The 57,671-nt window shown below is 68.1% G+C and carries 45 protein-coding genes and 2 rRNA genes (2 of these 47 only partly in view); 18 read left to right on the top strand and 29 right to left on the bottom strand.

Annotation, left to right across the window (positions count from 1 at the left end):
* The 8 genes from QQA12_RS01270 to QQA12_RS01235 form a co-directional block, all read right to left on the bottom strand.
* Window positions 1-1,909, bottom strand: the 5' portion of a protein-coding gene (locus tag QQA12_RS01270; RefSeq protein ID WP_226050588.1) for a hypothetical protein. Its footprint begins 131 nt before the window's first position; the window shows 1,909 of its 2,040 coding nt (coding positions 1-1,909); its start codon is at window positions 1,907-1,909; the stop codon falls past the left edge of the window.
* A gap of 58 nt (window positions 1,910-1,967) precedes the next feature.
* Entirely contained in the window at window positions 1,968-2,726 is a 759-nt protein-coding gene (locus tag QQA12_RS01265) for an N-acetylmuramoyl-L-alanine amidase (protein ID WP_226050589.1), read from the bottom strand.
* 143 nt (window positions 2,727-2,869) lie between these two features.
* On the bottom strand, window positions 2,870-5,758 hold the full coding sequence (locus QQA12_RS01260) for a TonB-dependent receptor (RefSeq protein WP_054661450.1): 2,889 nt from the start codon (window positions 5,756-5,758) through the stop codon (window positions 2,870-2,872).
* A 521-nt stretch (window positions 5,759-6,279) separates the two neighbouring features.
* Window positions 6,280-7,836 (bottom strand): serine hydrolase domain-containing protein, encoded by a 1,557-nt coding sequence (locus tag QQA12_RS01255; protein WP_226050590.1) that lies wholly within the window; start codon window positions 7,834-7,836, stop codon window positions 6,280-6,282.
* A gap of 17 nt (window positions 7,837-7,853) precedes the next feature.
* Window positions 7,854-8,696 carry an N-acetylmuramoyl-L-alanine amidase gene (locus tag QQA12_RS01250; protein WP_226050591.1) on the bottom strand — a complete coding sequence of 281 codons (843 nt, stop codon included), beginning with the start codon at window positions 8,694-8,696 and terminating at the stop codon, window positions 7,854-7,856.
* Window positions 8,693-9,973, bottom strand: coding sequence for a diaminopimelate decarboxylase (gene lysA / locus QQA12_RS01245; protein ID WP_226050592.1), 1,281 nt, complete (start codon window positions 9,971-9,973; stop codon window positions 8,693-8,695). The genes QQA12_RS01250 and lysA overlap by 4 nt, the downstream gene beginning before the upstream one ends.
* 94 nt (window positions 9,974-10,067) lie before the next feature.
* Window positions 10,068-13,085 (bottom strand): TonB-dependent receptor, encoded by a 3,018-nt coding sequence (locus tag QQA12_RS01240; protein ID WP_226050593.1) that lies wholly within the window; start codon window positions 13,083-13,085, stop codon window positions 10,068-10,070.
* Window positions 13,086-13,134: 49 nt separating this feature from the next.
* On the bottom strand, window positions 13,135-14,562 hold the full coding sequence (locus QQA12_RS01235; protein ID WP_226050594.1) for a transglutaminase domain-containing protein: 1,428 nt from the start codon (window positions 14,560-14,562) through the stop codon (window positions 13,135-13,137).
* A 183-nt stretch (window positions 14,563-14,745) separates the two neighbouring features.
* Here QQA12_RS01235 and QQA12_RS01230 point away from each other — a divergent pair, with 183 nt between their 5' ends.
* The 6 genes from QQA12_RS01230 to QQA12_RS01205 all read left to right on the top strand — a co-directional run bounded on the left by QQA12_RS01230 (window position 14,746) and on the right by QQA12_RS01205 (window position 22,521).
* The gene (locus QQA12_RS01230; RefSeq protein ID WP_226050595.1) at window positions 14,746-16,194 is read left to right on the top strand and encodes an SH3 domain-containing protein; all 1,449 of its coding nucleotides are present in this window, start codon (window positions 14,746-14,748) and stop codon (window positions 16,192-16,194) included.
* Window positions 16,191-17,288, top strand: coding sequence for a dipeptide epimerase (locus QQA12_RS01225; protein ID WP_054661435.1), 1,098 nt, complete (start codon window positions 16,191-16,193; stop codon window positions 17,286-17,288). Before QQA12_RS01230 ends, QQA12_RS01225 begins: the two co-directional genes overlap by 4 nt.
* A gap of 883 nt (window positions 17,289-18,171) precedes the next feature.
* The gene (locus QQA12_RS01220; RefSeq protein WP_054661432.1) at window positions 18,172-19,026 is read left to right on the top strand and encodes a MurR/RpiR family transcriptional regulator; all 855 of its coding nucleotides are present in this window, start codon (window positions 18,172-18,174) and stop codon (window positions 19,024-19,026) included.
* 71 nt (window positions 19,027-19,097) lie between these two features.
* On the top strand, window positions 19,098-19,838 hold the full coding sequence (locus tag QQA12_RS01215; protein ID WP_226050617.1) for a L,D-transpeptidase family protein: 741 nt from the start codon (window positions 19,098-19,100) through the stop codon (window positions 19,836-19,838).
* Window positions 19,839-20,020: 182 nt separating this feature from the next.
* Window positions 20,021-21,289, top strand: a complete 1,269-nt coding sequence (locus QQA12_RS01210; RefSeq protein ID WP_054661426.1) for a dicarboxylate/amino acid:cation symporter — start codon at window positions 20,021-20,023, stop codon at window positions 21,287-21,289.
* Window positions 21,290-21,375: 86 nt separating this feature from the next.
* Window positions 21,376-22,521 carry a PQQ-dependent sugar dehydrogenase gene (locus QQA12_RS01205; protein WP_054661423.1) on the top strand — a complete coding sequence of 382 codons (1,146 nt, stop codon included), beginning with the start codon at window positions 21,376-21,378 and terminating at the stop codon, window positions 22,519-22,521.
* A 60-nt stretch (window positions 22,522-22,581) separates the two neighbouring features.
* Here QQA12_RS01205 and QQA12_RS01200 read toward each other — a convergent pair whose 3' ends face one another.
* The 5 genes from QQA12_RS01200 to tsaD all read right to left on the bottom strand — a co-directional run bounded on the left by QQA12_RS01200 (window position 22,582) and on the right by tsaD (window position 28,249).
* Window positions 22,582-23,076, bottom strand: coding sequence for a hypothetical protein (locus tag QQA12_RS01200; protein ID WP_226050596.1), 495 nt, complete (start codon window positions 23,074-23,076; stop codon window positions 22,582-22,584).
* 99 nt (window positions 23,077-23,175) lie between these two features.
* Window positions 23,176-25,350: a glycoside hydrolase family 3 N-terminal domain-containing protein gene (locus tag QQA12_RS01195; protein WP_226050618.1), complete on the bottom strand. Its 2,175-nt coding sequence runs from the start codon at window positions 25,348-25,350 to the stop codon at window positions 23,176-23,178.
* An 86-nt stretch (window positions 25,351-25,436) separates the two neighbouring features.
* A complete protein-coding gene (locus QQA12_RS01190) occupies window positions 25,437-26,705 on the bottom strand; it encodes a mechanosensitive ion channel domain-containing protein (protein ID WP_054661417.1) in 1,269 nt (422 codons plus the stop codon).
* A gap of 68 nt (window positions 26,706-26,773) precedes the next feature.
* On the bottom strand, window positions 26,774-27,127 hold the full coding sequence (folB, locus tag QQA12_RS01185) for a dihydroneopterin aldolase (protein WP_226050597.1): 354 nt from the start codon (window positions 27,125-27,127) through the stop codon (window positions 26,774-26,776).
* 96 nt (window positions 27,128-27,223) lie between these two features.
* A complete protein-coding gene (gene tsaD / locus QQA12_RS01180; RefSeq protein ID WP_226050598.1) occupies window positions 27,224-28,249 on the bottom strand; it encodes a tRNA (adenosine(37)-N6)-threonylcarbamoyltransferase complex transferase subunit TsaD in 1,026 nt (341 codons plus the stop codon).
* A 200-nt stretch (window positions 28,250-28,449) separates the two neighbouring features.
* Here tsaD and rpsU point away from each other — a divergent pair, with 200 nt between their 5' ends.
* From rpsU to QQA12_RS01150, 6 genes are all read left to right on the top strand, one after another.
* Complete coding sequence (gene rpsU, locus QQA12_RS01175; RefSeq protein ID WP_002808376.1) at window positions 28,450-28,665, top strand: 30S ribosomal protein S21; 216 nt, start codon at window positions 28,450-28,452, stop codon at window positions 28,663-28,665.
* Window positions 28,666-28,800: 135 nt separating this feature from the next.
* Window positions 28,801-29,247, top strand: a complete 447-nt coding sequence (locus QQA12_RS01170) for a GatB/YqeY domain-containing protein (RefSeq protein WP_056931559.1) — start codon at window positions 28,801-28,803, stop codon at window positions 29,245-29,247.
* A 97-nt stretch (window positions 29,248-29,344) separates the two neighbouring features.
* Window positions 29,345-30,223: a YihY/virulence factor BrkB family protein gene (locus QQA12_RS01165; protein ID WP_054668521.1), complete on the top strand. Its 879-nt coding sequence runs from the start codon at window positions 29,345-29,347 to the stop codon at window positions 30,221-30,223.
* Window positions 30,224-30,280: 57 nt separating this feature from the next.
* On the top strand, window positions 30,281-32,014 hold the full coding sequence (gene dnaG / locus QQA12_RS01160) for a DNA primase (RefSeq protein ID WP_226050599.1): 1,734 nt from the start codon (window positions 30,281-30,283) through the stop codon (window positions 32,012-32,014).
* 20 nt (window positions 32,015-32,034) lie between these two features.
* Complete coding sequence (locus tag QQA12_RS01155) at window positions 32,035-32,532, top strand: sulfur transferase domain-containing protein (protein ID WP_054661401.1); 498 nt, start codon at window positions 32,035-32,037, stop codon at window positions 32,530-32,532.
* 34 nt (window positions 32,533-32,566) lie between these two features.
* On the top strand, window positions 32,567-33,553 hold the full coding sequence (locus QQA12_RS01150; protein ID WP_054661398.1) for a bile acid:sodium symporter family protein: 987 nt from the start codon (window positions 32,567-32,569) through the stop codon (window positions 33,551-33,553).
* 63 nt (window positions 33,554-33,616) lie between these two features.
* On the opposite strand, the gene cyoE is transcribed toward QQA12_RS01150, so the two are convergent.
* The 4 genes from cyoE to QQA12_RS01130 are packed head-to-tail and all read right to left on the bottom strand — an operon-like array spanning window position 33,617 to window position 37,006.
* Window positions 33,617-34,510, bottom strand: a complete 894-nt coding sequence (gene cyoE / locus QQA12_RS01145; protein WP_226050600.1) for a heme o synthase — start codon at window positions 34,508-34,510, stop codon at window positions 33,617-33,619.
* A gap of 4 nt (window positions 34,511-34,514) precedes the next feature.
* Window positions 34,515-35,678 (bottom strand): COX15/CtaA family protein, encoded by a 1,164-nt coding sequence (locus QQA12_RS01140; protein WP_226050601.1) that lies wholly within the window; start codon window positions 35,676-35,678, stop codon window positions 34,515-34,517.
* Window positions 35,679-35,689: 11 nt separating this feature from the next.
* On the bottom strand, window positions 35,690-36,274 hold the full coding sequence (locus QQA12_RS01135) for a hypothetical protein (protein ID WP_162486316.1): 585 nt from the start codon (window positions 36,272-36,274) through the stop codon (window positions 35,690-35,692).
* Window positions 36,275-36,292: 18 nt separating this feature from the next.
* Window positions 36,293-37,006, bottom strand: a complete 714-nt coding sequence (locus QQA12_RS01130; protein WP_226050602.1) for an SURF1 family protein — start codon at window positions 37,004-37,006, stop codon at window positions 36,293-36,295.
* 57 nt (window positions 37,007-37,063) lie between these two features.
* Between QQA12_RS01130 and QQA12_RS01125 the strand changes: the two genes are divergently transcribed.
* Window positions 37,064-37,282, top strand: a complete 219-nt coding sequence (locus tag QQA12_RS01125; RefSeq protein ID WP_054661382.1) for a twin transmembrane helix small protein — start codon at window positions 37,064-37,066, stop codon at window positions 37,280-37,282.
* Between the two features lie 81 nt (window positions 37,283-37,363).
* Here QQA12_RS01125 and QQA12_RS01120 read toward each other — a convergent pair whose 3' ends face one another.
* From QQA12_RS01120 to QQA12_RS01095, 6 genes are all read right to left on the bottom strand, one after another.
* Entirely contained in the window at window positions 37,364-38,239 is an 876-nt protein-coding gene (locus QQA12_RS01120; protein WP_054661379.1) for a cytochrome c oxidase subunit 3, read from the bottom strand.
* Window positions 38,240-38,260: 21 nt separating this feature from the next.
* Window positions 38,261-38,848 carry a cytochrome c oxidase assembly protein gene (locus QQA12_RS01115; RefSeq protein WP_054661376.1) on the bottom strand — a complete coding sequence of 196 codons (588 nt, stop codon included), beginning with the start codon at window positions 38,846-38,848 and terminating at the stop codon, window positions 38,261-38,263.
* On the bottom strand, window positions 38,845-38,979 hold the full coding sequence (locus QQA12_RS01110; protein ID WP_256363883.1) for a hypothetical protein: 135 nt from the start codon (window positions 38,977-38,979) through the stop codon (window positions 38,845-38,847). The genes QQA12_RS01115 and QQA12_RS01110 overlap by 4 nt, the downstream gene beginning before the upstream one ends.
* An 11-nt stretch (window positions 38,980-38,990) precedes the next feature.
* A complete protein-coding gene (ctaD, locus tag QQA12_RS01105) occupies window positions 38,991-40,601 on the bottom strand; it encodes a cytochrome c oxidase subunit I (protein WP_054661373.1) in 1,611 nt (536 codons plus the stop codon).
* Window positions 40,602-40,665: 64 nt separating this feature from the next.
* Window positions 40,666-41,598, bottom strand: coding sequence for a cytochrome c oxidase subunit II (gene coxB, locus QQA12_RS01100; RefSeq protein WP_054661370.1), 933 nt, complete (start codon window positions 41,596-41,598; stop codon window positions 40,666-40,668).
* Window positions 41,599-41,615: 17 nt separating this feature from the next.
* Window positions 41,616-42,089: a DUF2244 domain-containing protein gene (locus QQA12_RS01095; protein WP_056931565.1), complete on the bottom strand. Its 474-nt coding sequence runs from the start codon at window positions 42,087-42,089 to the stop codon at window positions 41,616-41,618.
* A gap of 303 nt (window positions 42,090-42,392) precedes the next feature.
* On the opposite strand from QQA12_RS01095, the gene putA reads away from it, so the two are divergent.
* On the top strand, window positions 42,393-45,599 hold the full coding sequence (gene putA, locus QQA12_RS01090) for a bifunctional proline dehydrogenase/L-glutamate gamma-semialdehyde dehydrogenase PutA (RefSeq protein WP_226050603.1): 3,207 nt from the start codon (window positions 42,393-42,395) through the stop codon (window positions 45,597-45,599).
* A gap of 72 nt (window positions 45,600-45,671) precedes the next feature.
* Here the strand turns inward: putA and pnuC are convergent, their stop codons facing one another.
* Window positions 45,672-46,277, bottom strand: a complete 606-nt coding sequence (pnuC, locus tag QQA12_RS01085) for a nicotinamide riboside transporter PnuC (protein ID WP_054661361.1) — start codon at window positions 46,275-46,277, stop codon at window positions 45,672-45,674.
* A gap of 124 nt (window positions 46,278-46,401) precedes the next feature.
* Window positions 46,402-47,781, bottom strand: coding sequence for an outer membrane protein transport protein (locus tag QQA12_RS01080; protein ID WP_226050604.1), 1,380 nt, complete (start codon window positions 47,779-47,781; stop codon window positions 46,402-46,404).
* A 215-nt stretch (window positions 47,782-47,996) separates the two neighbouring features.
* On the opposite strand from QQA12_RS01080, the gene QQA12_RS01075 reads away from it, so the two are divergent.
* Window positions 47,997-48,689, top strand: a complete 693-nt coding sequence (locus tag QQA12_RS01075; protein ID WP_226050605.1) for a rhomboid family intramembrane serine protease — start codon at window positions 47,997-47,999, stop codon at window positions 48,687-48,689.
* A gap of 36 nt (window positions 48,690-48,725) precedes the next feature.
* Window positions 48,726-49,049, top strand: coding sequence for a DUF1820 family protein (locus QQA12_RS01070; protein ID WP_056931569.1), 324 nt, complete (start codon window positions 48,726-48,728; stop codon window positions 49,047-49,049).
* A 150-nt stretch (window positions 49,050-49,199) separates the two neighbouring features.
* Here QQA12_RS01070 and QQA12_RS01065 read toward each other — a convergent pair whose 3' ends face one another.
* Window positions 49,200-50,603, bottom strand: coding sequence for a S41 family peptidase (locus tag QQA12_RS01065; protein WP_226050606.1), 1,404 nt, complete (start codon window positions 50,601-50,603; stop codon window positions 49,200-49,202).
* Between the two features lie 114 nt (window positions 50,604-50,717).
* On the bottom strand, window positions 50,718-51,998 hold the full coding sequence (locus tag QQA12_RS01060; RefSeq protein WP_267913975.1) for a peptidoglycan DD-metalloendopeptidase family protein: 1,281 nt from the start codon (window positions 51,996-51,998) through the stop codon (window positions 50,718-50,720).
* 91 nt (window positions 51,999-52,089) lie between these two features.
* Between QQA12_RS01060 and QQA12_RS01055 the strand changes: the two genes are divergently transcribed.
* Both QQA12_RS01055 and QQA12_RS01050 read left to right on the top strand, forming a co-directional pair.
* Window positions 52,090-52,746 carry a hypothetical protein gene (locus QQA12_RS01055; RefSeq protein ID WP_054661346.1) on the top strand — a complete coding sequence of 219 codons (657 nt, stop codon included), beginning with the start codon at window positions 52,090-52,092 and terminating at the stop codon, window positions 52,744-52,746.
* 59 nt (window positions 52,747-52,805) lie between these two features.
* Window positions 52,806-54,521, top strand: a complete 1,716-nt coding sequence (locus QQA12_RS01050) for a M28 family metallopeptidase (protein WP_226050608.1) — start codon at window positions 52,806-52,808, stop codon at window positions 54,519-54,521.
* A gap of 528 nt (window positions 54,522-55,049) precedes the next feature.
* Here QQA12_RS01050 and rrf read toward each other — a convergent pair.
* Together rrf and QQA12_RS01040 are read right to left on the bottom strand one after the other, a co-directional pair.
* Window positions 55,050-55,164, bottom strand: a 5S ribosomal RNA gene (rrf, locus tag QQA12_RS01045).
* Window positions 55,165-55,288: 124 nt separating this feature from the next.
* Window positions 55,289-57,671: ribosomal RNA gene (locus QQA12_RS01040) — 23S ribosomal RNA — on the bottom strand; it runs 495 nt beyond the window's last position.

Genomic DNA, 57,671 nt, shown 5'->3' with positions numbered 1-57,671 from the left:
GCTGCGCCGCCTCCGGCAGGCGTGCGCGCTGGTCGATCGCTTCGTACAGCACGGCATTGGCCTCGGCATAGCCCAGCAGGTCGGTGGCGCCGTGCTGCGCGCGCCAGCGCTTGCCATCGAGCACGGCGTTGACGTGCGACTGGATCAGGTAGGTGGCACGGCCGATCAGCTTGAGGTTGCCCGGCTGCACCGCGGTCATGGTGTTGCCCACGGTGCGCCCGAGCCGCGCCATCACCGCGGTCGAATGCGCATTGAGCAGCATCTTCAGCGCCAGCGTGCGGTCCAGGCCGAGCGGATCGTTGCCCTGGGGCAGTTCCAGCGCGATGTCGCGGGGCATGCCGTCCAGCGCCTTGCCGGCATCGCCGGAGGCCGCGCCGTGCCCCACGGTGACGGTCAGCCGGCCGGCGCCGGCGTCGCCGAACGCCTGCCACCATTGCCGGGCCAGCGCATCCATCGGCTCGCCGGCATAGCGCAGCAGCACGCCCAGGTCGCCCGCCTGCGGCGGCAGCCGCTCGCGGTTGGCCGGCGACCAGGACAGGTCGTACAGGGCCTGCTGCTCGGCGCCGGCGCGTTCCAGGCTGCGCAGCGCGGTGGCACGCAGCGCCGGGTCGTCCACCTTCTGCTCGAACTGCGGGCGGTACTGCGCGGCATCCAGCCCGTGGAACGGGCGGTGCAGCAGTGCGTCCCAGGCCGCCTGCGGCGTCGCCACCGGCGCCCAGACGCGGATCCACGACGCAGGCGGCGTCGTATCGGTGCGGTCCAGCGGCGCCAGCCGGAACGTCGGCGCGCGTTCGGTCACGTCCACGAACACCGGCATCAGCGCCTGCCCGGCCAGGTAGGTGGCGTGGTGGCCACCGGCATAGGCCTGGGCCTCGCGTACGGTCCACTGCGCCAGTTGCGGGGCGCTGGCCGCAACGCTGCGCTGCAGGCCGGCGAAGCCGCGCAGGCGGCTCTCCAGGGTGTCCTTGGAATCCAGCCCCAGACGCTGTGCGTCGGCCGCGTCCAGCTGCGGCAGCAGCAGCGCGCGCAGCGCGTCTTCCAGCACCAGCCCCAGCGCGTACAGGCTGGTGGTGGTGGCCTGCATGCGGGTGGACCCGGTGATGGCCTGCGGGCCGGTGGGCAGCGCGATCTTGTGGATGCGCGCATCGTCGAGCACGCGACGGCTGCGCTCGAACGGGCGCAGCACCTCGTCCGGGTTGTTGTAGACGAACCAGACCCGGTCGGTACCCGCGCCACGCTCATCGGCGGCGGCCAGCGCGGTGCCGATCACCGCCGAGGTCTCGCCTCCCTCGGTCACCGCGAACACCACGTCGTCGGCGCTGATGCCGTCATCGCGCATCTGCAGCGCGCCGATCAGCTGGAGGTCCTCGAAGCCCTCCAGCGAGCTGATCAGCGCGCGGTCGCCGCCGGTGATCTCGCCGCGCACGCGCTCGCCCAGGCCCGCCGGCAACGCAGCGGCGACGCGCGGCCACGCCGGGTCGGCCTGCAGGCGCTTCCAGAACGGCCGCCACACGCCGCTCTCCAGCGTTTCGGCCAGGCGCCCGGTGGAGCCGGTGCCATAGAAGTAGATGCGGTGACCGTCGCGCAGCGCACGCTGCACCGCCGCCGAGGCCGCATGCAGGCGGGCCATGCGCTGCGGATCATCGGCCAGCGCGGCGAAGGCGCGGGCCACGTCCTCGTCGACCGAGAACAGCTGCGACAGCGCCTGCGCCGGATCGTGCGCGGCCACTTCGCTCAGGTTCCAGGTGCGGGGATGGCGCTGTTCGGTCAGCAGCGTGTGCAGCTGGAACTGGGTGCGCTGCTGCACGAATTCGGTGGAGGCCGGCGCCGGCGACAGGCCCAGCCGACCGGTGCCATCGGCGGCGAGGGCAGCCGGGCTGATCGCGGCCAGGCTCAGGGCGAACGTCATGGCGATGCGTCCGGTACGGGGGGAAGATGCACGGTTGGGTCGAGTCATGCGGCCGGCCTCAGCGGTGGGTGGCCGGTGCGGCCGGTGCGGGCGTGGCCAGCGCATGCAGGATGCGCAGGTCCTCGGCGTCCAGCTCGGTGCCGCCCTGGCCACGGAAATGGTTGCGGAACGCGCGCACGGTGGCGGCGCGGTCGTCCAGCGGGTAGCCGATCAGGCGCAGCGCGGTCCACGGGTCGAACCCGTCCGGTGCCGGCGGCGCATCGGCGGCCGGCCAACGGCCGAAGCCGGCGTCGGCCAGGCGCTTCCACGGGAACAGCGGGCCCGGGTCGGGCTTGCGCGTCGGCGCCAGGTCCTGGTGGCCGATGATCTGGCTGCGCGGGATGCGCAGGCGCGTGCACAGGTCGTCCAGCAGCACCAGCAGGCTCTGCACCTGCGCCTCGGCGAACGGCGACTTGCCGTCGTTGTCCAGCTCGATGCCGATGGAGGCGGAGTTGAGGTCGGTGAACGGGCCCCAGCTGCCGGCACCGGCATGCCAGGCGCGGCGCTCGTCGCTGACCAGCTGGTAGCGCGTGCCGTCGGCGCCGATCAGGTAATGCGCGCTGACCGGGCCGCCACTGTTGCGGCCGCGCAGCGTATCCAGGCTCTGCTGCACCGATTCCTGCTCGGTGAAGTGGATGACGATCAGGTTGGGCCGGCGCACGTCCTGGTTCGGCGAAGGCACCCAGCCTGCCAGCGGGTTGCGCGGCGGCGCGTGGCCGCAGGCGGTGAGCAGGGCCAGCAACGCGGCCGGGAGCAACAGCTTGGTGGACATCTTCATCAACGCCTCGCTTGCACGACGGTGGTGCGTGAATCAAGGCAGGGCCGGCGTGCGGCCTGCCGACAACACGAAGAAAGCGCCTTCGCCGCCGCCGGTTGCCGGGCGGCGGCGAAAGGGGCCCGGAGACCGGGCCCGCGGTTGCGTCACTGGAAGCGGTACTCCAGCAGCAGGTTGAAGGAACGGCCGCGCGGGTCGGCCACGCGCGCTTCCCAGCCCGCGCCGTCGCCGTCGTCCAGGTAGCGGACGGTGAACGGCGGATCGGTGTTGAGCAGGTTGCGGATGCCGAACGTCGCCTTCAGGTTCTCCATGCCGGTCCAGGTCAGGCTGTAGTTGTAGGTGATGTAGGCATCGACGTTGCCGTCCCACGCCGGCGGGTTGTAGCCGTTGACGACGCCGCCCGGCTTCCAGTCCTTGTAGCCGCCACGGTACACCTGGGTCAGCGTGTGCGCCCAGTCGCCCCTGGCCCAGCCGGCGCTGACGGTGTGCTTCCACCTGATCGGCAGGTTGTAGTAGCGCTCGTACTCGCCGACCAGGTTGTCGCTGTAGGGCAGGCTGTCGAAGGTCTTGGTCCTGAACGTGTCCAGGTAATTGCCGTTGAGGTGGATGTTCCAGGTACCGCCGGCCAGGTCGCCGCGCACGTTGGAGTCCAGCTCGATGCCACGGGTCAGGGTGCCGCCGGTGTTGATGTAGCGCTGGTCGATGGCGATGATCTTGCCGCCCGAGTCGCGGATGAAGTTGGAGGCGTACAGCGGGTAGTTGGCCGTCATCGTCGACAGGTTGAAGCCGCTGCGGATCGTGTTGGTACGCTCGATCTCCCACCAGTCGACGCTGACGTTGAAGTTGCCGTTGGGCGCGATCACGAAGCCGATGCTGCGCTGTTCGGCCTCTTCCGGCTTCAGGTTCGGATTGCCGCCGGTGATGATGTCCGGGCGGATCTGCTCGCTGCAGTTGGCCACGTCCGGGTTGTACTGGCCCTTCGGGCAGGTCGCCGGGTCGGCCAGGTCCAGGCCGGTGTACTGGGTCTCGGTGACGCCGCGGAACAGCTTGGCGAAATCAGGCACCTTGAAGCCGGTGCTGTAGGAGCCGCGGAACACCAGCCAGTCCATCGGCTGCCACTTGAACGAGTACTTCGGATTGGTGGTGCCGCCGAAGCCGTCGTAACGGTCGTGGCGCACGGCCAGGTTGACCTCCAGGCTGTCGACCACCGGCAGGTTGACCTCGGCGAACACCGCCTTGACGTTGCGCTGCTTGGGCGACATGTAGTTGGAGGCATCGCCGGGAACACCGAACACGTAGGCGTTGCCCGCCACCCATTCGGCCGGGCCGCCGAACTCGTATTCCTCGCGGCGCACGTCCACGCCCGCCGCCGCCTGCACGTCGTTGTCGCTCCACAGGCGGAAGCCGAGGCTGCCGCTGAAGCTGGCGTCGAAGGTGGTCGTGGTCGAGGTGCCTTCGTAGATCTGCAGGCCGCTTGCGTCGGCCGCGGCCAGCGCGTCGTAGGCCGCCTGCGACTGGCTCTGGCCCGGCATCAGGAACGGGTTGAGCACGCCGTTCTTCAATGCCGCCTTCAGCTGCGGGGTGTAGTAGTAGCCACCGGCGGTCATCGACTCGGCCTTGCTCTGCGCGCGCGACAGGCCGATGTTGTAATCCCAGCTGCCGAGGCTGCCGGTCATGCCCAGCAGCGCGCGGTAGGCCTTGGTGGTGGTCTCGATCTGGCGCGGGCCGCAGACTTCGCAGCGCCAGCGGTAGGCAATGGGGCTGCCATAGACCAGGTTGGCCTGGTTGCCGAAATAATCGTGCAGCTGGTTGTAGATGGCGTCGTAGGTCGCCTTGGTGTTGGCGTTGAGCTCGTAGGCATCGAGCTGGGTGGCGCTGGCGTTGATGCTGGTGGTGATCTGCTGCGCCTCGAACTGGCGCTTGGACGTCACCTTCGAGCCCATGAACTCGGCGAAGAACTCATGGTTTTCGCCGACCTTGAAGGTGGCGCGGCCGATGCCCTGCACCGTGTCCACCGGCTGCTGGATGGTGCGCGCGCGGCCGTAGTCCCAGGCGCAGCCGAAGCTGGCACCGGGGCTGGCCCAGATCTTGTCGCCGTAGTCGCCCATCATGTCGCCGCCGTTCTCGCAGCCGGCGCCGCCGGGCAGGCGCAACGTGTTGATGGTGGTCTTGGTGAGGCCGGTGACCGGGTCCTTCAGGCCGCCGCCGATCATGCTGCCGGTGCCGGTGACGATGTTGGCGAACGGCGTGCCGCGGGTATCCGGCGACAGGCCACGGTCGGCCTGGAAGCTGTTGACGAAGTCGCGCTGGTTGCCGCGCAGGATCTTGTTCTGCTTGACGTTGACCGCGGCCCAGACGTTCCAGCGGTCGTTGTCCAGGTCGCCCCAGCCCCCCAGCAGGCTGCCGTGGAAGATGTTGCCGCCGCCTTCCTGGGTCACGTCGGCACCGGCGGTGAGGGTGATGCCCTGGTAGTTGTTGCGGGTGATGAAGTTGATCACGCCGCCGATGGCGTCGGTGCCGTACACGGCCGACGCGCCGTCGCGCAGCACTTCCACGCGCTCGATCGCGGCGAACGGGATCGAGTTCAGGTCGACCACCTGGCCCGCCAGGCCGTGCGCGGCGACGCGGCGGCCATTGAGCAGCACCAGGGTCGCGTCGGCACCCTGTCCGCGCAGGTTGGCGCCGGACACGCCGTTGTTGCCGCGGGTGCCCGGGGGGGCGACGCCGCTGTTGGCGGCCAGGCTGTCCGGGCCGCTGCTGGCGATGTTGAGCTGCTGCAGCAGCTGTTCGGCCGACGTGATGCCCTGGGCCTCGATCTCGGCCTTCTGGATGATGGTGACGGGCATCGCCGCCTCGACATCGGTGCGCTTGATGCGCGAGCCGGTGACTTCGATCTTGTCGAGCGTGCGCGCCTCGGGCGACGCGGCGGCGGCCGTGGGCTGGGACTGCGCGAACGCGGCCAGCGGGCTGCCGAGCGCCAGCAGCAGGGCGGCGCTCAGGTGGTGCATTCGTGGGGGACGTGCGGTTGCGGACATGCTCTCTCTCCAGAAATGGGCGCGTAACGTGGGTGCTGCAGGAGCGATGCCGGCGCACTTGCAATCCGTGCTGGCGGGGGTACGGCGACCATCCATCGATCCTCAAGGGGGGCGGCACGATTCCGCCAAGGCAACGGGATCCACGGCCACCGCTGCGGGGGCCGTGCCTCTCCTCTCCTTCCATGGTTGCACCGCACCGGGGAGCGTCCTTGTCTGCCGGCCTGCAACATGCCAAGCCCCGACTGCAGGCCTGTCCAGCGCCGGGATTGCCCGTCCGGGACGCTGAGGCCCGGACGGAAAAAACGGCCGGCGCATGCGCCCCCGTCCGAACCCCGTTTCACAGCTGTTTAACACGGGCTGAATCCGGCGGTCAATAAACTATTCCCCATACCCCAAGGCTATGGAAATAAAATATTTTCGTGATGCGCCGCACAACATCCGCGGCATCATCACCGCCCATCGCATGGCCATGACCGGCGTGCGGCCGGCATTGGCGCCGGCCGTCAGCTTCGCCCGCGCATTCAGGGGCAGTCACCGACGCGGCGGAATTCCAGGTCCGGGTAGTCGTAGCTGAAGTCGATATCCGGATCGATGGCGCGCATGCGCAGGATGCGCTGCGCACCCTCGCCGGAAAACTCCAGCCATGCCTCGGCATCTTCGCCCAGCCCCTGCCACTGCACCCAGGGGCGGCCAGCCGAGCGCATGACCTGGCCGCGCATGGCCGGCGATTTCACCGCGGCGAACGCGATGCCGGCGCCAGCAGGACACAGCATGACCTGTCCGAACCAGGGGTCGGTCCACACCCCGGCATCGGCGCCGAACTCACGTGCCGCGACCGCGACGGCCGGCGCCAGCACCGGGCGCACGTGGCCTTCCGAGCGGCGTTGCGCCCGTTCCCGCTCCAGCAGCCCGGCGTAGTGCAGCACGTCATGGCCGGCGGCGGGCGCGGTCTGGCGCTTGAGCAGGGCCTGCATCAGCGCGGTGCGCGCGTCCTCGCCCTCGCCATTGATCAGGATCACCGCGCCGCCACGCCGGTCCGGCAGCAGTGCCAGCGACGAGTACATGCCCGACAACGTGCCGGTATGGGCCACCTTCCATTGCCCGTCCATGTCCGACAGGCGCCAGCCGTAGCCGTAGGCAAGGAAGTGGGTGTTGTCCCAGTCGCGCAGGCGCTGGCCGATGGGCATCGGCATGTGCGCGGTCCACAGCGCGCGGCGCTGGGTGGCGTCGAGCCAGCCCGGCGCCCGCGCCGGATCGAGCAGCGCCTGCATCCAGCGCAGCATGTCATCGAGGCTGCAGCGCACGCCGCCGGCGGCCATCGACGGGAAGTCGGACGCGACGTCGCCATCGCGTCCCACCACCACGTTGCGGCCGTCCTTGCGGTAATGCGGCTGGGCGACATTGCCCGCCTTCGCCGGCGACCATTCGCCGACCTGGCAACGGTCCATGCCCAGCGGCACGAAGATCTCCTGCCGCACCAGCGCCGCGTAGGACATGCCGCCGGCAGCAGCGGCCACCTCGCCGGCCACCACGTACAGCAGGTTGTCGTAGGCGTAGTCGGCGCGGAAGCTGCCGGCCGGCTTGAGGTGCGCCAGCCCGGCGACGATGTCCTGGCGGGTGAAGTGATTGGGCTCCGGCCACAGCATCAGGTCGCCGGCGCCCAGTCCCAGGCCGCTGTTGTGGATCAGCAGGTCGCGGACCTGCATGTTGCGCGTCACCCACGGGTCGTACATGCGGAACGCGGGCAGGTACCTGGTCACCGGATCGTCCCAGCGCAGGCGCCCGGCCTGCACCAGCCGCGCCAGCACCGCCGCGGTCATCGCCTTGGTGTTGGAGGCGATCTTGAACAGCGTGTCGCCGTCGACGTGCCGTCCCTCGCCTGCGGCCAGCTCGCCGCGGGTGGCGACATGCACCACCTTGCCGTCCTCGATCACGCCGACCGCCAGGCCCGGCAGGCGGTAATGCTCGAAGGCCTGCTGCACCACCGTGTCGTAGAACGCGGCATCGGCATCGGCGGCGGGTGCGGCGGCGTGGGCGATGCCCGGCAGCAGGGCGAGGCAGAGCAGGATCGGCTTCATCGACGCGCTCCGTGCCGTTACGGCGTATCGGCCGTGGTCGGCGCCGACGGCGCCCGGGCCTGCAGCAGCGACCGGCTCAGGCCGTACAGGATGCGCCGGTCCTCGGCATCGAGCTCGGCGCCCTGGCTGCGCATGCCGCGGAAATGATGGCGGAAGGACTGCAGGGCGTTGGCACGGTCGTCCAGCGGATAGCCGATGGCGGCCATCGCCAGCCAGCCGTCGAACTCCGGCGGCGGATCGCCGGCGGCCGGGTCGGGCCAGATGCCGAAGCCGGCCTCGTGCAGGCGCTTCCAGGGGAACAGCGGGCCCGGGTCGATCTTGCGCCCCGGTGCCATGTCCTCATGGCCGATGACCTGCTGGCGCGGGATCCCTTGGCGCCGGGTCACGTCGTCGAGCAGCACGATCAGTTTTTCGATCTGCACATCCGGATACGGGCTGTAGCCGTCGTTGTCGATCTCGATGCCGATCGACGCCGAGTTGAGATCGGTGATGGTGCCCCAGCGCCCGTCGCCGGCATGCCAGGCGCGCCTGCGCTCGTCCACCAGCTGGTACAGCGTGCCGTCCTTGCCCAGCAGGTAGTGCGCGCTGACCGGGCCGTTGCTGTTGGCGGTCCGCAGCGTGCGCAGGCTGCCCTCGGCGGTCTTGCCGGCGGTGTAGTGCAGCACCACCACCACCGGGCGTCGCGCATCGAAGTTCGGCGAACGTTCCCACCGGGCCAGCGGATTGCGGTGCGCGCAGGCACTCAGCAGCACCAGCAGGAGCAGCGCGACCAGCAGCCGCGGCAGCCCAGGACCCCAGCCTTGGGCCGGCCCACGTCCACCGGCCTGCGCCTGGGCAGCACGGGTTTCCCGATGCGTCATGTCCGCCTCCAGTCATTGGCCGGCTGTTCGCCGGACAGCATCTCATCCAGGCTCTGGCGGCGGCGCACCACCGCATAGCGGTCGCCGTCCACCAGCACCTCGGCCGGCAGCGGGCGCGAGTTGTAGGTGGACCCCATCGAGGCGCCGTAGGCACCGGCGCCGAGGATCGCCACCAGGTCGCCGGCCTCGCAGCGCGGCAGCTCGCGCGCGGTGGCGAAGGTATCGCCGGTCTCGCACACCGGCCCGACCACGTCGTAGGTGGCGGGCTCGCGCGCGGCCGCCGCGCCCACCGGCACGATGTCGTGCCAGGCGTCGTACAGGCTGGGGCGCAGCAGGTCGTTCATCGCCGCGTCCAGCACCAGGAACCGGCGTGCCTGGCCGTGCTTTTCCAGCAGCACGCGGGTCAGCACGATGCCGGCCTCGGCAACCAGCCAGCGGCCCGGCTCGACCAGGATGCGCCCGCCGAAGCCGGCCAGTGCCTGGCGGATCGCATCGGCATACTCGCGCGCGTCCGGCGCCTGCTCGCCTTCGCGATAGCGCACGCCCAGCCCGCCACCGACGTCGATGCTGGCGATGGCGTGCCCGGCGGCGGCCAGCTCCTTCCAGAACGCGGCCATGCGCGCCAGCGCCTCGCGCACCGGGTCCAGGCTCAGCAGCTGCGAGCCGATATGCATGTGCAGCCCGTCCAGGCGCACGTCGGGCCATTGCGCCTTCGCGTCGAACCACGCGCGCGCCTCGGCGATGGACACGCCGAACTTGTTCTCCGCCTTGCCGGTGGAGATCTTGGCGTGGGTCATGGCGTCCACGTCGGGATTGATCCGTACCGATGCGACCGCGGTGACGCCGCGCGCGGCGGCGATGCGCTGGATCGCGTCGAGCTCGGCGCGCGATTCGATGTTGAAGCGGCCGATGCCCACGTCCAGCGCCAGCGCGATCTCGGCGTCGGACTTGCCCACGCCCGAGAACACGATGTCGGCCGCGGCGATGCCGGCACGCAGCGCGCGCTCCAGTTCGCCACCGGACACGATGTCAGCGCCCGCGCCTTCCTCGGCCAACAGGCGCAGTACCGCGCCGTTGCCGTTGGCCTTGACCGCGTAGCGGATGCCGGCGTCCAGCCCCGAAAGCGCCTCGCGCAGCGCGCGCACACGCTGGCGGATGGCCGGCGCGGCATAGACATACAACGGGGTGCCTTCGCGGGCCGCCAGCGCGGGGAGATCGGCCTGCCGGAACGCCTCCGGCAGACCGCAGTGGTCATCTCGTGTGAATCCCTGATCCAAGGCATTGCTCCAAAAAAAGATGGCGGCCCCCATGCAAGGGCCGCCAGAGGAGGAACTCAGTACCGCAAATCCATCATGGTGCGCCGCGGCCCGGTCAGAAGTTCCAGTTCACGACCAGCTGCGCGTAGCGCGGGGACTGCCAGCGCGTACCCGTGCCGAACGTGTCGCGCATAACGCCGGGCTGCCCTTCATAGCGTGCAGCGACGTTGATCACTTCCTGGGTATTGAGCAGGTTGTAGATCGACAGGTTGGCCTTCAGGTCGATGCCCTCGACCGGCAGCGTCCAGGTGACGGTCGCGCCCAGGTTGTAGGTCCACGGCATGCGCCCGAACGCACCACGCCCCGAGTACTTGTACACACGGTCCTGCCAGGCGCCGGCACACTTGTCCACGCACAACCAGCCGGTACCACCGCCACTGCCGGTGCTGGTATAGCTGGCCACGGCACGGTTCTCGTCCGGCCAGGTCACGCCGAAGGCGGTGATCGGGCCACCGGACAACGCGGTCAGGGTGCTGCCGAAGGACCACATTTCGTTCAGCTTGTAGGCCGCGCGGAGCTTGATCTGGTGGCGATGGTCGTTGAACAGATCGCCGTAGCGCTCGTTGTTGGCCGGGTGATCCCAGTGCTGGACCATGCCGGTGTCGCCATAGTTGGTATCCGAGTTGACCGGACCCTCATGGTTGCCCGAGGACTTGGACCACAGATAGGAGGCATTGAACGCCCACTTGTCATCCCATGCCCGGTCGATCTGGAACTCCATCGACTTGTAGGTACGCTTGGGCTTGGAGTAACCGATGATGCGGTTGCTGCCCACCGTCATGTAGCCTTCCTTGGAGGTGTCGATCGTCACCCAGCCGTCCTGCGCGCAGCCCATGGCCTTGGTGCCCCACAGGGTCAGCTTGTCGCCCGGGTTGGCGATCGGCCACAGGTTGCCGTGGCGCACGCCGCACAAAGCATTGATCAGCATGTCGTCCATCGCATTGGGCATGCGCCGGTAAGTGCCGGTAACGCCCCACGACCAGGCCTGGTTGATCATGCTCTGGAAGCCGAGGATCGCCTCGTCCTGGTAAACCGCATCGAGGTCGCGGTCCACGCTCTGCCGCAGGTCCTGGACGACGATGTTCTGCGACTTGTCCACCGGGCCGATCTGCGCGCCGATGATCGGCGCCATGTACGGTGCGCCGGTGACCGGGTTGGTTTCCGGGCGCCAGCCGTCCAGTGCGTAGTAGGTGTACTCGTCGAGCAGGCCGCCAGCGAAGTTGTAGCTCAGGATGCTGGGGATCGGCATGTAGTAGCGGCCGAGGTTGCCGAACAGCTTGGTGCTGCCGTCACCCTTCATGTCCCAGGAGAATCCGAGGCGCGGCGAGAACAGGTTGTCCTGCTTGGTGAAGGTGGTCCCCACCGTGGTCATGTTCTCGAAGTTGTCCACGCGCACGCCGAGATTCAGCATCAGGGACGGCGTGACGTTCCAGTTGTCCTCCAGGTAGAAGGCACTGGCCTTGATGTCGAACACGCCACCGTCGGCACGCTCGCGTGCGCGCAGGATCGCGTTCACGCCCGTGGGAACGACCGAGCCGTTGTCGAGCAGGTTGCCCGGCTTGGTGCCATAGGCGGTGTAGTACTTGCGGGTCGGGCCCGGATAGACCGTCTTGCGATCGGTGGTCATCAGTTCATGGTCCCAGCCGAAACGCAGCTGGTGGTCACCGAGCATCCACTCGAAGTCCAGGCGCTTGGCGATGCGTTCGTCCTCATGATTGACGATCGTTCCGCCCGGGTGGCAACCCAGCACCGGGCTGCCCATGGCCCGGTAGACCGCGCCGTAGCTGGAGTTCTCGTAGGTCACGAAATCGCACAGGCCGTCCGCGGGCGACTTGTTGTAGCTGCTGCTGCGATTGATGCCGTACATCGCCTTGGCGGTGAAGTTGTCGGCGAAATGTCCGGTATAGGTCACCGAGCCACTGGTACCGCCGCTGGAGGCGCGGGACTGGCTGGGCTGCCCCGTGCCACGCTTCGAGCTGGCGAAGTCGTAGGTGTAGATCGCGGCGTCGCTGTCGCCCTCGTCGGAGAACGCCATCGCCTCCAGCAGATGATTGTCGGTGATGTTCCAGTCCAGCTTGGTACCCCAGAAGCCGTTGTCGGACGTGCTCTGGGTCCAGCTGTTACCAGCCGAGTTGGTGCTGCCGGTCTTGTTGTCGCGCTGCTCGTACATGGCGAACAGGAACAGCTTGTCCTTCACGATCGGGCCGGAGGCCCATACGTTGGCCTTGGTGAAGCTGCGGGTGTTGTGGCTGGACAGGACGTTGACGCGACCGTCGGCGTAGTAGTGATCCTCGGCCTTCGAGCGCCAGGCTGCCGGCTCGAACGTCATCGTCACGCCACCCTTGAACTCGTTGCTTCCCGAGCGGCTGACCGCATTGATCACGCCGCCGGTGGACCTGCCGAACTCGGCGGAGTAGCCGCCGGTCTTGATCTGGAACTCCTCGAAGAACGCGAACGGCGCCGCAGAGAAGCTCTGCCGCTTGTAGAAATCGGTGACATTGAGGCCATTGATGAAGACCGAGTTCTCGGCCACCGACGAACCGCCGAAGGAAATGCCGCCGAACGACGAGTTACCGCCGATCACGCCCGGAGCAAGCAGTGCGACCGACGACAGATCCTGGGCCACCGGCATGCGCGAAAGCTCTTCGCGGTTGATGTTGAACGAGGACTCGGTCGAGTACACGTCCACCCGGTTGACGATGCGCGAGCCGACCACCTGCACCGAGTCCAGCATCACCGGACCGGTGTCGCTGCCACCGAGGTTGACGTTGGTGGTGCCGCCCAGCGAGACGTTGACCGCCAGCGGCTCCTTGTCGGCCTGGCCGTCGCGCTTGACGGTCAGACTGTAGTCGCCCACCGGCAGCTGGCTCAGGCGGTAGCTGCCGTCGCTGCCGGCGGTCACCGTGCGTGTCAGCCCGGTGGCGGTGTTGGTGATGGTGATCTGGTCACCGGAATTGGCGCGGCCGGCGATGGCGCCGGTGGCACTCTGCGCCATGACGGTCGGTGCGAGCGCCCCGAGGCACGCACCCAGCGCGACGCTGAGCGCCGCCTTTTTCAGCATTTTCCTGTTCATCCCCTGCTCTCTCCTGCAGTGTTGTGTATTACAGCGGTGTCACGAAGCGTCAATCTTCCGGTGGCGGCAAGACCTGCCACTGGAAGTCGTAGTTCCATTGGTCGAAATAGAGATTGCCGCCCGCCCACTCGGCCTCGCCACGCTGCGAGTCCACGGTTTCGGAGCGGAAGTGCTGCTTGGCCGGTACCAGCGCCTGCGCGTAGTCGTCGTTGAACGCGATGCGGTAGGCATCCAGCCCGCCGAAGTAAAAATCACGTACCGCCGGCACCGGGCTGTCGAGCGCGCCGGTGGTGACGTCCATCGGCACCCAGCCATAGGGCGCCAGGTACAGCGCGCCCCAGTCGTGCAGGTTGCTGTAGCCGGTGTCGTTGTCCGAGTACACCATGCCCGACTGCCAGCGCGCGGGAATGCCGTTCAGGCGCAACAGGCTCATCAACAACAGTGTCTGCTGCCCACAGTCGGCGTGGGTGGCATGCAGCGCGTGGTCGCTGATGTTGCCGATGGTCGAGTACTCGCGCGCGCCGCCCCACGGGATGCGGTCGACCGCATCGAACAGCTTGCGCGCTATCCGGTACGGGTTGGTCTCCCCGTCCACCACGCGCCGCGAGAACTCGCGCAGCGCCGGGGTGAACACGATATGCGGCGCGCGCTCGGCCAGGTACGGCGCCAGCGCGGGGTCGTCCGGTGTGGCCCGCACCGCGTCCGGGTCGATCGCGAAATGGCGCGCGTACACGGTGACCTCATAGCTCACCGAGAACGCGGTCGGCGTGCCGGCGACCGCCTTGCGTTCCAGGTAGGCGGTGCGCTGCAACGCGGCTTCCGGCGCGACCAGCGCACCGCCCGGCACGCTGCCCAGCAGGCGGATGTCCTGCTGCTGCCCGGGGATGGCGCGCGGGTACGGGATCCAGGCGCGTACCGTCTCGCCGGCCGGCACCGCATCGGCCTTGACCGTGAGCGACTGGGTGACCCGCACCCGCCGCGGCGCGACACTGCTGGTGGCACCGGCCTGTGCGCGCTTGAGCACTTCCAGGTGATGCGGCGTGACCACCTCGAACGGGCCGGGCGCGGGCGGCTTGATCGCCGGCGAGCGCCGCGCGGCCGCCGCGGCGCTGACCCGGAACAGGTTGGAGGGCGCGCGGTTGAACCAGCGGCGCTGGCCATCGATGTCCAGGTGTTCGATCAGCCCGGCTTCGTCCCAGGCGCGGAATTCGTCCTCGCGCAGATCGGGGATGTAGCGGCGCACCGCGGCCATCGCGCGTTCGCGGTCGAGGCCGAAATCCAGTTGCATGCGGCGCATGCGCTCGCGCTGGAACAGATAGGCGTCGCGCTGTGCCTGGCCGAGTGCCGGCTGTTGCAGTGCAGCGTCGATCTGCGAGCGCGCCCCGGCGAAATCGCCGCGGTCCACGCGCGCGGCGAGCTGCTCGGGCGTCTCGGCAGCGCCCGCCGTGGCCGACAGCAGGCACAGCAGGCCAGCCATGAGCCGGTACCGGGCAGGCCTGAAAGCGACTGGGACTTGGCGCAACGCTGGATCCACGGCAACACTTCCACGGGTACGCGGGATAACGGTTGTGTAACACGCGTGCGACAATGGGTCAATAATTTATTCTTGATTTCAAGGAAGAAAGGAATAAGTATTCCAATGCACCCCGAGGGAGTCCCCATGTCCGCCACCCCCGTCCGTCCCCGCCCGCGGCGCCTCGCCTGGGCCTGCTGGTCCCTGCTGATCGCCGCGCCGTTGTGTGCGGCACCGGCCTTCGCGCTCGGCGCGGCCACCGCGTCGCCGCAGGACCATGCCGGCGTCATCGGCCTGCGCGAGGATTACCTCTCGGCTGCGCACTGGATCGCGCAGATGTCCGATCCGGACCGGGTGATCCTCGACCGCGCCGGCATTGCCGCGCAGAACGCGCGCATGCGCCAGCTGGATGCGTCCATCCATGACCTGCGCGCGCTGCCGGCGACCCTGCCGCGCGACTTCGTGCGCGCGCAGATCGAGGCGATTTCGCGTCCCCCGACCCGCACGCTGTACGACGTGCAGGGCAAGCCGGTCGACGCCGCGCAGCTGCGCGCCATCAGCGACAACGTGGCCATGGACCGCATCGCCGGCACGCGCCCGCTGCAGTACGGCCTGGTCGTGCACCGCGCCGCGCTGCGCGCCTTCCCGACCGGTCTGCGCGTGTTCTCCAGCAGCGGCGACACCGACATCGACCGCTTCCAGGAATCGGCGCTGTTCCCCGGCGATGCCGTGGCGGTGCTGCATGAAAGCGCCGACGGCCAGTGGCTGTTCGTCGCCAGCGAGCGCTACGTCGCATGGGTGGAAAAACGCTTCGTCGGCATCGGCGACGCGGCCCAGGTGTTCGGTTACGGCGCCAGCGGCCCGTACCGGGTGATCACCGGCGCCACCGCCACCACCACCTATACGCCGGAAGAACCCCGCGTCTCGCGCCTGCAGCTGGACATGGGCGTGCGCGTGCCGGTGCTGGCCGACTGGCCCGCGCAGCAGCCGGTCAACGGCCAGCAGGGCCATGCCGCCCACGTCATCCAGCTGCCGGTACGCGATGACCAGGGTCGTCTGGGCTTCGCCCCGGCGCTGCTGCCGCGCTCGCAGGACAGCAGCGACGACTACCTGGCGCTGACCCCGCGCAACCTGCTCACCCAGGCCTTCAAGTTCCTGGGCGAGCGTTACGGCTGGGGCCATTCCTACGACACCCGCGACTGCAGCGGCTTCGTCTCCGAGGTCTACCGCAGCTTCGGCGTGCTGCTGCCGCGCAACACCAGCGCGCAGGCGGTGAGTCCGGCGCTGGACCGCATCGCCTTCGGCGAGAAGGATGGCAAGGCGCGGCGCGATGCCGCGGTGGACGCACTGCAGGTCGGCGACCTGGTCTACATCCCCGGGCATGTGATGATGACCATCGGCCATGCCGACGGCATGGCCTGGATGATCCACGATACCTCCGGCGGCAGCTGGTTCGGTGCCGATGGCAAGCGGGTCCAGGCCCACCTCAATGGCGTCTCGGTAACGCCGCTGCAGCCGATGATGGCCAGCGATACCGCCAGCTACGTCGACCGCATCACCAACATCCAGCGCATCCGCCCGCATACCACCAAATGAAGATCACCGATATCGAACTGGGCATGCTGCGCGTGCCCCTGAAAACCCCGTTCAAGACCGCGCTGCGCACCGTCGAATCGGTCGAGGACATCGTGGTGCTGGTGCGTACCGATACCGGCCACACCGGTTACGGCGAGGCACCGGCCACCGCGGTGATCACCGGCGATACCCATGGCTCGATCATCGAGGCCATCAACAACTTCATCAAGCCACGCCTGATCGGCGAGGACATCGCCAACCTCAACCGCATCTGCGGGCTGGTGCAGTCCTCGCTGGAGCGCAACACCAGCGCCAAGGCCGCGGTGGAGATCGCCATCTACGACCTGTGGGCGCAGCTGCACGGCGCGCCGCTGTACCAGATGCTCGGCGGCGGCGACCCGGTGATCACCACCGACATCACCATCAGCGTGGACTACATCGACAAGATGGTGGCCGATTCGCTGTCGGCGATCGAGCGCGGCTTCGAGTCGCTGAAGATCAAGGTCGGCAAGGACATCGGCCTGGACATCGAGCGGGTCAAGGCGATCCACGCCGCGGTCGAGGGCCGGGCGCTGCTGCGGCTTGACGCCAACCAGGGCTGGACCGCCAAGCAGGCGGTCTATGCCATGAGCGCGCTGGAGAATGCCGGCGTGGTGCTGGAGCTGCTCGAACAGCCGGTCAAGGCTGCTGACATCGACGGCATGAAGTACGTCACCGAGCGGGTCAACACCCCGGTGATGGCCGACGAGAGCGTATTCGGCCCGCACCAGGTGTTCGACCTGATCCACCAGCGCGCGGCCGACATCATCAACATCAAGCTGATGAAGACCGGCGGCATTTCCAACGCCATCAAGGTCGCCGACATCGCCTCGCTGTACGGCATTCCCTGCATGATCGGCTGCATGCTCGAATCCAGCATCAGCGTGGCCGCGGCGGTGCACCTGGCGGTGGCCAAGTCCGGCGCGATCACCAAGGTGGACCTGGACGGGCCATCGCTGAGCCTGTTCAACCCGGTCACCGGCGGGGTGATCTTCAATGAGTCGGAGATCAGCATCACCGATGCGCCGGGACTGGGCATCACCGAGGTGCGCGGGCTGGAGATGCTGAAGGCATGACCGGCATGGCGACGGCAACCGACCTTGTTGCTGTCGCACTCCCTCCCGGGTGGGCCGCATCGCAGGAAGCAGTGGGGAATGCTTCTGCCGTCGCTTCTGCCGTCGCTTCTGCCGTCGCTTCTGCCGTCGCTTCTGCCGTTGCTTCTGCCGTTGCCGTTGCCGTTGCCCGTGAGTTTGCTCTTCGGCTTTTGACTTCCCCGGCCGTAGAGCGGGCCGAGCACCACAGCGGGCCGAGGGGCGAAGAGGCGCACGTGTCTGAGCGAAGCGAGTTGTGCGCCGTCCCCTTGGCACGCGAGGCGCGCAGGGGACCGGCGGGCGCAGCCCGACGGATCGCGTCCCGGCCCGTGTTTCTTTGGGCCACGTTTCTTTGCACGAGCAAAGAAAGGTGGCTCGCTCCCCGGAGGGGGGCGAAAGCCCTTGATCCTGCTTCAGCCGCTGCTTGGGTTTTTGCTCTGGAAAGAAGCAACAGCCAAAGCGCGAAGCAACCAAGGCATGAAGCAGAGCTTTCGCCCCTGCTTCGCAGGAGCGAGTTACTTCTCTTTGCTCGTGCAAAGAGAAGTAACCAAGAGAAAGCACGCCCCTGCCTCTGCGCCCAGCCCGCTACGCGGACCGGGTCCACTCCGCCGGCGGGATTTTTCGACGAGACATCCCTGTCTCGTCGAAAAACGACGTGCATCCCTGCACGTCGCCCCTACGGGGTCTTGTCCGCCGGCTCCGTCGCTGCGGAAGGGGACCCGTGAAGTCAAAAGCACATGCAACTACAAGAGCAACAGCCGATTTTCCCCCGGCTGCCTTGCCAACGTAACGTCCCGGTTGGACTCCAAGCCTTACCGCCTCCGCAAAATCCTTTTAGAGTCACCCCATCGCAGCCAACGGCCCGCCCATGCCACCCCTGGTAAAAATCCGCTCCGAACGCGAACAGATGTCGGCGATCGAACGGCGCATCGCCGACTTCATCCTCGACAACGCGCACCTGCTGCGCGACTACTCTTCGCAGCAGCTGGCCAATGCCCTGGGCATCAGCCAGTCGAGCGTGGTCAAGTTCAGCCAGAAGCTCGGGTTCAAGGGCTACCCGGACCTGAAGTACTCGGTCGGTGCGGCGGTGGCACTGGCCAGCAACGGCAATGGCGACGTCGCCGAATGGCCGCCGGAGAACGACCCGCACGGCTACCTGCAGGTGGCCGAGGGGCTGCGCCGCAGCAAGGCCGCGGCCGAGGAGGAGACCCGCGTCGCCAATCCACAGGAAGAGGTGGAAGCGGTGATCGCGCTGATCGACGCCGCCCCCAAGGTATTCGTCTACGGGCTGGGCGACGATGGCCTGTACGCCCGCGAGTTCGCCATGCGCCTGGCGCTGCTGGGCATCCTCACCGTGCAGCATGCCGATCCGATCCTGATGACCGCCAACCTGTCGGCCGCGCGCCCCGGCGACGTGCTGCTGGTGTTCTCCGAATTCGGCAAGCTGCCGCAGCTGTGGCAGCTCTCGCGCCAGTTCCAGGAGATGGGCGGCAAGGTCGTGTCGATCACCCGCCACACCGCCAACCCGCTGCGCGCCCATGCCGATGCCTCGCTGGCGATCTGCGCGCACGACCCGCAGCCACCGGTGGCGCAACTGCTGTACCGTTGCTCGTTGCAGTACCTGCTGGATTTCGTGTTCGTGCTGCTGTGCCATGCCAACTCCGACCGTCAGCGCCAGCTGGCGTTGAACCAGGAGCGCATCCAGCAGTTGATCGACAACTGATTGCCGGAGCCGTCGCCATGTCTTCCCTGTTCCGCTCCCTCGCCCGCTGCCTGTTGCCGTCGCTTGCCGCGATGGCCGTGGCCGGCACTGCCGCCGCCGCGACGCCCGCCGCGCCGCTGCACGATGCGCGCCAGCTGGTGGTGGTCACCACGCCGTCGTGGGACACCCCGGCAGGCCGCCTGCAGGCCTACGAACGCACCGCACAGGGCTGGAAGCCGCATGGCGCCGGCTTCGAGGTGGCGCTCGGCCGCAACGGCAGCGCATGGGGCCTGGGCCTGCATCCGGCGCAGCCGGCCGGCCCGCAGAAACGCGAGGGCGACGGTCGCAGCCCGGCCGGCGTGTTCGGTATCGGCGAGGCCTTCGGCTACGCTCCGCGCGTGGACAGCGCACTGCCGTACCAGCCGATGCTGGCGAGCAGCTATTGCATGGATGTGCCGGATTCGCCGCTGTACAACCGCATCGTCGACGCCGAGGTGGTGGGCAGCGAGGCGGTGGAGGGGTCCACCGAACCGATGCGGCTGGACCTGCACAACCAGGGCGACCGCCGCTATCGCGAAGGCTTCGTGATCGAGCACAACCCCAGGGCCGAGCCCGGCCGCGGCAGCTGCATCTTCGCCCACCTGTGGCGACAGAGCGGCGAGGCGACGGCCGGCTGCACCGCGATGGAACCCGAGCGCATGTCCGCCCTGCTCGGCTGGCTGGACCCGGCGGCGCATCCGCTGTTCGTGCTGTTGCCCGAAGCCGAGTACCGGCGCCTGCAGCAGCACTGGGGCCTGCCTGCGCCTGCGTCTGCGGCCAAGGCCGGTCATTGACCGGCGCCACGCCCGCGCGCTCCCGTATTCCCGCGGCAGGCGGTACCTGCCACGCCATGGATGGGCGAACCGGTCGCGTCAGGCATCGCCCTGGTGCATGAGGCGCGCCCGGCAGTGGCGCCTCGCTCGTGGCACGGGCTCGCCCCCTGCCCTGTTCCCCTCCTTCCGCAATCCGGCCATCCATGACCACAACGACCCGACGTTTCCGGCTCTCCGCTCCCGTCAAAGTGCTGATCTCGCTGCTGGTCGGCGCGGTGGTCGGGCTGACGCTCACCCATCACGATCCGGCGCTGGCGCTGCAGGTCGCCGAGTTCGCCCGGCCGATCGGCCGGCTGTGGCTCAACGCACTGCAGATGACGGTAGTGCCGCTGGTCACCGCGCTGGTGATCGTCGGCGTCAATACCGCCAGCAACGCCGCCGCATCCGGGCGTACCGCACGCAATGCGATCCTGGTGTTCATCGTGCTGCTGGTCGCCGCGGCGAGCTTCTCGGCGGTGGTCACGCCGGCGCTGCTGGGCCTGGTACCGCATGACAGCGCGACCATGCAGACCTTCCGCGCCGCGCTGCACGCACCGGAAACGCTGGCCAAGGCACCGACCGCCGCACAGTGGCTGTCCTCGCTGATTCCCAGCAACGTGCTGGCGGTGGCATCGGCCAACGCGATGCTGCCGCTGGTGGTGTTCGCGATGTTCTTCGGCTTCGCGCTGAGCCGGCAGGACAGCGAACGCCGCGACCGCATCCTGGAGATCATCAAGATCGTCGGCGACACCATGATCACCATCGTGCGCTGGGTGCTGTGGGCGGCGCCGCTGGGCGTGTTCGCGCTGGTGCTGGTGGTCTGCGCCGAGGTCGGCATGAGCGTGCTCGGCATCCTCGGCTATTACATCCTGTTGATGTGCGTGGTCTACATCCTGATCACCCTGCTGCTGTACGTGGTGGCGGTGCTGGCCGCGCGCGAGGGCCTGCGGCGCTTCGCCGCCGCGCTGGTGCCGGTGCAGGTCATCGCCGGCAGCACGCAGTCGTCGCTGGCCTCGCTGCCGGCGATGATCGACAGCGCGCGCAACCGGCTGGGCTACCCCACCGCGCTGACCTCGCTGGTGCTGCCGATGGCGGTCTCGCTGTTCCGGGTGACCAGCCCCGCGCAGTACATCGCCGTGGCCAGCTTCATCGCCTGGCTGTACGGCATCGACATCACCTTCTCGCAGTACGCGGTGGCGGTGCTGCTGGCCGCGGCGATCAGCATGGGCTCCACCGGCCTGCCGGGCCAGGCCAACTTCATGACCAACAACATGCCGGTCACGCAGAGCATGGGGCTGCCGGTGGAGCCGCTGGGCGTGCTGCTGGCGGTCGATACGATCCCCGACGTGTTCTGCACCATCGGCAACACCACCGGCGACATGACCGCCACCTCGATCGTCGCCAAGCGCATGGCACCGGCCGAGGACGCCTGACGCCGCTGCCGCGCGGACCGGCGTGCCTCGCGCGCCGGCTTCGCATAAGGTGTGCCGTTCCACCGCTTCCCGCCCTGGAGTTCGCCATGCCCCGTCCCCTGCTGCTCAGCCTGGCCCTTGCGCTGACGCCCGTCCTGTTCACCACCGCCTGCGCCGCGGATCCGGCCGCGCAGGCGGCGGTCAAGCCGGCGCAGTGGCCGTTCGCCGCCACCGAGGTCGCCCGCTTCGACAGCCCGTGGGCGATGGCGTTCCTGCCCGACCGCAGCCTGCTGGTCACCGAAAAGGCGGGCAGGCTGGTGCATCTCGATCCGGCCAGCGGCCGCCGCCACGCCATCGCCGGGGTGCCCAAGGTGGCGCATGCCGGCCAGGGCGGTTTCGGCGATGTCGCCCTGCACCCGCAGTTCGCCCGCAACGGGCTGGTCTATTACAGCTATGCCGAGCCCGGCGAGAACGACACCCGCGGTGCCGCGGTTGCGCGCGCGCGGCTGGTGCTCGACGCCCAGGGCGGCGGCCGCCTGGCCGATGCGCAGGTGATCTGGCGGCAGACCCCGAAGGTCAGCGGCAACGGCCACTACGGGCACCGCCTGCTGTTCGGGCCCGACGGCAAGCTGTGGATCAGCTCCAGCGAACGGCAGAAGTTCGACCCCGCGCAGGACATGGGCGGCAACCTCGGCAAGATCATCCGCCTCAACGACGACGGCAGCGTGCCCGCCGACAACCCGTTCGCCGCGCAGGGTTCGCCGGCCAACCAGGTGTGGTCGCTCGGCCACCGCAACATCCTCGGGCTGGCCTTCGACGCGCGCGGGCGGCTGTGGGAAAACGAGATGGGGCCGAAGGGCGGCGACGAGCTGAACCTGATCCAGCGCGGCGGCAACTACGGCTACCCGCTGGTCTCCAACGGCGACCATTACGACGGCCGCGACATCCCCGACCACCACACCCGGCCGGAGTTCGTCGCGCCGAAGATCAGCTGGACGCCGGTCATTTCCCCGTCCAGCCTGATCATCTACGACGGTGCGCAGTTCCCGCAGTGGCGCGGCAATGGCTTCATCGGCGGGCTCTCGTCGCAGTCGCTGGTGCGCATCGCCTTCGACGGCGACAACGCGCGCGAGGCCGAACGCTTCGACATGGGGGCGCGCATCCGCGCGGTGACGCAGGGCCCCGATGGCGCGCTGTGGCTGCTGGAGGACGGCAGCAACGCGCGACTGCTCAAGCTGACGCCGCGCACGTAGCCGCCGCTGTCGTACGCGGGAGGGCGTGCCGTTGACGCCCCTCGCGCAGCGGGCCGCACGCTACGGTTTGTAGCGCAGGCTCAGGTGCAGGCCGATGGCCTGCGTCAGGCCGTAGCAGACCAGGGCGGCAGCCAGGCCCAGGGTCAGCGGGCTGGCGTTGGCGGCGCCCGGCGCCATGCCCTGGCTGAAGGCGCCGTCCTGCCAGCGCCAGGCCAGGCGCGCGACCAGCAGCAGCGACAGGGCGCCGCCGATCCACGGATTGGGCGTATAGCCGCGCCGGCCTTCGCGCGCGTCAAAGCGCGTGTGTTTCAACCCAAACCATCCCAACGCGATGCCGGCCAGCGCGCCCACGGCCATGCCGGCGGCCACGTGCGGCACGAAGGCCGCCGCCAGCCCGAGCATCGCCGCCACCAGCGCCAGGATCACGATGCGCGCCAGGGTGCGACGCGGCTGCCAGGGCTGCCAGCCGAAGTGGCGGCGGAGCCGGCGGTAGTACATCCAGCCGAAACCGGCAGTCATCAGCCACGGCAGGTAGGTGGGCATCGGTGCAGGCATGGCGGGTCTCCGTGGGCGCGGCGACAGCATCGCACGCCCGCTGCCTGCTTCAAGATGCAGGTCGTCATCCCGGCCCGGCAGGCGGGTCGGGGCAGGCAGTCAGGGCGCCAGCAGTTCGAAGCGCACCGGTTCGCCATCGGCCGACGACGCGCACACCCACAGGTCGAACAGGCCGGGCTCGGCGGTGAACACGCCTTCGCTGTTGGTGAAGGCCAGTTGCCCGCGGTCGAGCCGGAACACCACGTCCCTGGCCTGGCCGGGCGCCAGCGCGATCTTCTCGAACGCCTTGAGCTCGCGCACCGGGCGCACGCGGCTGGCGACGCGGTCGTGCACGTACAGCTGCACCACTTCCTCGGCGGCCACCGCGCCGGTGTTGGTGACCGTGGTGGTGACGACCAGTTCGCCGTCCCAGTCCAGCTGCGGTTCGCTCAGGCGCGGCGCGCCGTAGGCGAACGTGGCGTAACCCAGGCCGTGGCCGAAGGGGTACAGCGGCGCGTTGGGGATCTCGCGCCAGCGCGCCTTGAACTCGGACATGCCGGGCAGCTCCGGGCGGCCCGTGCGCGGATGGTTGTAGAAATACGGCTGCTGCCCGGAGTGCTGCGGGAAGCTCACCGGCAGGCGGCCCGACGGACTGTAGTGGCCGAACAGCACGTCGGCCACCGCATGGCCGGTCTGGGTACCGAGGAACCAGGTCACCGCGATGGCCTGCGCGTCGCGCACCGCGCCATGCAGCGCCAGCGCGCGGCCGTTGCGCAGCAGCACCACGACCGGCGTGCCGGTGGCGGCGACCGCCTCGGCCAGGGCCTGCTGTGCCGCCGGCACCACGATCTCCACCCGCGACTGCGCCTCGCCGCTGTAACGCTGCGGCTCGCCCAGCACCAGCACCACCACGTCGGCGCGCCGTGCCGCGGCCACCGCCGCCTCGATGCCGCCTTCGACCGCGTCCTCCAGCGCGCAGCCGGGCACCACCTCCAGCAGCGCCTGGTCGGCCAGTGCCGCGCGCATGCCGGCTTCCAGCGTCACGTAGCGCGCCTTGTCGCCGAACAGGGTCCAGCACCCTTCGATGTTGTCGCGGTCCCGGGCGAACGGCCCGATCAGCGCGATCTTCTGCCCGGCCCTGCGCAACGGCAGCAGCGCATCGTCGTTCTTCAGCAGCACGATCGAACGCCGCGCCGCGTCGCGGGCCAGCGCGTCGTGCGCGGCGATGTGCGAAGTGTCGGCCTCGCGCGCCGGGTCCAGCGACCGGTAGGGGTCGTCGAACAGGCCAATGGCTTCCTTCAGGCGCAGGATGCGCCGCACCGATGCGTCCAGCGCCGCCATCGGCACCTGGCCGCTTTCGACCAGTGCCGGCAGGTGCGCGGCGTAGAAGCCGCTCTGCATGCTCAGGTCGAGCCCGGCCAGGAACGCCTTGGCCGTGGCATCGGTTTCGTCGGCGGCGTAGCCGTGGGCGATCAGCTCCATGTCGGCGGTGTAGTCCGATACCACCACGCCGTCGAACCCCCATTGCCCGCGCAGCAGGTCGGTCAACAGCCAGCGGTTGGCGCTGGCCGGCACCCCGTTGATGTCGTTGAACGCGCTCATCAGCGCGCGCGCACCGGCGGTCAGCGCCGCCCTGAACGGCGGCAGGTGCACGTCGTGCAGGGTCTGCGGCGCGATATCCACCTGGGCGTACTCCATGCCGGCGGCGACCGCGCCATACCCGGCGAAGTGCTTGGGCGTGGCCAGCAGCGAATCGGCCGCGGCCAGGTCCGGGCCCTGGAAGCCGCGTACGCGTGCGGCGGCGAAGGCGCAGCCCAGCACCACGTCCTCGCCGGCCGATTCCGCGCCGCGGCCCCAGCGCTGGTCGCGGGCGATGTCCACCGCCGGCGCGTAGGTCCAGTGGATGCCGGCGGCGGTGGCCTCCACGGCGGTGGCGCGCGCGGTGCGCTCGGCCAGCGCCGGTTCGAAACTGGCCGCCTCGCCCAGCGGGATCGGGAACACCGTGCGCATGCCATGGATCACGTCCGCGGCCAGCGCCACCGGGATCCCCAGCCGGCTTTCCTCCACCGCCACGCGCTGGATCTCGCGGCCCTGCGCGGCGCCGACGCCGTTGAACAGGCAGCCGACGCGGCCGGCACGCACCTGCTCGAGCACCTGCCCGGCGTTGCGCACGTTGGTTTCGGGATTCACGTCCGGCGCGAACGGGCGGACCATGTCGGCGAACACGCCCAGCTGGCCCACCTTTTCTTCCAGGGTCATGCGGGCGATCAGGGATTCGATGCGGTCTGCCACCAGTGGCGGTCCTTGTGAAAACGCTTTCAGAACGCGGATTCTAGCCTTGTCGCCGTGAAGCCCGCGATGCGCCGCAGGCCCCGCCGTAGCTAGCCCCGGCCCGCGCCCTCGCGCATCGCCATGAGCATGGCGTCGCTGGACTCCTGGAACACGCGCAGGCCGAACTCGGGCAGGATCGCCAGCAGGTGGTCGAACACGTCGGACTGGATCGCCTCGTACTCGCCCCACGCGGTGCTGACGGTGAAGCAGTAGATCTCCAGCGGCAGGCCCTGCGGCCCCGGCGCCAGCTGCCGCACCAGCAGGGTCATGCCCTGATGGATGCCCGGATGGCTGCGCAGGTAGCGCTCGATGTAGGCGCGGAAGGTACCCAGGTTGGTCAGCCGGCGCGCATTGACCTCTTCCGGGTGCGCCTGCGCCACCTGCGTGTTCCAGCGCTCCAGTTCGGCGCGCTTGCCGGCCAGGTAGTCGTCGAGCAGGCCAAACCGCTCCAGCCGCGCCAGTGCCGCCGTGTCCAGGAAATGCACGCTGTGCTGGTCCAGGTACAGCGCGCGCTTGATCCGGCGCCCGCCCGCCTCCTCCATGCCGCGCCAGTTCTTGAACGAATCGGTGACCAGCTTCTTGGTCGGTATGGTGGTGATGGTCTTGTCGAAGTTCTGCACCGTGATCGTGTGCAGGGCGATGTCGATCACGTCGCCGTCGGCGTTCTGGCTGGGCATCTCGATCCAGTCGCCGATGCGCACGCGGCCATCGCCGCTGATCTGCACGCTGGCCACCAGCGACAGGATGGTGTCCTGGAAGATCAGCATCAGCACCGCGGTGGCCGCGCCCAGGCCGGTGACCAGGTAGCGCAGGTCCACGCCGGCCAGGGTGGCGACGATGGACAGGCCGGCGATCACGAAGATCACGATCCGGGCGACCTGCAGGTAGCCCTTGATCGGCTTGTTGCGCGCATCCGGGCGCCGCTCATAGAGGTCGTTGGCCGCATCCAGCGCATGCGATACCGCCAGCGCCACGGTCAGCACCGCCCAGGCCTGGCAGGCGCCGACCACGAACGTCACCACCCCGGGCGGCAGGTCCGGCACCACCCTGATGCCGGCGGCGATGACCTGGCTTGGCACCACGTTGGAAAGCCGCGCGATCACCCGCATCAGGTGGCTGCCGCGCCCGGTCTGGGCGCCGGGCAGGTGACTGAGCAGCCGGCGCAGGCCGCGCAGAAGGATGCGCTTGGTCACCCAGTTGGCCAGGCCCGCGGCCACCAGCAGGGCCAGGAGCATCAAGGCCAGGTAAGCCCCGGGATAGGGTTCCAGTGTGTCCTGCAACCGCTCGAGCCACTGTACCGCCACCACCGCATCCACCATCCGTCGTCTCCTGTGTGTTTCCGTGTATTTCGTTGCGGGCGGTTACCGGCCGGATGCCGGCAATGCCCTCAGCCCCGCTCGCGCTCGATGATCACGCCCACCGCGCGCGCACCGCGCACCGCGCCCGGCTTGCTCAGCTTCAGTCGCAGCCAGCGCACGTCGAATTCGTCCAGCACGATGGCCGCGCAGCGCTCGGCCAGGGTTTCCACCAGGCCGAAATCGGATCCACCCACGTATTCCTGCAGGCGCCGGCTGACCGCCTTGTAATTGAGGGTGTCGGCAATGTCGTCGGTCGCCGCCGGCCTGCGGTTGTCGAACCCCATCTCCAGGTCGAACACCAGGGTCTGGCAGATGCGCCGCTCCCAGTCGTAGATGCCGATCAGGGCCTCGATCTCCAGCCCCTCGATGAATACCTTGTCCATTGCGTTCGTCGCGGTGAATGAACGGACATGGTAACGAGCCGCCGCTGAGCCTGCCGTTACACGGGGCTGCCAGGACGCACGCCCCCGGGTGCGCGGCTACACCGGCGGCAGCGTGGCCATGTCCCAGCGCGGCACCACCTTCACCTCGGCCGGGCTGTGCTGGCCGGCCTGCAGGCGCAGCGCGCCGGCGAAGGCGATCATCGCGCCGTTGTCGGTGCACAGCGCCGGGCGCGGGAAGCACACGCGGCCGCCGCGGCGCTGCGCGGCATCCTGCAGCCGGGCCCGCAGCCGCTTGTTGGCCCCGACCCCACCGGCCACCACCAGCACGTCGCAGCCGGCCGCATCCAGCGCGCGCCCGCACTTGATCGCCAGCGTATCGACCACCGCGTCCTCGAAACCGCGCGCGATGTCGGCGCGGGTCTGTTCGCCCTGGTCGCTGTCGCGCCAGGCCAGCAGCACCTGGGTCTTGAGCCCGGAGAAACTGAAATCCAGCCCCGGCCGGTCGGTCATCGGCCGTGCGAACCTGAACCGGCCCGGCGTGCCGGCCTCGGCCAGCCGCGCCAGCTGCGGCCCGCCCGGGTACGGCAGGCCCATCAGCTTGGCGGTCTTGTCGAAGGCCTCGCCGGCGGCGTCGTCCAGGGTTTCGCCGAGCAGGCGGTAACTGCCGATGGCGTCCACCGCCACCAGCTGGGTGTGCCCGCCGGAGACCAGCAGCGCCACGAACGGCGGCGCCGGCGGGTCGTCTTCCATCAACGGCGCCAGCAGGTGGCCTTCCATGTGGTGCACGCCGATGGCCGGCACGTCCAGCGCCCACGCCAGCGAACGCGCCACCCCGGCGCCGACCAGCAGCGCGCCGACCAGCCCGGGGCCGGCGGTGTAGGCCACGCCATCGAGCTCGGAGACGGCGATGCCGGCCTCGTCCAGGGTCTGCCGGATCAGCGGCAGGGTCTTGCGCACATGGTCGCGGCTGGCCAGCTCCGGCACCACGCCGCCATATTCGGCATGCAGCGCGATCTGGCTGTAGACCGCATGGGCGCGCAGGGCGTCGACGCCCGTCAGCGCGGTGTCGTACACCGCCACGCCGGTTTCGTCGCAGGAGGATTCGATGCCAAGGACTTTCATGCCGGTATTGTGAACCTGCGGGCGCGTGTTTACGAACCGCCCGGGGGCTCCGGGCGACGGCGCGCGCAATGGCATGTGGCGTCGGCCATGGGCCGGCCACCACCACCCCGCCCTGCCGGCCCACTTGCGCCCGGATTCAAAGCGGCTATAATGCGCGGCTCACCGGGCGTGACCCGGTCTCACTGTGTCCCGGAGATTCCATGCCCAGCGTCAAAGTCCGCGAGAACGAACCTTTCGAGTTTGCGCTCCGCCGCTTCAAGCGCACCTGCGAAAAGGCCGGCGTGCTGGCCGAGACCCGCAAGCGCGAGTTCTACGAAAAGCCGACCCAGGAACGCAAGCGCAAGGCTGCTGCTGCCGTGAAGCGCCAGCTGCGTCGTTCCTCGCGCGACGTCACCAAGCGTCAGCGCCTGTACTGATCGGACGCAACTCCTGAACGGGGGCCTCGGCCTTCCGTGACCGGAGTGGAAGCCGGCACGCGCGAGCGTAGCCGGCTTTTTGCGTTCCCGCGCCCCGTGCGCACCCCCGCATTCCGATCCCGCAAGAGGTGATCCATGAGCCTGAAACAGCAACTGACCGACGACATGAAGGCCGCCATGAAGGGCGGCGACAAGCACTCCCTCGGCGTGATCCGCCTGATCAACGCGGCGATCAAGCAGAAGGAAGTGGACGAGCGCATCGAGCTGGACGACGCCGCGGTGATCGCGGTGCTGGACAAGATGGTCAAGCAGCGCAAGGACTCGGTGACCCAGTACGAGGCAGCCAACCGCGAGGACCTGGCCAAGGTCGAGCGCGACGAGATCGTGGTGATCGAGCGCTACCTGCCGGCCAAGCTGGGCGAGGCCGAGATCCTGGCCGCGATCAATGCCGCGATCACCGAAACCGGCGCCAGCAGCGCGGCCGACATCGGCAAGCTGATGGGCGTGCTCAAGCCGCTGCTGGCCGGCCAGGCCGACATGGGCCTGGTGTCGAAGCTGGTCAAGCAGGCCCTGGCCGGTTGAGCCCGGCGCATCCGCCCCGCCGGTGCCGCCACCGGCGGGCCGGCGCACGGCCGTCCATCACGGCGGCTATGCGTACGGGCATGCCATCCTGCGCGGCATGGCGCCCCTGTCACCGGACATGACGCACCGCCTGGAGCGGTTGCAACAGAGCCTGCCGGCCGCCCTGGTCCGCCGCTTCACCGAAGCGGACGTGATGACCCAGGCGGCATCGCTGGCGTTCTACACCCTGCTCTCGCTGGCACCGTTGCTGGTGCTGCTGCTGTGGCTGACCGCTTCGCTCTATCCGCCCGCGCAGCAGGCGCTGGTCGGCCAGATCGGCGACCTGGCCGGCCACAGCGTCGCCGAAGTCGCCGACACCGTGATCGCCAACGCCACCGCCCAGCCCGACCTGGGCTCGCTGGCCGGCGCATGGAGCCTGTTGCTGCTGTTCATCGGCGCCACCGTCGTGTTCGCCCAGCTGCAGGGCGCCCTGAACCGCATCTTCCGCGCCGACCTGCAGCGCTTCGACGGCGCGCTCGGCTGGCTGAAGAAGCGCATCTTCTCGGCCGGGGTGGTACTGGCCCTGGGGTTCCTGCTGATCGTGTCGATGGTCGCCACCACCGCGCTGCAGGTGGTGTTCGCGCACCTGCCCTCGCTGCTGCCGGCAGTGGGCTACGTGTCCACCCTGCTGCTCTACACCCTGGGCTTCGCCTTCCTCTACCACTACCTGCCCGACCGGCCGGTGGCCTGGCGCCAGGCTTTCGGCGGCGGCGCCATCACCGCCGTGCTGTTCACCCTGGGCCGCTACGGCATCGGCCTGTACATCGCCAATGCCGCGCCCGGCAGCGCCTACGGCTCGATGGGCACGCTGGTGATCATGCTGGTCTGGGTGTACTACGCCAGCGTGGTGTTCTTCGCCGGCGCCCTGGTCACCGCGGTCATCGACGAACGCGCGCACCGGCGCGCGGCCGCCGCCGTTCCGGGGCCGGGCCTCTAGTACACTTGCCGCACACCTTCGCCATGTACCGCCCGCAGCGGTGCTCCACTCCCTCGCATGGCCCGAATCCCCGACGCGTTCATCGACGACCTGCTCGCCCGCTCCGACATCGTCGAAGTGGTCGGCTCGCGCGTGCCGCTCAAGCGCCAGGGCAAGGAATACGCGGCGCGCTGCCCGTTCCACGACGAGCGCTCGGCTTCGTTCACCGTCTCGCCGACCAAGCAGTTCTACCACTGCTTCGGCTGCGGCGCGCACGGCACCGCGATCAGCTTCCTGATGAACTACGACCGCCTCGAGTTCCTCGACGCGGTGGAGGAACTGGCCAAGCGCGCCGGCATGGAAGTACCGCGCGACGCCAACCCGCGCAGCCCGCAGCAGCAGGATGACAGCCGCGACCAGTACTCCGCGCTCGACGCCGCCACGCGCTTCTTCCAGAAGCAGCTGGAGGGCAGCGACAAGGCGCTGGCCTACCTCGATGGCCGCGGCGTGGACGCCGATACCCGCGCACGCTTTTCCATCGGCTATGCGCCGGACGGCTACAGCGCGCTGAAGGACGCGCTGGGCAAGGACGAGCGGCGGATGAAGCTGCTCGACCGCGTCGGCCTGTTCTCCAAGAACGACCGCGGCCATGTCTACGACAAGTTCCGCGACCGGGTGATGTTCCCGATCTTCGACCGCCGCGGCCGGGTCATCGCCTTCGGCGGCCGGGTCATGCAGAAGGACGACGGCCCCAAGTACCTCAACTCGCCCGAGACCGCGCTGTTCCACAAGGGCCGCGAGCTGTATGGGTTGTGGCAGGTGCGCCAGGCCAACCAGAAGATCGAGCGGCTGATCGTGGTCGAGGGCTACATGGACGTGGTCAGCCTGTTCCAGTTCGGCGTCACCCAGGCGGTGGCGACCCTGGGTACCGCGACCACGCCCGACCATGCCGAGCTGCTGTTCCGCAATGCGCCGGACGTGTACTTCTGCTTCGATGGCGACGCCGCCGGCCGCCGCGCGGCATGGCGCGCACTGGAATCGGTGCTGCCGCGGATGAAGGACGGGCGCCAGGCGTTCTTCCTGTTCCTGCCCGACGGCGAGGACCCGGACACCATCGTCCGCAAGGAAGGCGCCGAGGCCTTCGACGCGCGCCTGAAGCAGGCCACGCCGCTGTCGCAGTTCTTCTTCGACGAACTCACCCGCGAGATCAACCTGGGCACGCTCGACGGCAAGGCGCGCCTGGCCGAGCGCGCCAGGCCGATGCTGGCGCAGATCCCCGATGGTGCCTTCGGCGACCTGATGAAGCAGGAACTGCAGCGCCTGACCGGGATCGGCCGTGCCGCTGGCGGAAGCGCGCCGGCGGCCATGCCCGCGCGCCGCGCGGCGGTCGCGCCGGTGCAGAAGCGCAGCCTGGTGCGCGCGGCCATCGCCATCCTGCTGCAGCAGCCCTCGCTGGCGCTGAGCCTGGAGGGCCACCATGCCATCGCCGGCCTGCGCCTGGCCGGCATCGAGCTGCTGCTGGAACTGCTGGAGCTGGTGCAGCAGCGCCCGGACATCAGCACCGGCGCGCTGCTGGAACACTTCGACGGCCGCGAGGAACAGGCCGCGCTGCACCGGCTGGCGGCCGTCGCCCTGCCCGGCGACGAGGCCAGCTGGACCCAGGAGCTGCACGACGCCATCGTGCAGCTGGAGAAGCAGCTGCTGCAGCAACGCCTGGACGAACTGCAGGCCAAACAACGCCAGCAGGGCCTGGACGAGACCGACAAATTCGAACTGCGCGAGCTGCTCAAGGCACGCGCGACGATGCGCTGAGGCGCGGACGGAGCAAAGCGATGCACCCACACCTGCCGAAACTGCTGTTCCTGCTGCTGGCCTGCGCCGGCTCCACCGCTGCCGCCGGACAGGCGCTGAAGCAGCCGCGTCCGGACCTGTTCACCAGCGGCCAGCCCAGCGCGCAGCAGCTGCGCGATGCCGCACGCTCGGGCGTGACCACCGTCATCGACCTGCGCATGCCGCACGAGGATCGCGGCTATGACGAGGCCGCTGCCGCCGAGGCGCTGGGCCTGCGCTACGTGCGCCTGCCCATCGATGGCGCCGCCGGCATCAGCGAAGCCAACGCGCGCACGCTCGACCGCCTGCTCAGGCAGGACCCGGGCACCACGCTGTTGCACTGCGCCTCGGGCAACCGCGCCGGCGCCCTGCTGGCGCTGGTACGGGCGCGCGTGCAGGGGGCGCCGGTCGACGACGCCCTGCAGTTCGGCCGCGACGCCGGGCTGACCTCGCTGGAACCGGCCGTGCGTGCGGCGCTGGAGCGCCCCGCGCAGCCTTGAGCCCGCCGCCACGCCGACAAGGACACTCCCGCCGATGACCCGCTGGTGGTCGCGCCTGCGACCGGACAACTTCACCCTCGCCCTGCTCGCCACCGTGGCCCTGGCCAGCGTGCTGCCGATGACCGGCGCTGCCGCGCACGGCCTGGACCGCTTCACCGACCTGGCCATCGCCGCGCTGTTCTTCCTGCATGGCGCGCGACTGCCGCGCGAATCCATCGTCGCCGGCATGCTGCACTGGCGCCTGCACCTGGTCATCCTGGCCTGCACGTTCGTGCTGTTCCCGCTGCTGGGACTGGCGTTCCGGCCGCTCGCCGGGTGGGCACTGACGCCCGACCTCTACGTCGGCGTGCTGTTCCTGTGCGCGCTGCCGTCCACGGTGCAGTCATCCATCGCCTTCACCTCGATGGCCGGCGGCAACATCCCGGCGGCGGTGTGCGCGGCCTCGCTGTCGAGCATCCTCGGCGTGTTCCTGACCCCGCTGCTGATGGGCGTGCTGGCCGGCAGCCAGGGCGGCATGGCCGATCCGCTGCACGCGGTCGGCGCGATCATGCTGCAGCTGCTGGTGCCGTTCGTCGCCGGCCACCTGCTGCGGCCGTGGATCGCGCACTGGGTGGAGCGGCAGCGCGCGCTGCTGCGCTACACCGACCAGGGCACGGTGCTGCTGGTGGTCTATGGCGCGTTCGGCGAATCGGTGGTGGAAGGCCTGTGGCACAAGACCCCGGTCGGCGCGCTGCTCGCCGCGGCAGGGGTGGCCGTGGTGCTGCTGGCCATCGCCATGCCCGGCATCACCTGGCTGGCACGGCGGCTGGGATTCAGCCGCGAGGACGAGATTCCCATCGTGTTCTGCGGCTCCAAGAAGAGCCTGGCCACCGGCGTGCCGATCGCCAAGGTCCTGTTCGCCGGCGGCAGCCTCGGCGCGATCGTGCTGCCGATCATGATCTACCACCAGCTGCAGCTGATCGTCTGCGCGGTGGTGGCGCAGCGTTACGCGCGGCGCAAGCCGGAAACCGGCACCCGCTGAGCCCGGTGGCGGGCGCGGCGGGCGCCTGCCGTCACCGCTCCGCGCAGGCCGCTGGCCCGGCCCTCACAGCCAGGGCAGCAGCCAGTGGTCCACCAGCAGGAAGGCGAACAGCGCCATCAGGTAGACCACCGAGTAACCGAACATCTGCATGTTGAACATCTCGTCCGGCGGGTCCTGCATCTTCCACGCGTACCACAGGAACACCAGGTTCAGCACGGTGGCGCCGCCGAGATAGAACACCCCGCTCATGCCCAGCGCCACCGGCAGCAGGGTCACCACCACCAGCACCACCGAATAGAACAGGATCTGCCGGCGGGTGTGCGCCACGCCATGGGTGACCGGCAGCATCGGCACCGCGGCCTTGGCGTAGTCGGCGCGGCGGAAGATCGCCAGCGCCCAGAAATGCGGCGGCGTCCACACGAAGATGATCAATACCAGCAGCGAGGCGTAGGCCCAGTCGGAGCCGCCCTGCATGCCGGTCACCGCCGCCCAGCCGAGCAGTGGCGGGGTCGCGCCGGCCAGGCCGCCGATCACGATGTTCTGCGACGTCGCCCGCTTCAGGTACACGGTGTAGACCACCGCGTAGCCGATCAGCGACGCGAACGTCAGCACCGCGGTGATCACGTTCACCCACAGCACCAGGATGGTCATCGACAGCGCGGTCAGCGCGGCGGCGAACACCAGCACCTGCCGCGGCGTCACCTTGCCCACCACCAGGGGCCGCCACGAGGTGCGGGCCATCTGCGCGTCGATGCGCGCATCCAGCAGCTGGTTGATCGCCGCGGCGGCCCCCGCCGACAGCCAGATGCCGATGAAGGCCACCGCGCCGGTGGTCGCCTGCGCGGCGGTCGGCCAGCCCGGGATCGCCAGGAACATGCCCACCAGCGCGGTGAACACGATCAGGGCCACCACCTTGGGCTTGGTCAGGTCCCAGTAATCACGCAACATCGTACTCATCGGCTCACTCCGGGGCACGCAGCCGCGCCAGCAGCGAGACCAGCACGAACAACAGGCACACGGCGCCGCCGTTGTGCATCACCGCCACCGCCAGCGGCAGCGCGAGCTTGACGTTGAGCACGCCCAGGGTGACCTGCAGCAGCACCAGCACGCCCAGCGCGCTGGCCCAGCCGCGCATGCCCGGCAGGCGGAACATGCGCACCGACAGCACCAGCAGGTACACGGCCACGACCACGGCCATCATCCGGTGCGCCATCTGGATGGCGATGCGCGAGGCGCCGTCCAGCACCCCGCCTTCGTAGTCCACGCCGATGCCGCGCCACAGGGTGAAGCCCTCGCCGTAGTTCTGCGTCGGCCACCACTGGCTCACGCAGCGCGGGAAGTTGTCCAGCGAAGCACTGCCGCCGCCGCAGGCCAGCGCGGCGTAGTTGGCGCTGACCCAGCCACCCAGCGCGATCTGCAGCACCAGCAGCGCCAGCCCCACGCGCAGCCACCAGCGCAGGCGCGGGGCCTGCGCCAGGGTGATCGGCAGGTGCGTGGCCCTCCAGGCCATCCACACCAGCAGGCCGAACAGCAGCATCCCGCCGAGCAGGTGGCCCATGACCACGATGGGCTTGAGCAGCCAGGTCACGGTCCACATGCCCAGCAGCGCCTGGAAGATCACCACCGCCAGGGTCAGCATCGCCGCGCGCGACAGGTTGGTGTTGGACCAGCGCAGCGCCGCCAGCAGCAGGATCGCCTCGCCGCCGATCGCCAGCACGCTGGAGGCGAGATGTTCGCCGCGCATGTACAGGGGGATGGCCAGCGCCACCAGCACCGAAGCGGTGACCACCTGGGCCACGCCCCGGCGGTGGCGGCGCGCGGCCAGCAACGCCAGGGTCAGCACTTCCAGGCCCAGCAGCCCGGCCAGGAAACGGTGCACCTGTTCGCGCCATGCCTTGTGGCTTTCCAGCGGGCGGATCTCGCTGGCCACGTTCTGCGCGGCCTCCACCTGCGTCTGCGGCCAGGTGACGCGGCCATAGCAGGTCGGCCAGTCCGGGCAGCTTAGGCCGGCATCGGACAGGCGCACGAACGAGCCGAACATGATCGTGCTCGCGGTCATGATCAGGGCGAACCACGCCAGGCGGTGGAAATTGCGGTGCAGCGCCGGACGCGCGGGGGCATTCATTCGGATGGAACTCACTTCAGTTTCAACAGCCTGGAAAGATCGGTGCGCAGGCCGCCCGGGTCGAAGCCGGGCGCATAACGCAGGACCACGAAGCCGTTGGGATCGATCACGTAAACCGGGATGCCGGCGGGGTCGTCCACCCCCGGCAGTTTCGCGCGCAACGCCGGCGAGGCCTGCAGCACCTTCAGCGCCGGCGAGGCCACCACCTGTTCCGGCGGCGTGCCCAGCCACAGTATCTCGACATTATCGGCGTTGTGGCCGAACAGTCGCCATACGGTGTCCAGCTGCTGCGACAAAGTGACGCAGGCCGGCGCGCAATCGGCCGCAGGCGCCAGCACGATGCGCCAGTGGCGGGCGGCCGGGTTCCATTCATAGGCGCTGCCGTCGGCCAGCCGCAGCTGTTCCTGGCGCAGGTCCAGCGCCGGCTCGAACAGCTGCCCGTGGTTGCGGTTCACCTGCGGCATCCAGCCGGAGAAGCGCAGGATGCCCGCCAGCGCCATCGACCCGAAGAACATGGCGAAGATGAGCAGCAGCACGCGGCGGCCGCGCTTGCGGATGACGAGTTGTTCCGGGGTCAGGGCATTCATGTGCGGCATTTTCCCATGGCTTGGCGTTCAGCGCCCGCGGCGGCGACGGACATGCAGCACCCCGGCGATCACCAGCACCGCCAGCGCCATGGCGAACCACTGCACCGCGTAGCCCAGATGCCGCGAAGGTGGCAGGGTGTTGGGCAGCAGGTCCAGGTCGCGGGTGTAACCCAGCGGCGAGGCCGGATCCAGCCGCAGCACCTGGCCGGCCAGCGCGGCGGCCGGCAGCTGCAACTGCGCGGCAATGGCCGCGATGTCCACGCGCGTGGCCAGCCACACCCGCGGCTGCGCGGTGGCCGCCAGCGCCGGCCCCAGAGCCAGGCCCGGCGACGGCGGCGGCGCCCACAGGCCCTGCACCTCGATCCGCCCCTGCAACGGCGCGATGCGCGGCAACTGGCGGTCGGCCGGCAAGGGCAGCCAGCCCAGATCGACCAGCACCGCGCCGGCGTCCACGCGCGCGGCCTGGTACACCTTCAGCCCGGCACGCCCGTCGCGCAGCTGGTTGTCCAGCAGCACCGTGGCCGGCAGGAACTCCAGCGTGTCATGCACCCAGTGCAGCGTTGCCGGCGCGCGCATCGCCTGCGCCAGCGCCAGACCATGGCTGCGGTCCGGCGGCGCCTGCGCCAGCAACGCCTGCTTCTCGTGCATGCGCTGCAACTGCCAGGCGCCCAGCGTACTGAACAGTGCGGCCACCGCGAGCGCCAGCAACCAGCCCAGCAGACCCGTGTGCTGTCGCGTCATGACAACGGCGCCGCGAGCAGGTGAGATAGCGACGCCTTCCCACATTTCGAGCCGTGCATGAATGATTCGCTGAAGACACTGCTGGTGATCGCGTTCCTGATCGTCATCGTCTGGAATCTTGGCGCCGGGCTGTACTACCTGATGATCGACCGCGGCCAGACCAAGCGCACGGTCAACGCCCTGACCCGGCGCATCGTGCTGTCGGTGGTGCTGATCCTGCTGGTGATCCTGGGCATCTACAGCGGCTGGATCAAGCCGCACGGCGTCGGCGGCTGACACCGGGCGCGTCCATGAAGTGAACCAGGGAGCGGTGCGCCGGGACCCGGTCCCGATGCCCCGCTCCCTGCGTTTTACCGCTTACAGCACGTAGACGAACAGGAACAGCATCAGCCACACCACGTCGACGAAGTGCCAGTACCACGCCGCGGCCTCGAAGCCGAAGTGGTTGTCGCGGGTGAAGTGGCCCTTGGCCGAACGCAGCCACATCACGATCAGCATGATCGTGCCCAGGGCCACGTGCGCGCCATGGAAGCCGGTGAGCATGAAGAAGGTGGAGCCGTAGATGCCCGAGCCCAGGGTCAGGTTGAGCTCGCCGTAGGCGTGCATGTATTCCTCGACCTGGAAGAACAGGAACACGCAGCCCAGCAGCACGGTGGCGCCCAGCCAGATCAGCAGCTGCCTGCGGTTGCCGGCCTTGAGCGCATGGTGGGCGATGGTCAGGGTCGCGCCGGAGCTGAGCAGGATCAGCGTGTTGAGCAGCGGCAGGCCCCACGCCGGGATGGTCTGGAACATGCCGCCGATGCCACCCGGCCCATTGCTCGGCCAGGCCGCCGAATAGCCGTCCCACAGCATCTCGTTGGTCGCCACCCCGTGGCCTTCGCCGCCCAGCCAGGGCAGGCCGTAGACGCGGGTGTAGAACAGCGCGCCGAAGAAGGCGGCGAAGAACATCACTTCCGAGAAGATGAACCAGACCATCCCCATGCGGAACGAGCCATCGACCTGGCGGTTGTAGTTGCCACCGACCGATTCGCGGATCACGTCGCCGAACCACAGGAACAAGGTGAACACCAGCATCGCCAGGCCCACGAAGAAGGTCCAGCGGCCCCAACTGGCGTCGTTGAGCCAGCTGGCCACTCCGACCATCAGCACCAGCATGGAAATCGAGCCGACGAAGGGCCAGCGACTCTGGCTCGGCACGAAGTAGACGTTGGCATCAGGCGTGTTATGGGCCATGGCTTGCTTCCGGATCCGTGGTCAGGGGGCCGCGTGCGACGAGCCGCCGGCCGAGGCCGGTGCCAGCTGCGCCGTCAGCGCGTCGTTCTTGAAGAAGGTGTAGGACAGGGTGATCGTGCGGACATCTGCGGGCAGGTCCGGATCGACGATGAAACGTACCGGCATCTCGCGCTGCTCGCCGGCCTGCAGGGTCTGCGCGGTGAAGCAGAAACACTCGGTCTTGTTGAAATAGCCCGACGCGCGCGCCGGTGCCACCGAGGGCACGGCGCTGCCGACCAGCGCGTGGTCGCTGTCGTTGCGGGCGAAATACAGCGCCTCGTTCAGTTCGCCCGGCACCACGTCCATGGTCAGTTTTTCCGGATGGAAGGCCCACGGCAGCTTGGAATTGACGCCGCCATCGAACTCCACCCGCACCAGGCGCTTGACGGTAGCGGCCCCGGACGCGGCCGCCTGGCTGGCACCGCGCTCGAGGCGGACGCCGAACACCTTCTCGCAGGCGATGCGGTACAGCGGCACCAGCGAGAACGTCAGCACGAACACGCCCAGCGCCACGCCGAGCAGCCGGACGATGCCGGCATTGCGTTCGGGCCGGGGCGCGGGCGTGGTCAATGCGCAAGCACCCCGGACAGGATGAAGCCGGCGTAGATCAGCACCGCGATCACGCCCACCACCAGCGCCGTGCGCCGCGAACGGCGGCGGCGCAGGGCCAGTTCATCGGGTTGCCAGTCGGGACGGCTCATCGTCGCGCGCCTCAATGGGTCACGTCGTCGTGGGCCAGGTCACCCGGCCGGATCACCGGCGGCACGGTGAAGGTATGCGCCGGCGCCGGCGACGGCACGGTCCACTCCAGGCCCTTTGCGCTTTCCCAGGCGCGCGCCTCGGCGCGCTGGCCGCTGCGCAGCGAGGACAGCAGGATGGCGGCCATCAGGAACGGGGTGACGAACATGCCGAACGCACCGATCGAGCTGACCAGGTTCCAGTCGGCGAACACCGGGTTGTAGTCCGGGATGCGGCGCGGCATGCCGGCCAGGCCCAGGAAGTGCTGCGGGAAGAACAGCAGGTTGACGAACACCATCGTCCACCAGAAATGCACCTTGCCCCAGAACTCGTTGTACATGCGCCCGGTCCACTTCGGCCACCAGTAGTAGACCGCGGCGATCAGCGCCAGTACCGCGCCGGTGACCAGCACGTAGTGGAAGTGCGCCACCACGAAGTAGGTGTCGTGGTACTGGAAGTCGGCCGGCACGATGGCCAGCATCAGGCCGGAGAAGCCACCGATGCTGAACAGCACCACGAAGGCGATGGAGAACAGCATCGGGGTTTCAAACGTCAGCGCGCCCTTCCACATGGTGCTGACCCAGTTGAACACCTTCACGCCGGTCGGGATCGAGATCAGCATGGTGGCGAACATGAAGTAGATCTCGCCGCCCAGCGGCATGCCCACCGTGAACATGTGGTGGGCCCACACGATGAACGACAGGAACGCGATGGCCGCGGTGGCGTACACCATCGCCTGGTAGCCGAACAGCGGCTTGCGGCTGAAGGTGGGGATGATCTCGCTGATCACGCCGAACGCCGGCAGGATCATGATGTAGACCTCGGGATGCCCGAAGAACCAGAAGATGTGCTGGTACATCACCGGGTCGCCGCCGCCGGCGGCGTTGAAGAAGCTGGTGCCGAAGAACTTGTCGGTCAGCAGCATGGTCACCGCGCCGGCCAGCACCGGCATCACCGCGATCAGCAGGAACGCGGTGATCAGCCAGGTCCAGCAGAAGATCGGCATCTTCAGCAGGTCGATGCCCGGGGCGCGCATGTTGAGCACGGTGGCGATGATGTTGATCGCGCCCATGATCGAACTGATGCCGGCCACGTGGATGGCGAACACGCTGAAGGCGACGTTGTAGCCGCCCTGCAGCGACAGCGGCGGGTACATGGTCCAGCCACCGGCGGGCGCGCCACCGGGCAGGAACAGGGTCAGCAGCAGCAGGGTGAAGGCCACCGGCAGCAGCCAGAACGACCAGTTGTTCATGCGCGGCAGGGCCATGTCCGGCGCGCCGATCTGCAGCGGGATCATCCAGTTGGCGAGGCCGACGAACGCCGGCATCACGCCACCGAAGATCATCACCAGCGCGTGCACGGTGGTCATCTGGTTGAAGAATTCCGGCTTCATGTGCTGCAGCCCGGGCTCCATCAGCTCCAGGCGGATCAGCACCGACATGAAGGCGCCGATGATGAACATCAGGAAGCTGAAAAGCAGGTACAGCGTACCGATGTCCTTGTGGTTGGTCGAAAAGAACCAACGCTCGAAGAAGCCTTGCCGGTGGCCGTGATGGTCGGAGTGGCCCACTGCGGAGTTCGCCATTGCAGCTATACCTCGTTATCCAGTTTCCAGGCATCGCGCCGGCAACGGCCGGCGCGCAGTGGTATCAGGCGCCGGGCGCCACGGGAGCCGGTTCCGCGGCGGGCGCGGCCTCCGGCTGCGGGGCGTCGGTGGCGGGTGCGGCGGCCGGCGCGGGCTCGGTGGCCGGTGCCGGGGCGGGCTTGCGCGAGGCCAGCCAGGCCTTGAACTCGTCCTTGGACACGGCCTTGACCACGATCGGCATGAAGCCATGGTCCTTGCCGCACAGTTCGGCGCACTGGCCGCGGTACACGCCTTCCTGCTCGATGTTGGTCCAGCGCTCGTTGATGAAGCCCGGCACGGCGTCCTGCTTCCAGCCCAGTGCCGGCACCCACCACGCATGCACCACGTCGTCGGAGGTGATCACGAAGCGGACCTTGGTATCGACCGGAAGCACCAGCGGGTTGTCCACGTCCAGCAGGTAGTGCGGGTCCGATGCCATGGTCGGCACCGCGCCGCTCTGCCGCACCTGGTCGGACTTGCGGTCCAGGCGGCTGGTGAAGGCCACGTCCTCGCCCAGGTATTCGTACTTCCACATCCACTGGTAGCCGGTGATCTTCACCGTCATCTCGGAGTCGCGGGTGTCGTACATGGAGATCAGCTTGGCCGTGGCCGGCCACGCCATCACCACCAGGATGATGATCGGGATGACCGTCCAGATGACCTCGGCCTTGGTGTTGTGCGAGAACTGCGCCGCCACCGCGCCCTTGGACTTGCGGAACTTGACGATCGCGTAGGCCATCGCGGCGAACACGATCAGGCCGATGATCGTGCACACCCACAGCGCCACCATGTGCGCGTCCCACGCCATGCGCGCGGTATGGGTGACGCCCTTGCCCATGTTGAGCTGCCAGGGTTTCGGATCACCCGCCTGCGCCCATGCCACGGGTGCTGCCAGCGCCATCGCCGCCAGCCCCAGACCCTGCCTGCACCACACTCCCCACCTGTTGCTTTGCTTCATTGCCTAGACCCTTGACGTCATCGGTTGCGGCCGTCACTGGCCGCGAGCAAGCCATCCAGCGTCGCCGCCAGTTCCCTGCGTTCGGCGGGCGCGAGGAGACTCCCCACTTCGACCCGCTTTCCGCTGGAGACCAGCACGACCCGTTCGTCCTCGATCACCAGGCGCACCCAGTAGGGGTGGGCACGGAAGACCGGCGGACATCCGGCTGCGGGAATCACTTCCACGCAGTCCGGTCCAACCCGGATCTCTTCCCGGCGTTCGCCGCTGCGCCATGACGCGTGCAGGGCAGCTCCCACCAGGAAGCAATGCAATAGCGCGAAGACCGGGGCGAAAACGTTTCCAGACAGCCAACCCAGGCCTGCGGAAAACGCCATCAACCCTGCCAGCGCGATGAACAACAGGACGAACTGCCGGGCGCTGAGTGCCCGTGGGGGATGCAGCACCAGCTGCGCACGTGAGCCGTCGGAAACCAGCCGAAGCATCTCGATCATGTCGCAACCGCGTCCGTACCGCGGAAAACGGGTTCGATGGTAGCCCCGCCCAATCACCCCGGCAAGCTCTCATTCATCATTGTTGTGATTGCTGCACTGCACACCGAATTTCCACCCGCACCGAATCGACATCGGCAATAAATTTGCCGGATTCGGCACAAACTTGCGGAAACCGACAAATTGCACCGAACCCCACGCGTGCCAATGGTTCCGCCACTCCGGACAGCCGTCCGAAGGGCTGGGAAATTCGTCGCCAAGGATTAAAATGGCCGAATCCCAACGTGTCCCGATGTGGTCATGCCCATGAATGCAACACCGTCCACCCACCCCGCCGCGGCACGGCCGCTGCTCTCGCCCGAACTGCCGCCGGCACCAGCCGCCCTGCGCCAGGCCATCACCGATGCCTGGCTGAAGGACGAGGCCAGCCATGTGCGCGAACTGCTGGAACAGGCCCGCCTGCCGGCCGCCGAACAGGCCCAGGTACAGGCCACCGCCGCCGACCTGGTGCGCCGGGTACGCGCACGCGCCCGCAACCAGGGCGCGATCGAGGCGTTCATGCGCCAGTACGACCTGGGCAGCGAGGAGGGCGTGCTGCTGATGTGCGTGGCCGAGGCGCTGCTGCGCATCCCCGACCAGGAAACCGCCGACAAGCTGATCCGCGACAAGCTCGGCGAAGCCGACTGGAAGCGCCACATGGGCCAGTCCGATTCGGTGCTGGTCAACGCCTCGACCTGGGGCCTGATGCTGACCGGCCACCTGGTCGACCTGGCCGACGACACCAAGCGCGACGTGCACGGCGCCTTCAAGCGCCTGATCGGCCGCGTCGGTGAACCGGTAATCCGCCTGGCCGTGCGCCAGGCAATGAAGATCATGGGCCACCAGTTCGTCATGGGCCGCACCATCGACGAGGCCCTGGCGCGCTCGCACAAGGGTGACAACAGCAACTACCGCTACTCCTTCGACATGCTCGGCGAAGGCGCGCTGACCATGAAGGACGCGCTGCGCTACCTGGAGGACTACCGGCGCGCGATCCACGCCATCGGCAAGGACAACCTGGCGCGCGGCGGCAAGGCCGACGGCGACGTGACCCGCTCGCATGGCATCTCGATCAAGCTCTCTGCGCTGTACCCGCGCTATGAGCATGCCAAGCGCGAGCGCGTGCTCGCGGACCTGGTACCGGGCGTGCTGGAACTGGCGCAGCTGGCCAGGTCCTACGGCATCGGCTGCACCGTCGACGCCGAGGAAGCCGACCGCCTGGAGCTTTCGCTGGACATCATCGAACGGGTGGTCAGCGATCCTTCGCTCAAGGGCTGGGAAGGCTTCGGCATCGTGGTGCAGGCCTACCAGAAGCGCACCCCGTACACGATCGACTACCTGGCCGACCTGGCCCGCCGCATCGGCCACCGCCTGCAGGTACGCCTGGTCAAGGGCGCCTACTGGGACGCGGAGATCAAGCGCGCGCAGATCGACGGCCTGCCCGGCTACCCGGTGTTCACCCGCAAGCAGAACACCGACGTGTCCTACCTGGCCTGCGCCAGGCGGCTGTTCGGCCACAGCGACGTGCTGTACCCGATGTTCGCCACCCACAACGCGGCCACCATCGCCGCGGTGAAGCAGATCGCGCAGGGCCGCACCTACGAGCACCAGAAGCTGCACGGCATGGGTGACGACCTGTACGCCGAGGTGGTCCCCGCCGATCGCCTCGACGTGCCCTGCCGCGTCTACGCACCGGTCGGTTCGCACGAGGACCTGCTGCCCTACCTGGTGCGCCGCCTGCTCGAGAACGGCGCCAATTCAAGCTTCGTCAACCGCATCACCGACGAGGACGTGTCGATCGACGACCTGATCCGCGACCCGGTCGAAGCGGTGTCCTCGTTCGCCTCCATCCCGCACCCCAAGATCCCGCTGCCGGTCGACCTGCTGCGCAGCCAGAACCACGACAGGAACAACTCCATGGGCATCAACCTCGCCAACGACAACGCACTGCGTGCCCTCGCCGGGCAGCTCAACGCCGCCGTCAAGCCGTGGCAGGCCGCCCCGCTGGTGCCGGGCGCGAGCGCCAGCGGCGCCACCGTGCCGGTCACCAACCCGGCCGACCACCGCGAAGTGGTCGGTCACTGGCAGGCCGCCGACAGCGCCACCGTGCAGCAGGCGCTGGCCAACGCCGTCGCCGCGCAGCCGGGCTGGAACCGCACTCCGGCCGCCAGCCGCGCCGCGATCCTGGAACATGCCGCCGAGCAGCTGGAAGCGCGCATCGCCGAGTTCATGGCGCTGTGCGTGAAGGAAGCCGGCAAGAGCCTGCCGGACAGCGTCGCCGAAGTCCGCGAGGCGGTGGATTTCCTGCGCTACTACGCCAAGCAGGCACGCGAGCAGTTCGGTCATGCCGAAACGCTGCCGAGCCCGACCGGCGAGAGCAACGAGCTGCAGCTGCACGGCCGCGGCGTGTTCGTCTGCATCAGCCCGTGGAACTTCCCGCTGGCGATCTTCCTGGGCCAGGTCAGCGCCGCGCTGGCAGCCGGCAACAGCGTCATCGCCAAGCCGGCCGAGCAGACCAACCTGGTCGGCTACTACGCGGTGAAGCTGCTGCACGACGCCGGCGTGCCCGTCGACGTGCTGCAGTTCCTGCCGGGCGATGGCGCCACCGTCGGTGCCGCGCTCACCGCCGACCCGCGGGTGGCTGGCGTGGCATTCACCGGCTCGACCGAAACCGCCCGCGCCATCAACCGCGCGATGGCCGCGCGCGATGCCGCCATCGGCGTGCTGATCGCCGAGACCGGCGGCCAGAACGCCTTCATCGCCGATTCCTCGGCGCTGCCGGAACAGCTGGTCAAGGACGCGATCGGCTCGGCCTTCACCTCGGCCGGCCAGCGCTGCTCGGCCGCGCGCGTGCTGTTCGTGCAGGACGACATCGCCGACAAGGTGATGGGCATGCTGTCCGGCGCGATGGCCGAACTGAAGGTCGGCGACCCGGGCGAGCTGTCCACCGACGTCGGCCCGGTGATCGATGCCGATGCACTGCGCATCCTCGAGGAGCACGCCGTGCGCATGGATGCCGAAGCGCGCCTGATCGCCGCCGCGCCGCTGTCCGACGCCACCGCGCACGGCACCTTCTTCGCGCCGCGCGCGTATGAGCTCAGGCACCTCGGCCAGCTGCACCGGGAGATCTTCGGGCCGGTCCTGCACGTGATCCGCTGGAAGGCCGACCAGCTCGACGCGGTGATCGACCAGATCAACGCCACCGGCTACGGCCTGACCCTGGGCGTGCACTCGCGCATCGACGAAACCGTCGAGCGCATCGCCTCGCGCGTCAACGTCGGCAATGTCTACGTCAACCGCAACCAGATCGGCGCGGTGGTCGGGGTGCAGCCGTTCGGCGGCCAGGGCCTGTCCGGTACCGGCCCCAAGGCCGGTGGCCCGCACTACCTGTTGCGCTTCGCCACCGAAAAGACGGTGACGGTGAACACCACCGCCGCCGGCGGCAACGCCTCGCTGCTGACCCTGGGCGACTGATTGGCTGCATGATCCGGTGAACGGAAAACCCCGCGAAAGCGGGGTTTTTCACGGGTGCCGCCCGGCTTCGACTCAGGCGCCGGCATCGGCCAGCGACGCGTCCGCCTGGCCGCGCATCAAGCGGCGCCAATGGCGCTGCGCCACCAGCGCGTTGATCCAGAAACCCACGTACAGGATCGAGGTCAGGTGCAGGCCGCGGCTGTAGTACAACGGCACCGCGATGCTGTTCACCAGCAGCCACAACCACCACGATTCCAGCTTGCGCCGCATCATCAGCAGCTGCGCGATCACGCTCAGCACCAATACCGCCGAATCGACGTACGGCGCATAGGCATTGGTCAGGCGGGTCAGCATCCAGCCGTAGCCGAACGTCGCCAGCACCGCCAGCGGCGCCAGCCAGGCCCATGCGCGCGGTCGCAACGAGGTGATCGGCAGCGGCGCCCCGTGGTCGCCGCGCAGCCACTGCCACCAGCCCAGCACGCTGATCGCGATGAAGAAGAACTGCAGCACCATGTCCGCGTACAGGTGCGATCGCTCGAACACCAGCGCGAACAGCGCGCAGCCGGCGATGCCCAGCCACCAGGTGTGCACGTTGTTGCGGCCGGCCAGGAGAATGGAGCCGGCGACGGCGATGTTGGCGGCCAGCTCCAGCTGGAAGGCGGGGTCGGACAGATTCATCCCCCATTGTCGCCCGGCGCATGCGCCCGGGCCATGGCATCGCGCGGCACCGGCCCCTGCCCGCAAAAGCGAAGGGCCCCGCTCGCGCGGGGCCCTCCGGTCTGTCGCATCCAGCGTGCCTGGATCAGAACTTGTAGTTCATCGAGGCTGCCAGGACGTCGCCACCGACCTTGTACTTGCCCTGCAGCACGTTGCCGGTGCTGCTGGTGGCGTTGATCGCCGGGTCGTTGGTGAACAGGTGGGTGTAGCCGAAGTTGAACTCGGTGTTCTCCTTCGGGGTCCAGCCCAGGCCGAACGACAGCCACTTGCGGGTCACGTCCGGCACGCGCACGTCGCGGTGCGAGTAGGTGGTCGGGGTTTCGTCGTAGGCCACGCCGCCACGCAGGGTGATGGTGTCGGACAGCTTGTACTCGGTACCGATCGAAGCGAAGGTGGTGTCCTTGTAGCCGAACACCAGCACGTTGTCCGGCTGGTTGGACGCGAAGTCCACGGTCACCTTGTCGAACGCCGGCGCCCAGGCGGTGCGGGTCACGTCGCCCATCACCATCCAGCGGTCGTTGAGCTTGTGGGTCACGCTCAGGGTGGCCGTGGCCGGCAGGGTCACGGTGGCCTTGCCGCTGGAATCGACGAACAGCCCCTTGGCCGTCAGGCCCAGCGCGGCGTCGACCTTGCCCGGCACATCGAAGCGGGCCTTGCCGCCGGTGATCTTGTGCTCGACCTTGGAACGGTAGCTCAGCGCGATGTTGGTGTTCTCGGTCGGGCTGAAGGTACCGCCGATCACGTAGCCGACGGCATTGTTGTTGCCCTCGACGGTGGCGTAGCCGTCGGCGCTGCCCGGCACCAGGCCCAGCGCGGCGCTGGCACCCTTGCTGGCGCTGTAGGCCACGGCGCCGAAGTCCACGGCATTGGCCAGTTCGATGGTCAGGTGCTCGACGAACACGCTGGCGCCGAAGGACACGTACGGGTTGACGTCATACGAGAACGCCGCGCCCAGGTCGACGGCCTTCAGGTCGGTCTTGGTGCCGTGGTAACGGCCCACCCAGTCGCGGTCGTATTCGGTCTTGAAGCCGAACGGCGCGGTCAGCGACAGGCCGAAGTGCATGTTGTCGTTCTCGCCGAACGGCACGTGGAAGTAAGCGGCCGGGACCGGGGCGATCATGCCGGCGTTGCCGCCGTTGCCGCCGGAGATCGGCGTGCCCTTGCCAGCGCCGGTCGGGCCGGCGTTGCGGGCGCTGTAGATCTCTTCCATCTTGGCCGAGAAGCTGATGGCGCTCACGTCGGCCTGGAACTGGCGGCCGTCGAGCAGGCGCATCGACGCCGGGTTGGTGGCGATCACCGAAGCGTCATCCCAGGCAGAGGCGGAACCGGCGAAAGCGCGGCCCAGGCCCTTGGCGCTGTTTTCCTTGAGCTGGAACGCGGCGGCGTCGGCGTGGCTGAAAGCCAGGGCACCGGCGATGCCGACGGCCAGAGCGGTGACACGAGCGAGGGTGGAAGCGGTATGCATGTTGGAAGCTCTCTCCGTAGGGCGGTGATGATTCGTTGTGCGCCTGCACCCCAGTACCGCCAAGCGGCCCTGCGATGCGCCGGATTCCCCTCCCGACATACGACGCCGTATGCAGTATCCAACATGCTTGTTAACTAAACAATAACGCCGCCGTATTCATTTATTTCCATTCCCTCACCCTGCATCGGCCCTGCTCGGGGTAGGCTTGCGCGCCCATGTTCGTTTCCATTCCCTCCCGCGACAAACCCGGACTCCGCTGGGCAGTACCACTGCTGTTCGCGGCAATCTGGCTGGCCTTCCTCTGGTCGATCTCGCGGCCGGACGAAGCGCGGCGGTCGCTGTGGATGGACTGGGGCGCGCTGTCCACCGGCCTGGGCAACCCGCAGGACTGGTGGGCGGCACTGCGCGACGGCAGCGTGCTGCGCCTGTTCACCGCGCTGTTCCTGCACGCGGACTGGTCGCACCTGCTCGGCAACCTGGTGTTCCTGCTGATCTTCGGGCTGCCGGCCGAACGGGTGCTGGGGGCATGGCGGCTGTTGTTGTTGTTCCTGCTGGGCGGTGCCGCGGCCAACCTGGCGGCGCTGTACGCCATGGGATCGCCGGACCAGATCATCATCGGCGCCAGCGGCGCGGTGTCGGCGTTGCTGGGGGCCTATCTAGCACTGTTCCCCGGCGCGCGGCTGGGCGTGGTACTGCCACTGGGGTTGTTCCTGGAATTCGTCCGGGCGCCGGCCTATCTGCTGATCGGGGTATGGGCCGCCCTGCAGGTGGTTTTCGCCTATATCGGCCCGAGCTTCGGCATGGTGGCCTGGTCGGCGCACCTGTCCGGCTTCCTGTTCGGCATCGTCTATGGGCTGTATGTGCGCGCCGCCATCGCCCGGCGACTGCGCAAGCGCCACGGTTTCTAGCGGCCACCCCATGTGCGCCGTCCCTATAATCGCGCCATGAGCAGCAAGCCCCTGTACAAGATCACGTTCCTCAACCACGGCAAGGTCTACGAGCTGTATGCCCGGCACGTGGGCAGCAGCCACCTGTGGGGATTCAACGAAATCGCCGAACTGGTGTTCGACCTCCATGACGGCCTGGTGGTCGACCCCACCGAGGAACGCCTGCGCGAGGAGTTCGGTGGCACCAAGGTGCTGCACCTGCCGATGCAGAGCATCGTGCGCATCGAGGAAGTGGAAAAGAAGGGCCAATCGGCGATCCGCGACGCGGCCACCGGGGAGAAGGTGGTCACGCCGTTCCCGATGCCCGCCAAGCCGCGCTGAGTACCGCATCGCGCAGCCATTGCCGCCGGTGACGTGGCGGCAGGAGCGAACATCGCCCGTCCGCTGCCGCGTCTCGTCCGGGCGCCATCCGGCATCCCCACCCTGCTCCCGTGCGGATGACGCGCACGCCCAGGGCGCGCGCGGGCAAAGTCACTTGCCGCCGTCGACGGCTCCCGGTTTGGCCGGCACGCTGACGCCCGTCGGCGTCGGCGCGGCTTCCGGCTTGGCCGGGACCGCCGGCGGTGCCGCGGCCGCGGGCCGGGCAGCGAGCGAACCGGGCTGCTTGAGTTCACGCAGGGCCGAGCGCACCGGCCCATCGCCCGGCAGCACCAGGCCGGTAGCGGCGCCACTGGTCTCGTCGTCGCCACGCAGGTGGCCCGGCAGCTTGGCCTCGCTGAAGTCGGCAATGGAAGCCGGCACGTCCTTGCCGGCGGTAGCCGGATCCACGGCCAGCTCAACGTCCGGCACGATGCCGGTGGCCTGGATCGAACGGCCGCTCGGGGTGTAGTAACGCGCGGTGGTCAGTTTGACCGAGTCGCCGTTGTCCAGCGGCAGCACGGTCTGCACCGAGCCCTTGCCGAACGTGCGGCTGCCGACGATGCGCGCGCGCCGGTTGTCAAGCAGCGCGCCGGCCAGCACCTCCGAGGCGCTGGCCGAACCGGCATCCACCAGCACCACCACCGGCGCCCCCTGCATCAGGTCGCCGGGCGTGGCCTCGAACTTCGCATCGCTGACCGAGATGCGGCCGCGGGTACTCACGATCACGCCCTTTTCCAGCAGGTCGTCGGCCACCTGCACCGCCGCGGTGAGCAGGCCGCCCGGGTTGCTGCGCAGGTCCAGCACCAGGCCCTTCAGCCTGCCGCCGGCCTGCGACTTCAGCTGGGTGAGGTGTTTCTGGAAGTCGGCGCCGGTATCGGCCTGGAAGGTGCTGATGCGCACATAGCCATAGCCCGGTTCCAGCATCCGGCTGCGCACGCTGGTGACGCGGATGGTCTCGCGGGTGACGGTGACATCGAACGGCTTCTCTTCGCCCCGCTCGATGGTCAGCACGACCTTGCTGCCGGCCGGGCCGCGCAGCGGCTCCATCGCCTCGAACGCACTTATCGGCTTGCCGTCGATGGCCACGATCAGGTCGCCCGCGCGCAGCCCGGCCCGCGCGGCGGGGGTCTCGTCGATCGGCGATACCACCTTGAGCGCGCCGTCCTGCTGCAGCAGCTCGACGCCGATCCCTTCGTAGGCGCCCGTGGCCTGCTCGTCGAAGGCCTGGGCATCTTCCTTGTCGAAATAGGTGCTGTGCGGATCCAGGTCCAGCAGCAGGCCGCGGACCGCCGACTGCATCAGCTTCTTGTCGTCCACGGGATCCACGTAGGCAGCGCGCACCGCGTTGTATACCGCGACGAAGCGGCGTATCTCGTCCAGCGGCACCCGCGAGGTCACCGATTCCTTGGCATCGGGATCGTCCGCCTTCGGCGTCTTGTCCGGGGCACTCTGCGCCAGGCCGATGGCCGGCGACAGTGCGAACAGCAGGGCAGCAGCAAGGCCGGCTACACGCATGAACCACTCCATGAAAACGGATGCGCACCATGCGCGTCGCACCGATTATGCGCGAAGCCCGGTGGAATTCACGTTGAACGAGGCCGTCGGCGGTGCCACCCGCTCAGCCGGCGCTCACTGGCGCTGCAGCCACGTGGCCGGATCCACCGGCTGGCCATTGCGGCGCAGTTCGAAGTAGAGCGCCGCCACGCCCTGGCCACCGGAGTTGCCGACCCGCGCCACCGCCTCGCCGCGGCGCACGCGCGCGCCCGGATCGCGCAGCAGGGTGTCATTGTGGGCATACAGGCTCATGTAGCCATTGCCGTGGTCCACGATCAGGATCATGCCGTAGCCGGTCATCCAGTCGGAGAAGACCACCGTGCCGTCGGCGACCGCGGTCACCGTCGTGCCGGGCGGGGCGCCGATCAGCACGCCGCTGCTGGTGCGCCCGTCCGGCAGGCGCCCGCCGTAGCGGGCCAGCAGGTTGCCGGACAACGGCCAGCCCAGCCCGCCGACCTTCGGTGCCGGTGCATTCGCGGTGACCCGTGGCGGCGCCTTGCCGGGCGAGGGCCGTGTCGCCCCCGTGGCCGCCTGGCGCGACTGCTCGGCGGCGGCACGGCGCGCAGCCGCCTTGCGCTCGGCCTCGGCGCGTGCGGCCGCCGCGCGCAGGCTGGACAGCAGCTGCTCGAGCGCCCGCGCGTCCTTGCCCAGCACCTTCTCCCGCTCGCTGCGGTCCTGGTAGCGCTGGTCCAGCTCCGCGGCCAGCTGTGCCCGCTTGCGACGGTCCTCGGCCAGCGCCGCGGCCTGTTCGCGCTGCTGCGCACGCGCCTGCTCCAGTTCGCGGCTGCGTGCCAGGATTTCCTGCTCGTTCGATGAAAGTGCCTGCAGATCGCCGGCCAGCGAGGCGATGGTCCGCGCCCGCTCGCGCTGCAGGTAGCGGTGGTAGGCCAGTTCGCGGTTGGCGTCGGCCACCCGGTCCTGCGACAGCAACAACTTCAGCGGGGCATGGTTGCCCAGCCGGTAGGCACCGCGCAGCAGCGCGGCGAGCTGCCCGCGCTGCCGTCCCAGGTTGGCTTCAAGCACAACGCGGCGTTGCTGCAGCTCCGCCAGCGCCTGCTGTTCGCGGCGCATCGCCGCCTCGGTTTCGGCCACCGTCCGGCCGCTGCGGGCAACCTGCTGGTCGGCCTCGCGCAGCCGCCTGGACGCTGCTTCCCGCTCAGCCTGCAGGCGCTGCCGCTCCTGGGCCACGTTCTTGAGCTCGCCGCGCAACTGCTGCAGTTTCTTCTCCGCATCGCGGGGAGTGTTCTGCGCCAGCGCGGCGGGAGCGGCCAGCGACAACGCCAGCAGGCAGCCGGCGACCCAGGCCGGCAATGCCGGGGAACGGGCGGGCTGGCGGCGGCGGCAGGACGGTCGCAATGGCGTTCCAGTGACTTCAGGCAGATGCGGATTGTACCCAGCCATGCTGCCATCCATGCTTGCCCACAGGAATTCCCGACGGAGACGCGCGATGAAACGATTCCTTCTTCTGCTGGCCCTGGGGCTGGCCAGCCCACTGGCACTGGCGGCCGACGACATCAGTAAGGTGAACGGGAGCATCCGTACCGAATCCGGCACCGCCTATCGCGACCTGGACACCGTCAACGGCAGCATCCACCTGGCCAAGGGCGTGCAGGCACGCGGCGTGGAGACGGTCAACGGCAGCATCAACGCCGACGACAACGTGCAGGCGCGCAGCCTGGAGACGGTGAACGGCGCGATCCGCGGGGGACGCGGGCTGATCCTGTCCGGCGACGTGGAAACCGTCAACGGCAGCATCTTCATCGACCAGGGCGGTCGCATCGGCGGCGGCGTGGAAACCGTCAACGGCGGCATCGGCCTGGTTGGCACCGAGGTCGGCGGCAACATCGAGACCGTCAACGGCGACATCACCGTCGGCATCGGCTCGCACGTGAAGGGCGGCATCCGCGTGACCAAGCCGTCGTTCAGCCTGTCGCTGACGCCGCCGCGCAAGCCGCGGGTGATCATCGGCCCCAATGCGAAGGTGGACGGCCCGCTGAACTTCGAACGCGAGGTGACGCTGTACGTGCACGACAGCGCCTCCATCGGCCCGGTCAGCGGCGCCACCGTGCGCCGCTTCGACAGCGAGGCCGCGCCGAAGGATTGAGCGCTTCCCGGCTGGCTTGCCTAGAATCGGGCTTCACCCTTCGTACGGAGCCCGATTCCATGCCCCGCAAATTCCTGTTGTGCCTCGCCGCGGGCGCGGCTCTGTCTGCGTGCCGGCAGGAGCCCACTCCTCCGCCGCCACCGATGCAGGCGCCCGCACCGGCGCATGCGTTCTCCACCGACATCAACGCCGCGGACTTTGCCGAACTGGTGAAGACGCTTGCGTCGGACGAGTTCGAGGGCCGCGCACCGGGCAGCCACGGCGAACAGCTCTCCGTCGAGTACATCCGCGACCAGATGCAGCGCATCGGCCTGCAGCCGGGCAACGGCGACAGCTGGTTCCAGGAGGTGCCGATGACCGAGACCATCGCCGACCCCTCGACCGTGCTCACGCTCCAGCATGGCGATACCCGGCGCACGCTCGCCTTCGGCAGTGACATGGTGGTCGGCACCCGCAGCGGCCAGCCGGAAGTGAAAATCGACGCCAGCGACATGGTATTCGTCGGCTATGGCGTGGATGCGCCGGAACAGGACTGGAACGACTATGCCGGCCAGGACTGGAAGGGCAAGACCGTGGTGATGTTCGTCAACGACCCCGGCTTCCACGCCGACGATGCGCGCCTGTTCGAAGGCAAGCGCATGACCTATTACGGACGCTGGACCTACAAGTTCGAGGAGGCCGCGCGCAAGGGCGCCGCCGCGGCACTGATCGTGCATGACACCGCGGGTGCGTCGTACGGCTGGGACGTGGTTCGCAGCTCCTGGGGCGGTGCGCAGTACGACCTTCCTGTCGCCGAGGACAAGGAGCCGCGCCTGCAGGCACAGGGCTGGCTGAGTGCCGAAGCGGCGCGGCAACTGTTCGCCGGGGCCGGACTCGACCTGGACAAGGCCTACCGCGATGCCGGCAGGCGCGGCTTCAAGCCGGTGCCGCTGCACACCACGCTGTCGCTCGACCTGAAGAGCAGCATCGCCGAGAAGAAGTCGCGCAACGTGGTCGGCGTCCTTCCCGGCGCCAGCCGCGCCGACGAGGCCGTGCTCTACATGGCGCACTGGGACCACCTCGGCAGGCACGAGGGCCAGGCACACGATGCGCAGGCAGGCGACGACATCTACAACGGCGCGGTGGACAACGCCACCGGCGTGGCCGGCATCCTCGAGATCGCCGATGCCATGGTCCACCAGCAGCCGGCGCCGCAGCGCTCGGTGGTGTTCCTGGCGGTGACGCTGGAAGAATCCGGACTGCTCGGCTCGCAGTACTACGTCAACCATCCCACCTTCCCGCTGGACAAGATCGCCGGCGTGATCAACATCGACGCGATGTCGGTCAATGGTCGCACCCGCGACATGACCGTCACCGGGTATGGCAGCTCCGAGCTGGAGGACATCCTCAAGCCGTTGGCCAAGGAGCAGAACCGCACCCTGCATGCGGAATCGGCGGTGCAGAGCGGCTTCTACTTCCGCTCGGATCACTTCAACTTCGCCAAGGCCGGCGTCCCCGCACTCTACGCCGGCGGCGGCCGGGATCTGCTGGAAGGCGGCATCGACGCGGGCAGGAAGGCCGCCGAAGCCTACGCCCGCGAGCGTTACCACAGCCCGCGCGACGAGTACGACGCCGCCACCTGGAAGCTCGACGGCACCATGCAGGACCTTGAACTCCTGTACGGCGTCGGCCGCGAACTGGCGGGCGGCGACAGTTGGCCGAACTGGTACGAAGGCAACCCGTTCAAGGCCAACCGCGACCGCATGATGGAGGGCCGGCGCGGCGCCGGTGAATAGACCGCGTCGCCCCGGAGGCATCGTCCAATGGCAATCGCGGGCGCGTGGTGCCGCGATGACATCCAGACATCGCGCCGAAGGCTTCCCGATACTCCGCCAGACGCAGGAAGCACGCCTTGAGACGGTGATGTCGAACAGCTTTGGTTTTGGTGGTACGAACGCGACGCTGGTGTTCGGCCGGTTGTAAGGCCGGGGCATCAAGGGGTTCAAGCAACGGCGCCTTTTGGCGCCGTTGTCGTATGCGCGGTGGTCGCGGATCTACGTGAGGCAGCCCGTGCTGCACGCGTTCGCGTGCGAGGCTCCGTTCCGGCACAGCCGCCGGGCCCGCCAGGCCCGTGGCCTTTCTCTGTGTCGCGCGCCTGCAGGGCGATTATCACTGGGCAATACCCGCAGCCACGCTGATTTGAGGACGTGGAAAACGCCAACGGCGCCTTTTGGCGCCGTTCTGGTTTATGCGACATCCGGGTTCTGGATGCGGGAAAAAAGCAAACCCCCGCTGCGTTAGCAGCGGGGGTTTGGGGATAAAGCCCCTGGCGATGACCTACTCTCGCATGGCTTGAGCCACACTACCATCGGCGCAGCTGCGTTTCACTTCCGAGTTCGGGATGGGATCGGGTGGTTCCACAGCGCTAATTTCACCAGGGAGAGGGTTGGAGGGTCGCTATCCATTGGAGCAGGATAAAGCGCCAGCCTCTCGTAGGTCTTGTGACGTAGCGTGCACTTGGGTCTATCGACATGTCATGTCGGCCAAGGCAACTTGAGGTTATATGGTCAAGCCACACGGATCATTAGTATCAGTTAGCTCAACGCGTTGCCGCGCTTACACACCTGACCTATCAACCACGTAGTCTACATGGTTCCTTCAGGGGGCTTGTGCCCCGGGAAGTCTCATCTTGAGGCGCGCTTCCCGCTTAGATGCTTTCAGCGGTTATCGCTTCCGAACATAGCTACCCGGCAATGCCACTGGCGTGACAACCGGAACACCAGAGGTTCGTCCACTCCGGTCCTCTCGTACTAGGAGCAGCCCCTCTCAAACTTCCAACGCCCATGGCAGATAGGGACCGAACTGTCTCACGACGTTCTGAACCCAGCTCGCGTACCACTTTAAATGGCGAACAGCCATACCCTTGGGACCGACTACAGCCCCAGGATGTGATGAGCCGACATCGAGGTGCCAAACACCGCCGTCGATATGAACTCTTGGGCGGTATCAGCCTGTTATCCCCGGAGTACCTTTTATCCGTTGAGCGATGGCCCTTCCATACAGAACCACCGGATCACTAAGTCCTACTTTCGTACCTGCTTGATCCGTCGATCTTGCAGTCAAGCACGCTTATGCCTTTGCACACAGTGCGCGATGTCCGACCGCGCTGAGCGTACCTTCGAGCTCCTCCGTTACTCTTTAGGAGGAGACCGCCCCAGTCAAACTACCCACCATACACGGTCCCCGACCCGGATAACGGGCCTAGGTTAGAACGTCAAGCACGACAGGGTGGTATTTCAAGGATGGCTCCACTGCAGCTGGCGCCACAGTTTCATAGCCTCCCACCTATCCTACACAGACGAACTCAACGTTCAGTGTAAAGCTATAGTAAAGGTTCACGGGGTCTTTCCGTCTTGCCACGGGAACGCTGCATCTTCACAGCGATTTCAATTTCACTGAGTCTCGGGTGGAGACAGCGCCGCTGTCGTTACGCCATTCGTGCAGGTCGGAACTTACCCGACAAGGAATTTCGCTACCTTAGGACCGTTATAGTTACGGCCGCCGTTTACTGGGGCTTCGATCAAGAGCTTCGCCTTGCGGCTGACCCCATCAATTAACCTTCCAGCACCGGGCAGGCGTCACACCCTATACGTCCACTTTCGTGTTTGCAGAGTGCTGTGTTTTTGATAAACAGTCGCAGCGGCCTGGTCACTTCGACCATCACCAGCTATAGCCCGCATGGGCCACCGGCAATGGTGCACCTTCTCCCGAAGTTACGGTGCCATGTTGCCTAGTTCCTTCACCCGAGTTCTCTCAAGCGCCTGAGAATTCTCATCCTACCCACCTGTGTCGGTTTACGGTACGGTCTGCGTAAGCTGAAGCTTAGGAGCTTTTCCTGGAAGCGTGGTATCAGTGACTTCGTCTTAAAGACTCGTCTCGGTGCTCGGTCTTAAAGGATCCCGGATTTGCCAAAGATCCAAACCTACCGCCTTTCCCCAGGACAACCAACGCCTGGTACACCTAACCTTCTCCGTCCCTCCATCGCACTTACGCGAGGTGCAGGAATATTAACCTGCTTCCCATCGACTACGCATTTCTGCCTCGCCTTAGGGGCCGACTCACCCTGCGCCGATTAACGTTGCGCAAGGAAACCTTGGGCTTTCGGCGTGCGGGTTTTTCACCCGCATTATCGTTACTCATGTCAGCATTCGCACTTCCGATACCTCCAGCAGACTTCTCAATCCACCTTCGCAGGCTTACGGAACGCTCCTCTACCGCGCATAACAAAGTTATGCACCCCAAGCTTCGGTTCTGTGCTTAGCCCCGTTAAATCTTCCCCGCAGACCGACTCGACCAGTGAGCTATTACGCTTTCTTTAAAGGGTGGCTGCTTCTAAGCCAACCTCCTGGCTGTCTGTGCCTTTCCACATGGTTTTCCACTTAGCACAAAATTTGGGACCTTAGCTGTGGGTCTGGGTTGTTTCCCTTTTCACGACGGACGTTAGCACCCGCCGTGTGTCTCCCATACAGTCCGTCTCGGTATTCGGAGTTTGCAATGGTTTGGTAAGTCGCGATGACCCCCTAGCCATAACAGTGCTCTACCCCCGAGAGGATACATATGAGGCGCTACCTAAATAGCTTTCGAGGAGAACCAGCTATCTCCGGGTTCGATTAGCTTTTCACTCCTAATCACACCTCATCCCCTACCTTTGCAACGGGAGTGGGTTCGGGCCTCCAGTGCGTGTTACCGCACCTTCACCCTGGGCATGACTAGATCACCCGGTTTCGGGTCTACTGCCCGCGACTATGCGCCCTTATCAGACTCGGTTTCCCTTCGCCTCCCCTATACGGTTAAGCTTGCCACGAACAGTAAGTCGCTGACCCATTATACAAAAGGTACGCAGTCACTCTTTCGAGCTCCTACTGCTTGTACGCACACGGTTTCAG

Source organism: Stenotrophomonas sp. 17(2023) (assembly GCF_030345315.1).
In the GTDB taxonomy this organism is placed as follows: Bacteria; Pseudomonadota; Gammaproteobacteria; order Xanthomonadales; family Xanthomonadaceae; genus Stenotrophomonas; species Stenotrophomonas acidaminiphila.
This window is presented reverse-complemented; position numbering and strand designations above follow the sequence as displayed.

Bases quoted from the DNA above. Each gene is read 5' to 3' on its own strand.
- QQA12_RS01265 (WP_226050589.1), bottom strand. From the start codon at position 2,726: ATGAAGATGTCCACCAAGCTGTTGCTCCCGGCCGCGTTGCTGGCCCTG.
- QQA12_RS01260 (WP_054661450.1), bottom strand. From the start codon at position 5,758: ATGTCCGCAACCGCACGTCCCCCACGAATGCACCACCTGAGCGCCGCC.
- QQA12_RS01255 (WP_226050590.1), bottom strand. From the start codon at position 7,836: ATGAAGCCGATCCTGCTCTGCCTCGCCCTGCTGCCGGGCATCGCCCAC.
- QQA12_RS01250 (WP_226050591.1), bottom strand. From the start codon at position 8,696: ATGACGCATCGGGAAACCCGTGCTGCCCAGGCGCAGGCCGGTGGACGT.
- QQA12_RS01240 (WP_226050593.1), bottom strand. From the start codon at position 13,085: ATGAACAGGAAAATGCTGAAAAAGGCGGCGCTCAGCGTCGCGCTGGGT.
- QQA12_RS01235 (WP_226050594.1), bottom strand. From the start codon at position 14,562: ATGGCTGGCCTGCTGTGCCTGCTGTCGGCCACGGCGGGCGCTGCCGAG.
- QQA12_RS01230 (WP_226050595.1), top strand. From the start codon at position 14,746: ATGTCCGCCACCCCCGTCCGTCCCCGCCCGCGGCGCCTCGCCTGGGCC.
- QQA12_RS01225 (WP_054661435.1), top strand. From the start codon at position 16,191: ATGAAGATCACCGATATCGAACTGGGCATGCTGCGCGTGCCCCTGAAA.
- QQA12_RS01220 (WP_054661432.1), top strand. From the start codon at position 18,172: ATGCCACCCCTGGTAAAAATCCGCTCCGAACGCGAACAGATGTCGGCG.
- QQA12_RS01215 (WP_226050617.1), top strand. From the start codon at position 19,098: ATGGCCGTGGCCGGCACTGCCGCCGCCGCGACGCCCGCCGCGCCGCTG.
- QQA12_RS01210 (WP_054661426.1), top strand. From the start codon at position 20,021: ATGACCACAACGACCCGACGTTTCCGGCTCTCCGCTCCCGTCAAAGTG.
- QQA12_RS01205 (WP_054661423.1), top strand. From the start codon at position 21,376: ATGCCCCGTCCCCTGCTGCTCAGCCTGGCCCTTGCGCTGACGCCCGTC.
- QQA12_RS01200 (WP_226050596.1), bottom strand. From the start codon at position 23,076: ATGCCTGCACCGATGCCCACCTACCTGCCGTGGCTGATGACTGCCGGT.
- QQA12_RS01190 (WP_054661417.1), bottom strand. From the start codon at position 26,705: ATGGTGGATGCGGTGGTGGCGGTACAGTGGCTCGAGCGGTTGCAGGAC.
- folB (WP_226050597.1), bottom strand. From the start codon at position 27,127: ATGGACAAGGTATTCATCGAGGGGCTGGAGATCGAGGCCCTGATCGGC.
- tsaD (WP_226050598.1), bottom strand. From the start codon at position 28,249: ATGAAAGTCCTTGGCATCGAATCCTCCTGCGACGAAACCGGCGTGGCG.
- rpsU (WP_002808376.1), top strand. From the start codon at position 28,450: ATGCCCAGCGTCAAAGTCCGCGAGAACGAACCTTTCGAGTTTGCGCTC.
- QQA12_RS01170 (WP_056931559.1), top strand. From the start codon at position 28,801: ATGAGCCTGAAACAGCAACTGACCGACGACATGAAGGCCGCCATGAAG.
- QQA12_RS01165 (WP_054668521.1), top strand. From the start codon at position 29,345: ATGGCGCCCCTGTCACCGGACATGACGCACCGCCTGGAGCGGTTGCAA.
- dnaG (WP_226050599.1), top strand. From the start codon at position 30,281: ATGGCCCGAATCCCCGACGCGTTCATCGACGACCTGCTCGCCCGCTCC.
- QQA12_RS01155 (WP_054661401.1), top strand. From the start codon at position 32,035: ATGCACCCACACCTGCCGAAACTGCTGTTCCTGCTGCTGGCCTGCGCC.
- QQA12_RS01150 (WP_054661398.1), top strand. From the start codon at position 32,567: ATGACCCGCTGGTGGTCGCGCCTGCGACCGGACAACTTCACCCTCGCC.
- cyoE (WP_226050600.1), bottom strand. From the start codon at position 34,510: ATGAGTACGATGTTGCGTGATTACTGGGACCTGACCAAGCCCAAGGTG.
- QQA12_RS01140 (WP_226050601.1), bottom strand. From the start codon at position 35,678: ATGAATGCCCCCGCGCGTCCGGCGCTGCACCGCAATTTCCACCGCCTG.
- QQA12_RS01135 (WP_162486316.1), bottom strand. From the start codon at position 36,274: ATGCCGCACATGAATGCCCTGACCCCGGAACAACTCGTCATCCGCAAG.
- QQA12_RS01130 (WP_226050602.1), bottom strand. From the start codon at position 37,006: ATGACGCGACAGCACACGGGTCTGCTGGGCTGGTTGCTGGCGCTCGCG.
- QQA12_RS01125 (WP_054661382.1), top strand. From the start codon at position 37,064: ATGAATGATTCGCTGAAGACACTGCTGGTGATCGCGTTCCTGATCGTC.
- QQA12_RS01120 (WP_054661379.1), bottom strand. From the start codon at position 38,239: ATGGCCCATAACACGCCTGATGCCAACGTCTACTTCGTGCCGAGCCAG.
- QQA12_RS01110 (WP_256363883.1), bottom strand. From the start codon at position 38,979: ATGAGCCGTCCCGACTGGCAACCCGATGAACTGGCCCTGCGCCGCCGC.
- ctaD (WP_054661373.1), bottom strand. From the start codon at position 40,601: ATGGCGAACTCCGCAGTGGGCCACTCCGACCATCACGGCCACCGGCAA.
- coxB (WP_054661370.1), bottom strand. From the start codon at position 41,598: ATGAAGCAAAGCAACAGGTGGGGAGTGTGGTGCAGGCAGGGTCTGGGG.
- QQA12_RS01095 (WP_056931565.1), bottom strand. From the start codon at position 42,089: ATGATCGAGATGCTTCGGCTGGTTTCCGACGGCTCACGTGCGCAGCTG.
- putA (WP_226050603.1), top strand. From the start codon at position 42,393: ATGAATGCAACACCGTCCACCCACCCCGCCGCGGCACGGCCGCTGCTC.
- pnuC (WP_054661361.1), bottom strand. From the start codon at position 46,277: ATGAATCTGTCCGACCCCGCCTTCCAGCTGGAGCTGGCCGCCAACATC.
- QQA12_RS01080 (WP_226050604.1), bottom strand. From the start codon at position 47,781: ATGCATACCGCTTCCACCCTCGCTCGTGTCACCGCTCTGGCCGTCGGC.
- QQA12_RS01075 (WP_226050605.1), top strand. From the start codon at position 47,997: ATGTTCGTTTCCATTCCCTCCCGCGACAAACCCGGACTCCGCTGGGCA.
- QQA12_RS01070 (WP_056931569.1), top strand. From the start codon at position 48,726: ATGAGCAGCAAGCCCCTGTACAAGATCACGTTCCTCAACCACGGCAAG.
- QQA12_RS01065 (WP_226050606.1), bottom strand. From the start codon at position 50,603: ATGCGTGTAGCCGGCCTTGCTGCTGCCCTGCTGTTCGCACTGTCGCCG.
- QQA12_RS01055 (WP_054661346.1), top strand. From the start codon at position 52,090: ATGAAACGATTCCTTCTTCTGCTGGCCCTGGGGCTGGCCAGCCCACTG.
- QQA12_RS01050 (WP_226050608.1), top strand. From the start codon at position 52,806: ATGCCCCGCAAATTCCTGTTGTGCCTCGCCGCGGGCGCGGCTCTGTCT.